Source organism: Methylobacterium sp. Leaf106, from assembly GCF_001422895.1.
Classification (GTDB): domain Bacteria; phylum Pseudomonadota; class Alphaproteobacteria; order Rhizobiales; family Beijerinckiaceae; genus Methylobacterium; species Methylobacterium bullatum.
On record NZ_LMNB01000001.1, the window covers coordinates 554,124 to 610,406 of the forward strand.

Here is a 56,283-nt window from a genome sequence, read left to right on the forward strand (position 1 = left end):
GCGATGGCGCTGCGGTTGAGGAACGGCGTGATCTGGTAGATCGCGTTCGCGGCGATGAGCGGCAGCCCGTAGGCGCGAAACAGCCGCCAGGTCTCGCCCATGCGCACGCGGACGATGGGCACCTTCGGATCGAGCAGAGGCCTGCGCAACACGAGGACGGGCAGGAACTGGCTGAGCCCGCAGGCGACGAGCACCCAGACCGGCTGGGGAAACAGCCAGGCCGCCCCCGCCATGAGCAGGAAGGCGAGGCCGTTCTTGACGATGGTCAGCTTCAGGTAGAGGCCGCCGTCGAAGCGTGCCCGCGTCAGGGCCGCGTGATAATCGAACAGGCCGATGCCGAAGGCGGCCAGCCCCGCCCCCGCCGCGATGGCGAAGCGCCCCTGCACATCCATCTCCACCGTCGCGCCGACCACCGCGCACAGGGCGGAGGCGACCAGCAGGACGAGGGCGAGGACGGCGTAGGCGCGGTCGAGCCCATGACGGATCCAGGGTTCCTCCTGCCGGACGCGGTTGGAATAGAACCGGGTGGCCGAGAGCCGGAGCCATTCGAAGACGAGGGTGTTGAGGACCACGGCGCCCGTGGTGGCGAGGCCGAACAGGCCGAAATCCGCCGGCCCCATCAGCTTGGCGAGGAGCAGGCCGAGGCAGAAATTGAGCCCGGCATTCAGGATGAAGGCGGCGATCACGGCCATACGGTCGACTCTGGTCGCCGGAGGCCCGGCTCTGCTCTCGATCCTTGCGCGCCGGCCCGAAAAGAATTCCCTAAATCCCGAACCCGGCCGGTCGGCCCCGCGTCAGAACCAGCCGCGCAGCTTGAAAAAGACGACCGGGATGATCGCGCTGATGACGATCAGCGACAGACCATAGGGATAGCCGTAGACCCAGTCGAGTTCCGGCATGTGCTTGAAGTTCATGCCGTACATGGAGGCGATGAGGGTCGGCGGAACGCCCACCACCGAGACCACGGTGAGCACGCGGAAGGTGTTGTTCTGCTCGATGTTGATGAGGCCGAGGGTGGCGTCGAGGAGGAACTGCACGTTCTCCGAAAGCCGGATCTCGAACTCGTCGAGGGAGGCGATGTCCCGGCGCAGGGTCTCGAAGCGCGGCATCTCCGTGGCGCCGAGGAGGTGCTCGCACTCACCGGCGACGAACGGGAGGATGCGCTCGAGGCCGAGCAGGCTCGAGCGGATCTTGCCGAGCGCCTTGCCCCGCCGGCCGACGCTGCGGAGGATGCGGCGGAGGGCCAGGTCGCGCCGACGCGGGGTCTTGCCGGAATCGCCGGCGACGCCCCCTGCCCTCACGTCGAAATCGAAGATCCGGGTGGAGAGCGCGTCGAGATCGGCGCCCATCTCCTCCAGGGCGTCGGCGAGGCTGTCGACCAGCTCCTCCACCAGGAGGAGGAAGATCTCGGTGCCGGTCTGGCAATCGCCGTCGCCGTCGCCGATGCGCTTCTTGACCTCCTCGAAGGCGCGCAGCTCGTTGAACCTGACCGTGATGAGCCGGTCCCGGGTGAGGACGAAGCCGAGCGGGGTCAGCTGCGAATCCACCTTGTCGAAGGTGATCATCGGGGTGGAGAGCGAGAGCCCGTTCTTGAGCCGCCGCAGGCGGCTCGAATTCTCGACCTCGCTCAAGGCTTTTCGCGAGGGGACGCGCAAGCCTGTGGCGGCCTCGATATGCTCCGCCTCCTCGGTGCTCGGATCGTTGAGATCGATCCAGATCGCGTGGCTCGGCACGCCGCCGCCATTGGCTGCGCCGGAATGCTCGACCGCGCCCTGCGGTCCCTGAAGACTGATCATGGGGTGATTGTCATCCGTCTGTCAGCGACCGGAGAGCAGAAGATGCTGCGCAAACGCGGCATGACGCGTCGTCCGCGTCTTGACTCGCAAGGGGCTTGAGCCTACCTCCGCCCTTGCTTTGGCACTCTTCGCTCGGGAGTGCTAACAGCCTGGGTTGGGCGAGCCCTTCGGCCGCATCAACGCCATCCATGAATTTGAAGCAAGAGGGCAGCTCATGAAGTTCCGTCCGCTGCACGACCGTGTCGTCGTCCGCCGTATCGAAGGCGAAGAGAAGACCAAGGGGGGCATCATCATCCCCGATACCGCCAAGGAGAAGCCGCAAGAGGGCGAGATCGTCGCCGTCGGCCCTGGCGCCCGTGACGAGGCCGGCCGGGTGAACCCGCTCGACGTCAAGGCCGGTGACCGCGTCCTGTTCGGCAAGTGGTCCGGCACCGAAGTCAAGATCGACGGTCAGGACCTCCTGATCATGAAGGAATCCGACATCATGGGCGTCGTCGCCTAAGGCGACCCGGCCCTCTTCCTTCTTCCCATCCAAGCCCTTCGAGCGCGCACTTCGATGAGCGCCTCAGGGCTTCGAACCTCATGAGGATTTGAACATGGCAGCGAAAGAAGTACGCTTCGGCTCCGATGCCCGCGAGAAGATGCTCCGCGGCGTCGACATTCTCGCCGATGCAGTGAAGGTCACGCTCGGCCCCAAGGGTCGCAACGTCGTCATCGAGAAGAGCTTCGGCGCTCCCCGCATCACCAAGGACGGCGTCACCGTCGCCAAGGAGATCGAGCTCTCCGACAAGTTCGAGAACATGGGCGCCCAGATGGTGCGCGAAGTGGCCTCGAAGACCAACGACATCGCTGGCGACGGCACCACCACCGCCACCGTCCTGGCCCAGGCCATCGTCCGTGAAGGCGCCAAGTACGTCGCCGCCGGCATGAACCCGATGGACCTCAAGCGCGGCATCGACCTCGCCACCACCGCCGCCGTGAAGGACATCACGAGCCGCGCCAAGAAGGTCGCCTCGTCCGAGGAAGTCGCCCAGGTCGGCACCATCTCGGCCAATGGCGACAAGGAAATCGGCGAGATGATCGCCCATGCCATGCAGAAGGTCGGCAACGAGGGTGTCATCACCGTCGAGGAAGCCAAGACCGCCGAGACCGAGCTCGACGTCGTCGAGGGCATGCAGTTCGACCGCGGCTACCTCTCTCCGTACTTCATCACGAACGCGGAGAAGATGGTCGCCGAGCTCGAGGACCCCTACATCCTCATCCACGAGAAGAAGCTCTCGTCGCTCCAGGCGATGCTGCCGGTTCTCGAGGCCGTGGTGCAGACCGGCAAGCCGCTCGTTATCATCGCCGAGGACATCGAGGGTGAGGCTCTCGCCACGCTCGTCGTGAACAAGCTGCGCGGTGGCCTGAAGGTCGCTGCCGTCAAGGCTCCGGGCTTCGGCGATCGCCGCAAGGCCATGCTCGAGGACATCGCGATCCTGACCCAGGGTCAGATGATCGCCGAGGACCTCGGCATCAAGCTCGAGAACGTCACCCTCCCGATGCTCGGCCGCGCCAAGCGCATCCGCATCGAGAAGGAGACCACCACGATCATCGACGGTCTCGGCGAGAAGGCGGACATCGAAGCCCGCGTCGGCCAGATCAAGGCGCAGATCGAGGAGACCACCTCGGACTACGACCGTGAGAAGCTCCAGGAGCGCCTGGCCAAGCTCGCCGGCGGCGTCGCGGTCATCCGCGTCGGTGGCGCGACTGAGGTCGAGGTCAAGGAGAAGAAGGACCGTGTCGACGACGCGCTCAACGCCACCCGCGCTGCGGTGGAAGAGGGTATCGTCCCCGGCGGCGGTACCGCCCTCCTGCGTGCCCGTGAGGCCGTCCGCGCTCTCCAGAGCGACAATCCGGACGTCCAGGCCGGCATCAAGATCGTGCTGAAGGCCCTCGAGGCCCCGATCCGCCAGATCGCCGCCAACTCGGGCGTCGAAGGCTCGATCGTGGTCGGCAAGATCACCGACAACACCTCTTCGATCACCTACGGCTTCAACGCCCAGACCGAAGAGTATGTCGACATGATCCAGGCCGGCATCGTCGACCCGGCCAAGGTCGTGCGCACCGCTCTGCAGGACGCCTCCTCCATCGCCGGTCTCCTCGTCACCACCGAGGCCATGATCGCCGATGCTCCCAAGAAGGACGGCGGCGCTCCCCAGATGCCGGGCGGCGGCGGCATGGGCGGCATGGACTTCTAAGAAGTCCGCGCTCTCCATCGGAACGGATGCTTTCGCGGTTTTGGCCGCGAGGGCGGAAAGGGTCGTCGCAAGACGGCCCTTTTTTCGTTGTGGGGAACCACTGCGGGCAAGGATATCACGGGTCTGCCCGGCCTCGATCGGGCTACGACCTTCACGCAACTGGCAGGCATCGCGGGTCCCCTCTCCTTCCAGGAGAGGGGGTTCCGGTGCGCCTCATGTCGAACCCTCTTGGATCGAGGGAACGGCTGTCGAGCAGATGTGTGAATCCGGTAGCCCAGATAGGGGGAACCGGGCAGCGCGCCGTGCCGTCGCCGCGGAGATGGCCCTCTCCGCGACCCCGCTCGCGCCTATCCCGCGCGGCGCTGGCACCGGACGTAGGAGGCGTCGCCCTTGGCGCTCGACCATGTCAGGCGGTTGCCGTCGACCAGAAGCTTCACCTGGGACGACCAGCGCCGGCCGCCATCGCTGCAGGAGGCCGATACGCTCCAGCTCGCGCCGATGCGCCGCCCGTCGCGGAAGGTGCACACCGTGTTGCCGGCCCGAGCCCCGCTTTCGGTGATCCGCGCCGGAATGTATCCCCGCCGCCGCGCGCCGCGGCCGCACGCGGATTCGTTGGGTCCCCAAAGACCGACATAGGCTGCCGGCTCGACCGGGGGCGATGCGGCCGTGACCGCGTCGGCACGGGGCGCCAGTTCGGCATCCTGCCGCAAGGCGGCGGACCGGATGCCGGGCTGGACCGCTGGGGCGACCACGGCATCCCGGCCCGACGGACCGGACCCGACACCCACATCGGACCAGGGAGCGCTGCCACGGGGCGGGCGCGCCCCACCCGCCCGATCCTCGAACGGACCGGGTTCGTTGAAGGCCGTCTGGATCGTGTCGATCTCCGGGCGCGCCGGCGGGTCGTCGGTCAGCAGAACGGTGCTGTAGCCGAGGAGCACGCCCCAGCCCATCGCGAGCGAGACGGGAAGCACCAGGGCGCGGCTCGACCTGACGGAGCCGTTCGCTACGGCCGGCGACGGCGCTCCCTCGTCGCTCCCCCTCGCATCCCTCTCTTCGACGCCCGCGGTCATCGTCGTCTCCCGTAAGGCTCCCCCTGGGGCGGAACCGATCTCGCAGCGGCGGCCGCTTCACTGTTCGGCGACTTGAACAGCCTACGCCCCCCTTCGACAACCGGACCCTTATGCACTCATGAAGCCGGCTTTGGTCAGGACAGGCCTGTGGCTATTCTGTCCCGGCGCCATCGATAGCGGTGGATAGACTCCGGGAATAGGGCGAGCAAACGGCAAGCCCTTCCCGTCCCTCACCAAAACTGCCATGCTCAAGCTTGTGAGAAACAAGTCAGTTATCCGTGCCATCGTGATGAGACGCTTCGCCTTCGCCGTCTGCGTCACCATCGCAGTCCCGGCCGGTGCTCAAGCACCCCCCTCCACCATGCGGATGGCCTGCGCGGATGCGATGGCGCTCGTGAAGCGGGACGGGTCGGCGGTCCTGTCGTGGCCGGCGGGCAAGCCGGAGAAGCCAAGCAGGATTGAGCCACCGGGCCGGACCGAGCGCTTCGTCAGCGACCGGAGCCAGTGCGGGATGACGGAGATCGCCGAACTCCGCTTCGTGCCCACCCGCGACAATCTGGAATGCCCGGTCGGCTACCGATGTCGCGAACCGGATTACGGCGATTGGGATTGGCCCTGATCCGATCTGACGCATCCGGCGGCGCCTTCCCCCGCCACGATCTCGCCACGACCGGCCGTCACTGCCGCCGTCACGGTCCGGTCCCGATCCGGCGGGCGAAGTCGCCTATTTGAATCATCCACTTGAGGAGACGCGCGTGGCCGTACTCAGGACAGGCCTCGGCCTGCAGGCCGCCATTACGGCGCTCTTCGCACTCGTACTTCTGATCCTGCCGGGCACCGCAACGCCACTCTACGTCAGCCTCAGCGGCTTTGCGATGGTGGTGATCCTCCTCGCCTCCGCCAAGCTGTCCGATTACCTGAAGGTGTTCGTATCGGTTTACGGCTTCGGCTACCTGTTCCTGGCCGGAGCCAAACAACTCGCGGCCTCGGGCCTCCTGCCGGAGACGCTGGCGGCTCTGCTGCCACCGGCCTTCGCGGCCACGGGCGCGGTGGTCTTCGCCGGCATCGTGTTCGGAATCTCCCATCTCGAACCGATCCGCGCGATCACCCGCATCGCCGACCCGTTCTTCGCCGCACGCGAGGCGCCGAACCGGGAAATCCGGCCGTTTCACTTTTTCGGCAGCACCGAAGGTCGAGTGGCGCGACGTCTCGTGGCGCTCTCCATCTTCATCACCTTCGCCCAGGTCGCGCTTCAGCTGCGCCTGAACTTCTGGTACCGCGACCTCTTCAACGCGCTGCAGGAATATAACGCCGACGCGTTTTGGTATCAGCTCGTCTGGATCTTCGTGCCCCTGGCGACGATCTGGGTCATCATCGGCATGTTCGACACCTTCGTCGATGCCTCGCTCCACATCCGCTGGCGCACCTGGCTGGCTCGCAGCCTCTACAGCCGCTGGCTCGATGGCGGCACGCATTACCGGATCCCCTTCACGGACGAGCCGGCCGATAACCCGGATCAGCGCATCCAGAGCGACGTCAACCTCTTCATCCAGCAGACGACGAGCCTGTCGATCCGGCTCCTGTCGCAGGCCGCGACCCTGGTCTCGTTCATGGTCATTCTCTGGGGCCTGTCGCGGGACTTCGTACTGCCCTTCACCGATACGGTCGTGCCCGGCTTCCTTGTCTGGCTGGTCATCGTCTACGCGGTGGTTGGAACATGGTTGACCCACCTCATCGGCCGTCCGCTCATCGGGCTCGATTTCCGGCAGGAGAAGGTCGAGGCCGATTTCCGCTTCTCCCTTGCGCGGACGCGGATCTATTCTGAGCAGATCGCCCTGCTGCGTGGCGAGCGCTCGGAGACCGTGCGCCTGCGCGAACTCTTCCAAGAGATCATCGGAAACTACCTCGCCATCATCTATCGGCGGATTAAGATCGGCAGCTTCACTCTGTCGTACAACCAGATCAGCGTGGTGTTTCCCTACATCCTCGCCGCTCCGTCCTACTTCCTGAAGAAGATCACCCTCGGCCAGTTCCAGCAGACCGCGAACGCATTCAGCAGCGTCCAGGGCTCATTGTCCTTCTTCATCGATTCCTACACCACCATCGCGTCGTACCGCGCGAATACCAACCGCCTGACGTCGTTCAAGCGGGCAATGACCAAGGCGGAAGCCCTGTCCGGTGCCGGATACGGGCTCGTCCAGGGCAATGGGACCGGTCCGAACGTCACCGCCTCCGGCCTGACCCTCGCCCTGCCCGACGGCCGCGAGATCGTCACCGCCGGCTCGTTCACCCTCGGCAAGGGGGCGGCGACGCTGCTCACCGGGCCGTCCGGCTCCGGCAAGTCGACCCTGTTCCGCGCGATCGCCGGCATCTGGCCGTTCGGGAAGGGCCGGGTCGACGTGCCGGAAGGACAATCCGCGCTGGTTCTGCCGCAGCGGCCCTATATCCCGCTCGGGACCCTGCGCGGTGCCGTGGTCTATCCCAGCACCACCGACCAGTTCTCCGACGAGGCGATCCGCGAGGCGCTGATCGCCGCGCAGCTGCCGCAACTCGCCGACCGTCTCGACGAGGTCGATGCCTGGGATCAGCGGCTCTCCGGCGGCGAGCAGCAGCGCCTGGCCATCGCCCGCGCCGTGCTGGCAAAGCCCGCCTGGCTCTTCCTCGACGAATCCACCGCCGCCCTCGACGAGCCGAGCGAGGCCGGCATCTACCGGATGCTGCGCGAGCGCCTGCCGGGGACGACGATCGTCTCCATCGGCCATCGCTCGACCCTGCATGCCCTCCACGACACGCGCATCGACATGAAGCCGGGCCAGGACGGGCGCTTCACGCCGACGGAACTCTCCGGAGCCGCGGGCGCCAAGTAAAAGTAAGCAGCCTCAGCGCAGGAACGTCACCGCGAGCGGCGCCAGGATCGCGGTGATGAGGGCGTTGAGGCCCAGCGCGATGCCGGCGAAGGCGCCGGCCACCTCGTTCACCTGGAACGCCCTCGCCGTGCCGACGCCATGGGCGGCGAGACCCGCCGCGAAGCCGCGCGCGCGCATGTCCTCGATGCGGAGCAGGTTCATGAGCGGAGTGACCAGGATGCCGCCGGTCATGCCGGTCAGCATCACCAGCACCGCCGCCAGGGTCGGATCGCCGCCGAGATTCTGGGCGATGCCCATGGCCACGCCGGTCGTCACCGATTTCGGCACCGAGGCGACGATGACGTCGTGCGGGATACCGAAGGCGGTTCCGAGAGTCGTCGCCGAGATCAGCGCCACCACCGAGCCGACGAGGAGGGCCGCCAGCATCGGCGTCAGCGAGCGAAGCACCGTCGCGCGGTATTCGTAGAGCGGAATCGCCAGGGCCACGGTCGCCGGCCCCAGCAGGAAGTGGACGAACTGCGCGCCCTCGAAATAGGTGGGATAGGGCGTCCCCGTCAGCTTCAGCACGCAGGCCATCAGGATGATGGCGACTACAACGGGATTGGCGAGGGGATGCCGGTTCGTCGCCGTGGCGATGCGGTCGGCCACGGCGTAGACCATGAGCGTGACGGTCAGCCACAGCAGGGGCGTGCGCGAGAGATAGACCCAGAGGGCGAAATCTCCGGTCATGGCCGCTCCCCCGGTGCGACCCAGCGCTTGACGGCCACGAAGGTGAGCGCCGTCGCCGTCAGGGTCGCCAGCGTCGAGACGACGACCACGCAGGCGAGGGCCAGGCCATGGGCTTCGAGCACGTCGAGCCGGCCGACGATCCCGGCGCCGGCCGGGATGAACATCAGCGAGAGATGGGCAAGCAGCCCTTTTCCCGAGCGCTCCAGGGTGCCGTCCACGAGGGGCGCGGCGAGGATGCGGGCGGCCCGGCCGCGCCAACGGTCCCGGACCACCATGAAGAGAAGGAGGAGCGCCATCCCGATGACGGGGCCTGGCACCGGAAGGGCCGCTCCCCGTGCCAGCGCTTCACCGACGAGCTGAGCCAGGAGGATCAGCGTCAAACTGACGATCATCGCGCCACGATCCTCCCGCCACGCCCGATATGGCCCGCCGATCCCGGATATCGCGCCTGCAAGGCCGCCCTACGATACCGCTTCGGTCTCGGCGCCGGCGCGCGCGAGGCGGATCGCCGTGTCGTCGAACCGCAGCAGGCGCCCGAGCCGCCAGACCAGCGCTTCCTCGAATTCATGAACGGTGCCATCGGCGCCGGCCACGGACCAGGCCATCGACAGCAGCCGCGCCCGCTCGGACTCACCGAATTCGTGGCCCATCATCTCCACCAGCAGCGCCATGTCGCGGGTCTGCGAATCGACACTGGCCGCACGGGCGATGAGCGCCTCGGCCTGCTCGCGGTTTCCGGCATAGCGCCCCTCGACGAGGCGGCACAGCCGCTCCGACTCGGCCCCGTCGAGGACGCCGTCCACCCGCGCCACATGGACGAGAAGGGCGATGGCCGCCAGACGCTCGTCGACGGCCTCCGCCTCCTCCGGGCTCGCGGACAGGCCGAACGCGTCGGCGGCATAGGCACGCAGGCGGGCGATGAGGGACATGGCGGTTCCTGACAGACGCCGCGAGCCTTCGAAGCCGCGCCGCCCTACGTCAAGGCGGCACGGACGGTCGCGGGACCGGGAGCCGGCCTGCGTGGCACAGTTGCATCAGGAAGACGACGCCGAGCGCCTTGCCATCGGCCGATCGGACGGCTATGACCCCGCAACGATCCGACGCGCCACGCAGCGTCACACCACGGATCTCGCCGCAATAGCTCAGCTGGTAGAGCACCTCATTCGTAATGAGGGGGTCGGGGGTTCGAATCCCTCTTGCGGCACCAACACTTAGCTCGCTTACGTTTGACGGGCCATCGCCTTCGATAAGCACAATTCGAGAATTGCAGCCGGCAAGCAGCTGGCTCGGAAATCTCGTTACGCCGCGTCCGGCATCCTAGACTTAGCGATTTGGGTCGTCCTCCCCTCTCCTCTAGTGATCTCAGTTCCACTCGTTCTCGGTCGCGCTCTCGAGGCTTTATCGCCGTCGCTCTCCACCCGCGCGGTCTACGGTCATCAGCTCACCCAAAAACGATGCTGGCCTTGATCGAGTTCTAGTACGTCGAGGAGCGCCCGGCCGGGTGGGCCTGGACGAAGCGATGGGAGGTAGGGCGGTACCTTACGCCAGTCGGGCGAGCGTTGCTGGATGTGTTGAGCCGTGGGGATTTCGGCGAGCCCTAAGCCGGCTCCGCCTTACCCCTTCTCGTCTGGATCCGTGTGCTGGCGGCGCGGACCATGTCTGGGGGACGATGTTGCCTCAGACAATGTGCCCAAAATGCATCAAGAGATACACTGTATAATAGCGCACCTCGAAATTAACATTCGATGGTTGTGTTGCGGTTGCGATTTGATCAATCTCGCGTGATCTCACGCATTCGTGACAACGCGGGGCTTACAGGATGGGCGCGGGTCTTTCTGAGAAGGAGCCGGACGAGGGACCTGCCGTAGAGGGAGGCAGCCCGAGTCACCGGCCTGGCCCCGAAGTCCGGAAGCTGATGCGGCAGGCGCAGGCTCTCGCTGCGCAGGGCCGTTGGCGTAAGATCATTCAGATCGCGGAAGTGAGCGATTTCGCAGCGAGACCCGAGATCCTCGAGTTTCGGTTGCGCGCCGCCATTGAGCTCGACGACAAAGACGAGATCGGGCGGTGCCAGCCCGTGGTGATCGCGGTGGAAAGCGAGGCCTATCGGGTCAAGCTGGCTTCGACTTTGGTCAACGCCCATCTGCCAAACGAAGCAGCGGCGATCATAGGCTCGCTGCCGGCTGATTTCAGGTCGTCTCAGGCGTCGAACGTCGTCCGCCGCATCCGAGCGACAACCAAGAACGCAACAGCCCTCAAGCAGGTCCGGCACCTCGTCGCTCCGCGACCCAAGAAGAAGATGGGCGCCGACGAGGTAATCCGGCACCCCGGCGACGTCGACGATTTCACCATCCCGACCTCTCAGATGAAGACCGTGGCGCTCGAAGGCGTTGGCCCTTCCTTTGAGGCTTACATCCATGATCTGTGGAGGCTGTTCGAGAAGCGGATGGAGCGGAAGCCGTATCCGTTCGTGCGAGAGTTCACGGACGTCTTCGTCAACCAAGAGGGACGGATCTGGACGCTCGATGGGACGGACCTTCGTGCGTCCAGCGCCGCTAAGGAAGACCTCGTCGATCCCGTATCAGTGCCGAATCTCGATGAGGCCTACCTGTGCATCGGCGGGAGCAAGGGCTATTACGACTGGATCGCCGACCGGGTTGCGAAGCTGAGTTGGTGCTTGGCGCCCGAAACGCCGGACTGCCCAATCCTCTTCAGGAAAGAGCAGCGTGGCCTTGCCTTGGATGCGCTCGGCACCTTGGGCGTTCCAGCAGACCGGATTGTTGCCCTTGAGGGTGTCGTATTCTGCCGGAAGCTTTACCTCGGAACCTCGTCCACGCAGGCCATGCCGCGGAAGGCGGCGTACCACCATACCTATGGGCGGCTGATCGAAGAGGCGGTGAAGAGGAACGATGGATCGACGCCGCGTCGCTTCTATGTCTCACGGCGCGATACGCCTCGACGGGCGATGCTGAACGAGGTCGAGTTCGAGCAAGTGATGGCTGCCAACGGCATCGTGCCCATGCTCCTGAGTAAGCTGAGCCTGATCGATAAGGTCAACCTCTTCCACCATGCCGATGTGGTCGTCAGCGCCCACGGCGCCGGTCTGTCGCACCTCGTGTTCGGCAAGCCCGGCCTCCATGTCATCGAGATGATGCCGGCCGCGATGAGCCAGGTGACCCAGATGAACATCAGGACGTGCTTCTCGATGATATCGAGGGCATTCGGGCTCGACCACACGATGATTCTCTACCCGGCCAACCCGACTGTCTCCGATTGGACCGCCGACAGCACGCTCATCGAAAGCGTTCTCGACCATGCAGGCCGCAATGATGGGGCCGTGGCTCGCGCCGCTGAGTGGACCCCGACAAACGAAAAACCCGCCGCGGCGTGAGCCGGGCGGGTGACGGACTTAAGGATCTGTCGGGGTGGATGCGGAGGCTTAGTATCCGTAGCGGTAGGCACGACGGTAGTGCTGCGCCTGGCGGCGCAGATGCGCATCGTAGCGGCGCTCATGAAGGAATTCGCGACGAATGTGTTGCCGGTAGCGGTGCTCGGGCGAGTGGCCATAGCCGTATCCGCCGCCATAGCCATAGCCACCGCCGTAGTACTGCACGGTCTCGATCTTTTCCTGCGGGGCATGGCTTGCCCCGGCAATAGGCATAGGCGCCGCTTCGGCGATGGAGGCCAAGCCGACACAGGCCGCGACCGTCAAAAGGATCTTGCTTGGACGTATCCGCATGATTGTCTCCCTGAAGTTCAGTGGCGCATTGATGGGCTTCACAAAATGAACGGGGGATTGCCGAGACTGCCGCGCTCAACCACGTTCTCGTGAGTCATGCGAAAGAAAAACCCTGCCTCGGCGTGAGCCGGGCGGGCAAGTCGTTCGGAAGAGCATAGCGGGGACAGCTCTTTGGTGCGGACCCGGGTGGCATGCCAGCTTCAGGCATTTGCGATGCGCCCCCGCTTTCTGTTCTCAATGGCTCGGAACAGAATCAGATTTTACTGTTTGGCTTTAATTTCAGTATTTACCTCAGCGATTGCTCTGTCGGCGTGCGTTTTAAGTATATCCTTGGCATCGCTCGGGGTCGCTGCCCATGCACCCGCCACAAGAAATGCCATTGCCGCAAAAGCAGCGAGAAGTTCGTACGTCAACGTTGATTCATCGAGCGCACCCACGCTTGGTTCAACCAATTCCGTCGATTGTCCTTCCGCTACGAGCGACGCATCGACATCTACGAGGCCTTCACGAGCCTCGCGGCCAGCCTCGTCACACTCAACGAGATCAAACGGTTCTGTTAGACACTCTCATTGGATCAGAGCGGGGATGGTCGGCGCTATGCCACCTTCGTGCCTGAATATCGGTCGACTTCATCTCTTCAAAACTCTCAGCCTCCTGTCGGCGCCTGCCGGGTCGGGCTGAGGGGCCTGACGAGCGAGTGACGACGCGGATCGGGACGCGTGATATGGCGTTCCGTCGAGCCTCGCTTATCCCCCGATCGAAGTGGATCGCAATCGTCATGGATAACTGGAAAGACGGCGTGGATCCCGAGTTGTTCAACGCGGATTTCAGGCCGCAGGACGATGTCGTGATCGTCAGCGACATTGAGGCCATCAACCCGCGCGGCGGTAAATTGACCTTGAAGAAGGGGAGTTTCTTCAAGGTCAGGATGATGGGGGGCTTCCTGTTCTGCCGTCCCAAGGGCGGCGGGAAGTACGACGAGATCGCAGTGCCGCCGGCGGAGTTCCGGCACGTTCAGTTCCTGCAGCTGAAGGTCGTGCCCGTTGACTGATCGGGCACGACGCGGGTCGAGGCATCGCGACGGTTATCGAGGAGCATCCGCGACTGGACCGAGAACCGAGGTGCTCTGTCCGGGTTGAACGAGGCCCTTCGGACCGCACCGGGTTTCCCTGAGATCGGCTGGTCTTGATCGGGCTGCCGAAGGATTCGATGACGGGTCGGCGTGCCCATCGGGCTCGCTGGGCGCAAAGTCTTGCGAGCTCCCAGTCATGGTGATCCACGGATACGGCCGGACCTTCCATGAGCCGGTCAGGCCGCGTGTTCGGTCGCCCGGCTCGAATTCGCCGGCGGGATCACGGATTGGGATTCCACCCGGTTCCGGCCCGCCGTCTTCGCCGCGTAGAGCGCCGCGTCCGCGGCACGGAGCAGTTGCGATGCGGTGAGGCCCACATGCCGTAGCGCGCCATGGGCTGCGGTGACCCCGATGCTTACGGTGACGACACCACCATCCGGCAGGCCGGGATGGGGAATCGCCTGGCCCATCACCGCCAGCCGCAGGCTTTCGCCCACATCGCCGATCGTCTCGGCCGTGGCCCGGGGAACGAAGGCGGCGAATTCCTCCCCGCCGTAGCGGCAGACCAGGCCGCCCCAGCGGGCGAGATCGCGTTTCAGAGTGTCGGCGACGCTCACCAGACAGCCATCGCCCTCGGCGTGGCCGGCCGTGTCGTTGAGACGCTTGAAATGGTCGATATCGACGAGGAGCACGCCGAACCATTCGTGTCGGGTCGCGGCAAGCTCCCAATGTTCGTCCAGCTGCTCGGTGAAGAGCCGGCGGTTCGCCGCACCGGTGAGAGGGTCGGTCTCCGAGAGGATCGTGAGTCGGGCGCAGGCCCTGGCCAGTTCGTCCGCCTGTTCCCTCTCCCGCAGACCGAGGAGGAAACTCTTCTTGCGGTCCCATTCGCGCGAATAGGCGAGCTTGATCGGCACCAGGATGAGCGCCGCCACGAGGAGGGGCACGCCCGTATGCCCATCCGGTCCGAACCCGGACACGAAGACGAAGACGACATACAGCAGAAATGCCGATCCGCAGAACCACAGGCTGAACCGGAACGACAGGGGCGAGATCATCCCCACCACGAGGGGAACGATGGCGGCGAGGATGAGGTAGGTGTCGGCGTGCTCCTGCGGCACCATCCTGGCGCTGTTGAGGATGATCGCCATGTCCGCGAGTGCCGTGATCGTCGCGGCCGCTCCCTGCCGGCGCAGGGAGGGCCGCCCGCGCAAAGCCACGATCCACCCCAACGCGAGGGGAATGAAGACACCGACCGTCAACCCGGCGGGCACCGCGATCGCATCGCGGCCGAACAGATCGAAATCGATTTTCAACGAGATGATGTTGAAGAGGACGAAGACCAGCAGCCACGACTGCAAGTACAGGCCACGCGGAGGAACGTCCTCGGCATGGTATTGGGCTTCGAGGCGCTGCGGCAGGCGAAGGCGATGCCAGGGCCGGCTCAATCCGACCTCGATGGACGTGGGCATCAGGTCACGACGCTCCGGCGCGGTTAGTTCAACTGTTCCGCCGCATGATAAAATGAGAGCACCGTAAACGCAAAGGTCGCCCTTCCCCGCTTCGTTTGGCGTTTCGACGGCGCAGCGACGAGGCGCGAGCCGATCGGGGGGACGCATCAATCGGAGCCGGGGCCTTTCGCAAAGCCGGCCAGGGTGAAGAGGTCGACGGACAGTTTGGCGCCGACGACGAAGGCATCCGGAATGGGCTTGCGATAGGTGGGAAACCGGGTCTGGTCCGGGTCGACGATGTATTGCAGGTTCGGCGTCAGGCGGATCGCGGGCGTGACCTGGATGCCGTAATTGAGCTCCATCATCACCTGCCGGCTCGGGATCTTGCGATCGATGCCCAGCGCGGCCTGGGCCAGCCGGATGTTCTGCAGGGCGAGATCGCTGAACGCCTGCGTGTTGATGACGAAGCCCAGCGTATCGAAGGGCCGGCCGGCGAAGGTGCCGGTCTGCAGGGCGCCGATCTCGAGGAAGTAATCCTCGTTGAGACGCCCCGACGTGCCGGCCATGGCGACGCCGAACAGGGTCAGCCCCTGGGGCGCGGTGGGGTCGGGCCGCCAGACCATCTGGTCGAACCGGGCATAGACGCCCGAGCGCCCGAACCGGGTGCCGAGGGGCAACCCGGTGAGAACCGCCGGCCGGCCGGTGACGTCGCGCATGGGATCGACATAGTCGGAGGCGTCGTACCAGCCGCCGATCCCGTAATTGCGCGGCAGGCGATCGTTGGCGAAGGTGGTGGAATAGCCGAGCTCGAACGGCATGATCGCGCCGGTGGCGCCCTTGGTGGAGAAATCGAGGCCGTTGTCGCCCGGCTGCTGGTGCAGCGGGTTCACTTCGTAGATTCCGCCATGGACGAACACCCTGTCGGTGAGCCAGGCCTTGGCGTGCGCGCCCCAGCTCGCCACCGGCCAGAAGGTGAAGTTCGAGGTCTTGAACACGAAGGTCGGGTTGCCGCAGGCGGAATTCGATTGAAAATTGCAGTAGATCGGTGAGTTGAGGAAGGCGATGTTGGCAACCAACCGCCCGAACTCGACATCGAGCCGATTGTCGAACAGCTTCTGCTGGTAGCTGAGCAGGGTGAGCCGCGTCGTCTGCCCGCCGCCGAAGATCTCCTGGACCGAGGTGTTGTTGCCGATGGAATCGTCGGAGAGGCTGCGCCCGTGGCGGTTGGTGACCGCGATGTGGAACGAGCCGCCCGCGATCCCGGCGAGGCGGTCGAGGTCGCCGTCGATGCCGAAGAAGAGCTGCCCGGCATAGGCCGAGCCCTGGCGGATGCCGCCGATCGGGTTCGCGGCTGCCTGGCCGGTGTAGTTGGCGCTCAACGCGAGTCCATTGCCGATATCGAACACGCCGACCGGCAGGGTCGCCGGGGTCGCGCTCTGCCCGAGGGTATCGGTGGCGCCGGCCGCGCTGTCGGCACTGGTGATGTCCTGGCCGTCCGGCTGGCCGGCGGTCGTGCCGCGCGGCACCACCTGCGCGAGGGCCCCTGACGTCGTCGCCGCGCAAAGCGCGAGCGCTGCGAGTATCGTCGATCCTGCCTTCATCCTGTTCCCCCTCGATGATTCCGATGCTGTCGCGGATCCGCTCCTGCTGCCGGCTCCGATGCGTGTCCCTCCCCCCTCCGCGGGAGGGGGGGGCCCTCGCGTGAGCGAGGGTCGGGAGAGGGGGGCGCGTTGTCCGGAAAGGTCGTCCCCTCTCGTGCCTGCTCCGCACGCCCCCTCCCCCGCAAAGGGGTGGGAAAGGGTCTCGATGAGGGCTTTCAGGCCGACCGCTTCTTCAGCAGCCCCACCATCAGGCCCGTGACGACCGTCCCGGCCACGAGGGCGATGACGGCCCAGGGCAGGTTCGTGACGGCATTGGGGATCGGCAGCACGAACAGGCCGCCATGGGGCACCTTCAGGGTCACGCCGGCGGTGAGCGCGATGGCGCCGGCCAGGGCCGAGCCCGCGACCATGGAGGGGATCACCCGCAGGGGGTCGGCCGCCGCGAAGGGAATCGCGCCCTCGGTGATGAAGGCGGCGCCGAGCACCGCCGCCGCGCCGCCGGCCTCGCGCTCGGGTTGCGAGAAGCGGTTCGGGAACAGCCGGGTGGCCAGCGCGATCCCGAGCGGGGGCGTCATGCCGCCGAGCATCACCGCCGCCATGGGCGCGTCGACGCCGGAAGAGAGCAGGGCCGCGGCCGAGGCATAGGCGGCCTTGTTGATCGGGCCGCCCATGTCGACGGCCATCATCCCTCCGAGGATCAGGCCGAGGACGAGGGCGCTCGCCCCCTGCATGCCCTTCAGCCAGTCGGTGAGGCCGGCCAGAATCGCGGCGACGGGCACGCCCACCACGTAGATCATCATCAGTCCGGTGATGGCGGTGGCGAGCAGCGGCAGGATCAGGACGGGTTTCAACCCTTCGAGATTCCGGTGTAGCCGGATGTGTCGATTGAGGAAGCGCGTGACGTAGCCGGCGATGAAGCCCGCCGCGATGCCGCCGAGGAACCCGGCCTGGAGGTTCGCCGCCAGCATGCCGCCGATCATGCCCGGTGCGATGCCGGGCCGGTCGGCGATGGAATAGGCGATGTAGCCGGCCAGGGCCGGGACGATGAGGGCGAAGGCCGCCTTGGCACCGATCTCGCCCAGCGCGTAGCCGAGGCTGCCGGCATGGTCCGGCTTCATTGCGTCGATGCCGCCGACGGCGAAGGCCAGGGCGATGAGGAGGCCGCCCGCCACCACGAAAGGCAGCATGAAGGAGACGCCGGTCATCAGGTGCTTGTAGGCGCCGGCCCTGCTCTCGGCGGCGGCCGGCCGGGATGGCGTCTCCTCCGTCTCGGCACCATGCCCCTGCCCCTGGACCTGCGCTTCGGCGAGAGCGGTGGCGATCAGCCCTTTCCCGTCGCGGATCGCCGCCTTGGTGTTGGTGGCGTAGAGCCGCTTGCCGGAAAAGCGGGAGCGGTCGACCCCGGTATCGGCGGCGATGAGGACGATGTCGGCCGACGCGATCTCGGTGGCGGTGAGCGCATCGCGGGCACCCACCGAACCTTGCGTCTCCACCCTCACCTCGTGGCCCAGCGCCTGCGCGGCGGCCTGGATGCCTTCCGCCGCCATGAAAGTGTGGGCGATGCCGGTGGGGCAGGAGGTGACGGCGACGATCCGCATCCTGCCGCCCGCGTCGGGCGCTGCCGGCGCGGTGTCACTGTCCGTCAGGAAGCGACCGAGCACCGAGTCGGCGTCGGTCAGCACCTCCTCGATACCGATCCGGACCTTGCGCATGGTGCCGAAACGACCCTCCCCGAGATCGCCCTCTCCGATCAGCAGGACGGAATCGCCCCGGGCGATGGCGGATTCGGCCAGCGGATTGCCACCGACCCCCTTGCCCCTGAGTTCGAGGTCGAGGGCCTGCCCGAGGCGGGCGGCGGCCTGGCGCAGGGCCTCACCGGCCAGCACCGCATGGGTGCCGAGATCCCCGCCCCCGACGACGGCCAACATCTGGGCCATGGTTTCCTCCACCTGTTCTTGGTTGTGTCCGGGCCGCGCCCTTCGGATCCATCACCTCAGGGTGAGGTTCGGGGTGGGACGTTCATGGTCTCGACCCGCACGGTCTCGACGATGGCGAGGATGGTCCCTCGGCTCGGCAGATTGGCGCCGGGAAGGGTCAGCTTGCCGGCGGCGAAGGCCAGCGCCAGCCGTGCGGTCTCGGCCAGGGGCAGGCCCGCATGGAGGCCGGCGACGAGGCCCGCCACCAGGGCATCCCCCGCCCCCACGGTGCTCGACACCTCCGTCGGCGGCGGATGGGCGAGGAGCGCCTCGTCCCGCGTGACGAAGAGGGCGCCGTCGCCTCCCAGCGACACCACCACGAGGGGAATGCCGCGCGCGACCAGGCCACGCGCCGTGGCGACGACCTCCGGCAGGGTATCGAGGGGCCGGCCGGCCCAGTCCGCCAGTTCCTGGCGGTTGGGCTTGATCACCTCGGGGAGGTGATCGGACGCGAGGGCCGCCGTGAGGGCCGGGCCGGACACGTCCAGCACCACGCGGACGCCGCGCGCCGTCAACAGCTGCGTCAGGGCCGCATAGGTCTCGACCCCGAGCCCCCCCGGCAGGCTGCCCGCGAGGACGACGAGGCTCCCCTCCGTGGCGACCTGGCGCAGGACCGCCCGGATGGTGTCGAGCGCACCCGACGTGGCGGCGAGGCCTGGCAGGTTGATGTCCGTGGTCTCGTTGGAGGTGGCGTCGAGGAGTTTCAGGTTGGTGCGGGTCTCGCCGGGGATCCAGGCGAAGCGGTCGTCGATCCCCTTGCGGGCGAACAGGGCCTCGAACGGCGTGGCGTTGTCCGAGCCGAGGATGCCGGTGGCCGAGACCTTCGAGCCCCAATCGGCGAGGCAGGAGGCGACGTTGACGCCCTTGCCGCCCGCATCCGAGCGCACGGCGCGCGCCCGGTGGACGTGGCCCGGCGTCAGCGCGTCGAGGGTGACGGTCTGGTCGATGGCCGGGTTGAGGGTGACGGTGACGATGGCGGCGCTCATGCCTCGGCTCCTTCGAGGGCGTGGACGGCGGCGGCGTCCTCCTGGTCGCAGGCGCGGGCGGCGAGCGCCTGCAACTCGCCCATCTCCGAGGCCCGGAGCCGCGCCTTCACGGCGGGGACGTCGCGGGGTGTCATCGAGAGTTCATGGACGCCGAGGCCGGCGAGGAGGCTCGCCCCGAACGGATCTCCGGCGATGCCGCCGCAGACGCCGACCCAGCGCTCGTGCCGCGCCGCGCCCGCACAGGTCATCCGGATCAGGCGCAGGACGGCCGGGTGCAGGCTGTCGGCCTCCGGCGCGAGCTCGGTGTTCTGGCGGTCGATGGCGAGGGCGTATTGCGTGAGGTCGTTGGTGCCGATGGAGAAGAAGTCGCAATATTTCGCCAGGGCGTCGGCCTGGATCGCGGCGGCCGGCACCTCGATCATGATGCCGATGGGCAGTGCCGGCGCGTCGAGTTCGGCGCGGATACGCTCGCAATGGCCGCGCAGGGTGGCGATCTCGGGGATCGAGGTGATCATCGGAAACATGATCGACAGCGGGGCGTCCTTGCCCCCGGGCGCGTCGGGCGCGATCCCGTCCCTGGCGGCGCGGTAGAGGGCGCGCAGCTGCGGCTCCATCAGGTCCGGCCGGCGCAGCAGGAGGCGCGCGCCGCGCACGCCGAGGAAGGGGTTCTCTTCCCTGGGCAGGTGGAGATGCGCCACCTGCTTGTCGCCGCCGATATCGAGCGCCCGCACGATCAGGGGCCGCCCCTCGAGGGCGCGCAGCATGGCGCGGTAGGTGGCGTATTGATCGTCCTCGGAAGGCGTGTCGCCCCGTTCCAGGAACAGGAACTCGGTGCGCATGAGGCCGACGCCTTCCGCGCCCTGGTCGAGGGCGAGCGGCACCTGCTCGGAATTGTTGACGTTGGCGCCGATGGCGACGGAATGCCCGTCCCTGGTGCGGGCGGGGAGCGCGCGCTCTCGTGCCTCTTCCTCGGCGGTGGCGCGCTGGCGGTCGCGCCAGTCGCGGGCCGAGGCGAGGTCGGCCTCGCTTGGATCGAGGTAGAGCCGGCCGGTGCCGCCGTCGAGGATCGCCGCTCCGTGGTTCTGCAGGGCCATCAGAGTCGGCCCACCGGCCACCATCGCCGGGATGCCGAGGGTGCGGGCGAGGATCGCGGTATGCGAGGTCGGGCCGCCCTGGGCCGTGGCGAGGCCGATGACGCGGGACGGATCGAGCCCGGCCGTGTCGGATGGCGCGAGATCGGTCGCGATGAGGATGCAGGGCACGTCCGGCAGATCGTGGCCACTTTTTAGAGAGGGGTCGATCTGCGCAAGCACGCGCCGGCCGACATCGCGCAGATCGGCGGCGCGGGCGGCCAGAACCGGGTTGCCGAGGGCCGAGAGCCGCCCGGCCATCCGCTCCACCGCCGCGTTCCAGGCAAAGGCGACTCCGTGGCCCTCGACCATGAGCTGGCAGGCCAGCGTGATCAGGTCGGTATCGGCGATGAGTTCGCCCTGAGCGCGGAAGATGCCGGCATCGGCCTTGCCGAGGCGGCGCTCGGTATCGTCGGCGAGCGCCCTCAACTGACCTCCGGTGGTGGCCAGCGCCGCGTGCAGGCGGTCTCCCCCCGTGGTGAGCGGCTCCGGCTCGTCCGGCACCGCGATCTCGGCGGTGGCCAGCACATGGATCGGACCGATGCTGATGCCGGGGCTCGCCCCGATTCCCGCGATGGTGCGCGGCGAGTCCGACGGGTTCCAGCCGGCGACCGGCCCGGCCGCCCTGGCGGCGGCGTCTTCGGCGGCCTTGGCGGACGCTTTTTCGCCTGCGGTGAGAGAAGTGACTGCGGCGCAGACCTTTGCAAGCGCCCCGGCCTCGTCGTCGCCCTCGGCCGAGATCGTCACTTCGTCGCCGCAGCGCAGGCCGAGCTGGAGCAGGGCGATGAGGTTCTTGGCGTCGGCGATCTCCGATCCGTGCCGGACTTGGATGCGGGCCGGGCAGAGCCGCGCCACCTCGACCCAATGCGAGGCCGGCCGGGCATGCAGGCCGGTGGGATAATCCACGGTCCAGTCGAAGCGCTGGCGCAGGTCGGCGGCGGGGCCGGCCGAGCCCGTCACGGGCGTATCCTCGGAAAGCGCCGCCGCGATGTCCTCCTTGGCATCGGTCTTCCGCAGGGTCGCGAGGCGCGCCTCGTCCTGGATCAGCCGCGTGAGCCGGCGCAGGATCGTGATGTGGGTGTCCGATTGCGCCGCAACGGCGACCACGAGATGAGCGATCTGGCCATCGTGCCACGCCACGCCGTCCGGCACCTGAAGGATCGCCAGCCCGCTCTCGCGCACCAGATGGCGGTCGTCGACCATGCCGTGGGGGATGACCACGCCGTGGCCGAGATAGGTGTTCGCCACCGTCTCCCGGCGCAGCATGCTCGCGCCATAGGCCGCATCGATGCAGCCCCCCGCCACCAGCAATTGCGACGCCTCGCGAATGGCGTCCTCCTTGGTCGCGGGCGTCGCGCCGAGGCGGATCAGCAATCGGGGTGTCAGGACCGGCGTCGGTGCGAGCATGGCGTGCCCTCCCTGTTGTCGTTGGTGGCAATGAAAACGTTTTCACTCTTCCTGTCAACGACGACCGGCGAAATAATTCAGCTTGCCGCCTTGCCGACCTGGAATGGGAATGCCAGAACGTCGTCATGACCTTGAAAACGTTTCCTCCCGCCTGAGGCCGTCACCATGACGATCGGCATCCGCGACGTCGCCCGCGCCGCCGGGGTCTCCACCGCGACGGTCTCGCGCGCCCTCGGGCGCGGCCCCGTCAGCGAGGCCTTGAAGCGTCAGGTGGAGGAGGCCGTGCGCCTCACCGGCTATCGCCCGAACCTGTCGGCGCGGCGCCTGCGCTCGCAAGCGACCCGGACCATCGGGCTGATCGTCGCCGACATCCGCAACCCGTTTTTCACGGCGGTGAGCCGGGCCGTGGAGGATGCGGCCTATGCGGCCGGCATGCGGCTGATCCTGTGCAACACCGATGAGGATCCCGACCGCGAGGCGATGTATCTCCGGCTGATGGAGGAGGAGCGCGTCACCGGCGTGATCTTCGCGCCCACGCGGATCACGGCGGACAGGCTCGCCGCCCGCGACCTCGACGTCCCCGTCGTCTTCATCGACAGGACCGGACCGCCCGGCGCCCATGACAGCGTCGTCCTCGACAACGAAGCCGCCGCCGCCCTCCTCGTGGACCATCTGATCGGGTGCGGCTACCGGCGGATCGGCGGCCTGTTCGGCTCCACCTCGTCCACCGCCCGGGAACGCCGGGCCGGCTACGAGACGGCGATCCGGCGCGCGGGCCTCGTGCCCGACATGCGCTCGGCGCCACCCAACGCCGCCGCTTCCGAACTCTGCGTCGGCCGCTGGCTCTTGGAAGCGACGCCGCCCGACGCGCTGATCCTCTCCAACGGGCTGATGCTGATGGGCGCGGTGCGTGCCGCCCGTGCGGCGGGCCTCGGCGTGCCGGACGATCTCGGCCTTGCCGGGTTCGACAACGATTCCTGGACCGACCTCGTCGAACCCGGCCTCACGGTGATCGAGCAACCCGTCGCCGAGATCGGCGCCCAGGCCATGTCGCTCCTGTTCGACCGCCTGAAAGCGCCGGACCAGCCGATCCGCAAGGTCACCCTGAGCGGACGGCTGGTGGTGCGGGGGTCGTCTACAAAAGATTATAGCTAATTGGGATCGGGCAAGTTTCCTCACAAGCGCTCAAAAAGACCTACCAAAGTTGCCACTTGAAGATCGAGGCACTTGAGGTTACAACCATAGTTGGAGGGCAGCCTTGTTACAAGGTTCAAGGCGCGAGTCGCGTCTGCTGTATCAGCACTATTTGCTTTCGTGTACTTGGTTGCTCTCCACCCCTGGGGCAGGCTGTGAACGTTCCTTGCGATTTTAGAGTTTTGCGCACCAAACAGCAGCTGCTTAATTTTCTCGGTCTGCCAGAAGAAGTGTTCGAATTTGTTGTCAATTTTGAGCCACCACCGGATCCTCAGCCGCCTCCTATAGTGGTGGAAGGCGTCCAGCAAATATCTGTTCCCCCGTTTTATCGACATAAAATTCCGAAAAAGAACAAAAACCGCGGCTACCGCGTGGTTTGGGAGCCTCAAATCGCGAGGCTAGAATACAAGGCACTCGGTCGTCGATTGGGTAGCTTCTTTAAACATTTTTTGACTAACTATCCACATCCAGCAGCGTATGGATATCTCGGTGGTCGAAATATTCGACAAAATGCTGCGGCTCACTGCGGCCACCGATTCTTATTATCAACAGATATTGCTAGCTTTTTCTCCTCTATCTCAATTGGTCAGATCAAGGGTCTGTTTCTTGATTTGGGAATTTGCGCGGACGTGGCGGTTCCGCTTAGTCGCTTCGTTACGATTGGCGGCGTTCTTCCTCTGGGCCTTGCGACAAGTCCAGTCCTTTCCAATGCCATTTTTTTGCCAGCAGATACCCAGCTGCAAGCCTTGGCAGATCGAGTTGGAGCGACCTACACAAGATATTCTGACGATTTAAGTTTTTCAAGCAATGGCAACTTGCCTCCTATCGAAGATATCACAAAATGCGTCCAAATTCATGGTTTTCGCTTAGCTGAAGGGAAGACAAAAACATCAGAGCATGGTCAGGCACATTATGTGACGGGCCTAAGTATTAGTGATCCAAGTTCTCCACACGCTCCCCGTGAGAAGAAACGAAGACTACGGCAAGAACTTTATTATGCTCATAAGTTTGGACTAAATAGTCATTTCCAAAGAATTGAAGCTGCAACCACGAAGGATCAGCAGCAAAACGTCAACCGGTTGGACGGTCTAGTAAAATTTGTTGCTTATCATGAGCCTAGACAGGTTGGTCGGTTGAAGCCAGTTTGGGCGAACATACTTGCGTCTTCAGGGGCTCGTCCGAGTTTCGAGCCTCGGCGCCGGAATGGCCCCCCATTTTGCATCTCCATAGACGAAGCCGAATTTCAGAACGATCAAGGCACTGTCTTGGCGTTAGGGATGGTTGTCAGCCAACATCAGGATCAGCTCGTCAGCGCTGCTTCAGAAGTGTTAAACCGTTGGCTTGCCGACCCATGGGCGGTGGGCAACCGACTTGCAATTAACAAGCGCGGCCTACATTTTACCGATGCCAGCGAGGATCTTAGAGCCGAATTTGTTATTCGGATGCAGACATTGCCATTTGAGGGTTATATCTCATTCGGGCAACTATCAGATTCTTCTGAGTATGAGGCAACTTACCTTCGTCTTGTCGGATCGATAATTAAGCGCCGCCTTATGGCGGCCGACAGCGAGTCTGTTCTATTTTTAATCGAAGAGAATTCAAAAATATCGCAGAATAAAGTGCTATTTTTAATCGATCAGGAATTTAATGAATTAAAATTAAGCAACAATAGGAGGCCCAATAAAATTACTATACAATTCAGGCATAAGCCAGATTTGAATATAAGTTTTCCAGATTTTATATTAGGAATTCTTGGGAAATACCTTCGTTCTAAGGATGCGAAACCTAATGCGCCGATGCCAAGAGACAGATTGCTTTTTGAGCGGCTAAGGGATCGGTACCGTCTGATCTTAGATGCCGATACTAAAGCGGAGTTTTCTCGTCGGCGACCAATAGAGCCTTGGATGTAATTCTCTCGGTCATGTCAATTTAGAGATGAAAATTAGGAAGCTGTGGAGCACGATTTTGTAATATCGAAGCCAAGCAGCAGCATCCGACTGAAGGTATTATTAATAGCGGAAAATTTACTATATATTTATACCAAGCCTTGCCAGAAAAGCGCCGCCCCTGAGATTTTTTCGGTCTGTTTTCAGACAAATTAGACAAACAACTCCGGCCGGCGCAGCCGCAGCGCGAAAAGCAACACCAGGGTCTTCATGTCGGTGATCTCGCCCCGGTCGCTCATGGCGGCGAGGGTGGCGAGGGGCATCTCGTGGACGGTGATGGTCTCGTGCTCGTCGGCGAGCCCGCCCCCGGGGCCGGAGCGGTCGGCGGCGGTATAGGCGCCGAGGAAGAGGTCCATCTGTTCGGTGGAGATGCCGGGCATGGACCAGCCGGTCGTCAGGCGTTCCAGGGTGCCGAGGCGGACGCCGGTCTCCTCGAAGGCCTCGCGGCGGGCACCGTCCTCGGGCTCGGATTCGTCGAGAAGCCCGGCCGGGACTTCGAGGAGCGACAGGGTGCCGGCGGCAAAGAAGGTGGGTGGCCGGAACTGCTCCACCAGCAGGGCCACGCGGCGCTCGGGATCGTAGGGCAGCACTCCGACCGCGCGGCCGTGATCCTCGATCTCGCGGGTCAGGCGCGTGCCGTCCGGCATCGTGACCTCGGCCACGAGAAAACGGCTCCAGCCATCGTGCAGGATGCGGGTGCCACGGATCACCGGCGCCATCGATTCGTTCCCGTCTTCCGGCCGCGGGCGGTCGCGCGGCCTTCTTCGGGATCACCTAACCGCGAGTTGCCGCATCAATGAGGCGAAGACGGTGCGGAATGAACGAGTTTTCAGGGGCCGCCCTTCTCGATGGTGAAGCTGAAGACGCCGTCGTCCCGGCCCTGACCGACGAGAAGATCGCCCTCCTGGGTCACGAGATGGGGGATGTCGATCACCGAGACCGGATCTGTGCAGAGCACGGTCAGCTGCGCCCCCGGTTCCAGGCCGCGTAGGGCCTTGCGGGTGCGCAGCACCGGCAGGGGGCATTTCAGGCCGCTGAGATCGAGGACGGGCGGCGCGTCGGTCATATCAGCCCCGCGATACGAAAAGCCCCGCCCGAGGCCGGAGCCTGGAGCGGGGCGTGAGCCGAAGACGAGGCTCGGTGGATGATGTCAGTAGCCGTAGGCCGGATAGCCGTAGCCATAGGCGGGCGCGTAGCCATAGGCCGGGGCATACCCGTAGCCACCGTCGTAATAGCCGTAGCGGGGAGCCTGGCTCGCCGCGATGGCGCCGCCGATGATACCCAGGGCGGCACCCGCCGCGAGGGCTCCGCCAATGCCGGGTCCACGGCGGTAGCCGCCGCCGTAATAGCCGCGACGGTAGCCGTAGCCGCCGCCGTAATAGCGGCCGTAACGCACGGTCTCCACGGCCGAACCGCTACCGGCGACCTGCGCCGAGGTCAGCGCGGGCATCGGGGCGGCCTGTGCGCCGGAGAGAGGAGCTGCCGCCAGACCGACGGCGGTCGAACCGGCAAGGACCAGGGACATGATGCGCGACATGCGTGCGATCTCCAATTACGAGTGAACCTGATCCGTAAAAACACCATCTCCGATGAACCGTTCCGGAACAGACGAGGCACTATCGGCCGGACGTGTGCTCCGACACAATTGTCGTGACCAGAAGACGTGGTTTCATGGTCAATGCCGTCTCTTCAGAACACGCATTCGGTGAAGGCCGGCTCCACGGAGCGGCGCCACGGACCTTCGTAATCGGCGAGCCTGTCCTCCGCCCGCGAACGACCGCTGGCGACGATGGCTTCCAAAGGTTGCAGATGATGTGTCTCGTCGCGCCCCTGCTCATCGCGGCGCCCGCGCGCCTCGAGGCCCTTGCGGGCGATGGCCAAGGCTTCCGCCGCCACGGTTCCGAGACTGCGGCCCGCGATCGGCGTGGCGAGGCCGAGGCGCGGGACCATGGCGCGCAGGCATTCCCGCTCGGAGGCGCTCCAGGCCTTGGCGATGTCCCAGGCCGCCGCGAGCCCGGCCTCGTCGTAGAGAAGGCCGACCCAGAAGGCCGCCTGCGCGACGATCATGTCCGCGCCGCCCACATCCGAGCCGCGCATCTCGATGTAGCGCTTCAGCCTGACCTCGGGGAAAGCGGTGGAGGCGTGGTTGGCCCAGTCGGACATCGTGGCCCGCTCGCCGGGAAGGGCCGCGAGGCGCCCATCCATGAGGTCGCGGAACGAGGCGCCGCTGACGTCGTGATAGGTCTCGCCGCGCTTGACGAAATACATCGGCATGTCGAGCAGCCAGTCGACATAGGCCTCGTAGCCGAACCCGGCCTCGAAGGCGCGCGGCAGCATGCCGGTCCGGTCGGCGTCGGTGTCGCGCCAGATCTCCGAGCGGCGGGAGAGGAAGCCGTTGGGGCGGCCATCGGTGAAGGGAGAATTGGCGAACAGAGCCGTCGCCACCGGCTGCAGCGCCAGGGCGACGCGCATCTTGGCCGCCATGTCGGCCTCGGAGGAGAAGTCGAGATTCACCTGCACCGTGGCGGTGCGCAGCATCATGTCGAGGCCGAGGGAGCCGACCTTGGGCATGTAGCCGGCCATGATCTTGTAGCGGCTCTTGGGCATGACCGGCGTGCCCTCGCGCGTCCATTTCGGGCTCATGCCGAGGTCGAGGAAGCCGATGCCGAGGGGATCGGCCGCCCGCGCAGTGGCTTCGAGATGGATGCGCAACTCACGCTCGGTGGCGTGGACGTCCGGAAGCGGCGCGCCGGAGAGTTCGAACTGCCCGCCGGGCTCGAGGGAGATCGCACCGCCATCCGCGCCGGCGAGGCCGATCAGGTGGCCCGCATCCTCGATCGCCTCCCAGCCGGTCTCGCGCGCGACGCCTTCGAGCAGGGCGCGGATGCCGGTCTCGCCCTCGTAGGGGACGGGCGAGTTGCCGTCCCGGTAGAACGGGACCTTCTCGTGCTCGGTACCGACGGCGAAGCGCTCGCGCGGTTTCTCGCCCTCGGCGAACCACGCGATCAGTTCGTCCCGCTTCGTCAGCGGTGTGGTGTCGGACGTATCGCGCGCCATGCGCTGCCTCGTGGTGAAGGTCGTTTGTGGTGAGAGGCGCGCCGGACCGCAGCGGAGGAGCCTCCTGAGAGATGGCGACTCCTTAGTCCAGCGGCGAGGCAGGAACAACGTAGGCCAAAGGAGGCCCGCTCAGCGTGTGTCGCCGAGCACAGACTGCACCAGAGCCAGCGCCACCACGGCGGCGGTGTCCGCGCGCAGGATGCGTGGTCCGAGGGACAGCGCCACGGTGTTCGGCCGGGCGGCGATCATGTCCCTCTCCTCCGGCGAGAATCCGCCTTCGGGCCCGATCAGCACGGCCAGCGGCGGCGGCGCCGCCGGGTCCGCCGCCTCGCGCAGGGCCGCCACCGGATCGGCGACGGGGGCGTCTTCGTCGCAGAAGACGAGGAGGCGGGCAGGGTCGAGCTCCGCCAGGGCGACGGGAAGCCGGACCGCCTCGGGGAGATCGGGAATCGCCAGGATGCCGCATTGCTCGGCCGCCTCGATGGCGTTGGCGCGCAGGCGATCCAGGTTGATCCGCTCGCCCTGGGTGTAGCGGGTGAAAACGGGGCGGATGGTGCCGGCGCCCATCTCCACCGCCTTCTGGGCCAGGTAATCCAGCCTCGCGGTCTTCAACGGCGCGAAGAGGTAGTGCAGGTCGGCCCGACCGGGCTGCGGGCGCAGACGCTCGACGACGATCAGTTCCGCGCTCTTGCGGCCGTTCTGGACGATGCGGGTGCGCCACTCGCCGTCGCGCCCGTTGAAGACGAGCACCGGATCGTCCGGGCCGCGCCGCAGGACGTTCAGCAGGTAGTTCGCCTGCGCGCGTTCCAGCGGGAGAACCGTCCCTTCGCGGAGGTCCGGCTCGACGAAGAGGCGCGGGGCGGTGAAGTCGTAATGTGCCATGGATCGGGGTGGTCGCTCGCGGCACCACACCTGTCAACGCGTGAGGGAGGCCGGGGTGATGCGGAAGCGCAACAGCGTCGGATTATGTCGCGTTTCCCCAAGCGCATGTATTACCGCCCGTTTACGTCTCGAAAGACGCCACATTCCTATGGCGAGACGTCTTGCAGGATAGGCAATCGCTCCGGCGGCCACGAATCGGGCACCGGTGGGGATTGGGGGAGAGGGAAGCCTAGCTAATGTCATCGAAGACCATCGCGGCGGTCGCCGGAGCCCTGCTGGGTTCCGCCCTCCTCGCCGGCCCTGCTTTCGCGCAGAACGCGGAATGCGGCGACATCCAGAAGACGCTTCAGTCGCGCAAGGATCTCGTGGCCAAGGCGAATGCCGCCTCGAACTCGAAGAAGAAGATGACCCCGGCCGAGGCCTGCGCCCTGTTCGGCAAGCTGCAGGCCAACGGCAACGAGGGCGTCAAGTGGATCGCCGCCAACAAGGAATGGTGCTCGATTCCGGATTCCTTCGCCGAAGGCTTCAAGGCCGACCATCTGAAGGTCGCCGGCATCCGCACCAAGATTTGTGGCGTCGCCGCCCAGGCCGCGAAGATGGAAGCCCAGGCACGGGCGCAGGCCCAGAACGGTGGCGGCGGTGGCGGTGGCGGCATGCTCGGCGGCCCCGGCCTCACCGGCAGCCTGAAGATGCCGCAGGGCGCGCTCTGAGCCTTGGCTGAGTCGCCGCGTCACGGCCTCGTTTCCGCATGGCGGGCGTGACCTCCCGGCCCGGTGCGGATGGCAGGGTCGCGGATGCGGTCGCCGGGCACTGGGTCGATCGCCTCGCCCCGCGCGGCCTGCGCCCCTATCTCAGGCTGGCGCGGATCGACCGTCCCATCGGATGGTGGCTGCTGTTGCTGCCGTGCTGGTGGTCGGCCGCCCTCGCGGCGCTCGCCGGCCACAAGCCGTTTCCGGACCCGGCCCATCTCGTCCTGTTCCTCATCGGCGCCATCGCCATGAGGGGGGCGGGGTCGACCTACAACGACATCGCCGACCGCGACCTCGACGCTCAGGTGGAGCGCACGCGCTCGCGCCCCCTCCCCTCCGGGCAGGTGCGGACACGCTCCGCCGCGATCTTCCTGGTACTGCAGGCGCTGGCGGGGCTGGCGGTGCTGTTGCAGTTCAACCGTACCGCCATTCTCGTCGGCATGGCGTCGCTCGTGCCGGTGGCGATCTATCCGTTCATGAAACGGGTGATGTCGATGCCCCAGGCGGTGCTGGGTTTCGCCTTTTCGTGGGGCGCGCTGATGGGGTGGGTCGCCGTCTTCGGCGATCTCGGCGCCCCGGCGCTGCTGCTCTATGCCGGCACGGTGGCGTGGGTCGTCGGCTACGACACGATCTACGCGGTGCAGGATATCGAGGACGACGAGATCGCCGGCATCCGCTCCTCGGCCCGCTTGTTCGGACGCGGTTTGAGGCCGGCCATCGGCCTCTGCTATGCGGTTTCGGTCGCTTCCATCGCCGCCGCATCGACCCTGGCGGGGGCCGGCCCCGTGGGCGCCCTCGGCGTCACCCTCTTCGCTCTCCATCTCGGATGGCAGGTCGTCCGTCTGAAACCCGGCGACGGGCGCGGGGCGCTCAGGCTCTTCCGCTCCAACCGCGATGCCGGGCTGATCCTCTTTGCCGGACTGGCGGCGGATGCCGTCTGGCAGGGGCTGTCCTGAGCCCGATCCGGCCTCAGGACAGGGCGCCGCCGACGATCTCGTTCTCGCCGCGATAGATCAGCGGACGCACCGGCAGCACGCCGGTCTTGCGGCGGACGAGGAAGCGCGGGCGACGGCCGTTGAGCAGGCCGTGGCGGCGGCGGGCGCGCGTGGTGCCGAGGGCGACCCGGCCGAGCTGCCGCGACACGACGGCGAGGGTGCCGTCTTCCCGCACGATCATCCGCGGCAGGCCCGTGCGGGCCGAGCAATCGCGCCAGATCGCCACGACGTCCTCGTCACCGTAAGGGCCGAGGCGGCCGAGCGTGGTGCCGGCGCCATCCACCAGAAGAAGCGCGAAACGGTCTTCGTCGCACGCATCGCTGTCCTCGGAGGCGAAAGCGAGGGCGACGCCGACGGCTTCGGTGCCGCCACCGATGTGGCCGGTGATCGGAAGCGACGAGCGGGAAAACGTCGTGGTGGGCAGCGTGACACCGTCCTGGAGGCGGGCATCCGCAGCGGTGACGACAGTTGTCTCGGTCTGATTCATGTTTGAGAAAGTGTTCATCGGATCGACGCCCTGTTGGTGTGGTCGGCCTCTTGAGGGCCGCCTCTTATGACAAGCAGAATCACGTCTAACCTCATCACACCAGCTTAATAGCCAGAGTTAAGCGATGGTGGATGGGCGGGAAGCGTTCGGAATGCTCAACACTTCCTTGCCGCATTCGTCAGGATCCGGGGGCATCGCCCGCGCGCGATCCTTGTGGGCATCGCGGGCTCACCCTACAAAGAAAAGGGTCCCTTGCACCGCCCTGCGCGTGGAAGACGGATTCGCCACCGCCACCGATAGAACCCCGACGATCCGGAGACGCATGTCCGACACGATGTCGCCCAAAGCCGCCCAGGCGCTGCTTCCCGCCCTGAGGGAGGCGATCCGTGAGGCGGCGTCCCTGGCCCTCCCCTTCTTCAGGTCGGGGGCGCAGACGACCGCGCGGACATGGTCGAAAGCCGGCGGGTCGCCGGTGACGGAAGCCGACGTCGCGGTGGATACGTTCCTGAAGATCCGTCTCAGCGCGCTGCTGCCCGAGGCGGCCTGGCTGTCGGAGGAGACCAGCGACGATGCCATCCGGCTCGGCTCGGACCTCGTCTGGATCGTCGATCCCATCGACGGGACACGGGCCTTCCTCACCGGCCATCAGGACTGGTCGATCTCGGTGGCGCTGCTGGCGGGCGGACAACCGATCCTCGGCTTCGTCCACGCACCGGTGACCGACCGGTTCTACGAGGCCGTGGCGGGGGGCGGGGCGACCTGCAACGGCGTGCCGCTGTCCGTTTCGACCCAGACCGGCCTCACGGGGGCGAAGGTGACCGGACCGAAGCCGATGATCGACAAGCTCGCGCGTGGCGGATCGACGAACGGCGAGGCCCTCGATGTCCAGATCGTCCCTCGGGTGCCGTCCCTCGCCTTGCGGGTGGCGCGCGTCGCCGAGGGATCGATCGATGTCGGCCTGGTCTCGTCCGATGCGCGCGACTGGGATCTTGCCGGGGCGGATTTGCTCCTTCGCGAGGCCGGCGGATCAGTGAGCGACCTGAAGGGAACCCGCACGACCTACAACCGCCCGGACCCCGTCCACGGCGCGCTGATCGCGATGTCGGACGGCTTGCGCGACGATGTCGTCGCGGCTCTGACGCGGGGCTAGGGCGGCCTTCGCCAACGGGGATGCAGGCTCGGCCAAAGGCCGAGCCTCACCACGGGACTGCAGCCCCTGTGGAGGAAGACGCCGGCGATCACGATGGCATCTCCGCTCAGGCTGTGTTCCGGATGCACCCGCGGACGCACCCGGAGGCAAAGCCCGGTCAGATCAGCATGGCCCCGCGACCGGACGCGACGACGGGGGGAATGCCCGCGTAGAAGAACGGGATGCTGTCCTCGGGGCCGTTCGCCACGCGACCCCTTACCTTGGCCATGACGCAGACACCGATTTCGGCCTCCCCTCTGCCGATGGCCAGAACGAAGGGATTGTCTTTGTCGCCCCGCAGGTAGCGTCCGCCGAACGCACGGCGCGCGACCTCATCCTTCGAGCTCGGATGAAAGAGCTTGAACGTCTTCGGTTCGATTTCCCGGACCCGCCACGGTGAGGACCCTCCCGGTGGGAGGATCAGGCAGCCCGAACGGCATCGATGAACTGGCCGATCTCATATGCCAGACGCCTTGACTGTTCATCGAGAGTGGCTGCCGAATGAAGGACCTCATCGGCAGCGCGCCCGGTCTGTTCCGCCGAACCGGCGACCCCACTGACATGTTGGGTCACTTCGTGGGTGCGAGTCGCCGCCTGCGTCACGTTGCGGACAATTTCCTGGGTCGTCGCACCCTGCTCCTCAATGGCCGCGGCCACGGTGGCAGTGACGCCATCGAGTTCAGTGATTCGGGCATTGATGGTCTCGACGGCGCCGACCACTTGGTGGGTCGCACGCTGGATCGTCGCGATCTGGCCGTTGATGTTCGAGGTCGCCCGCGCCGTCTGATTCGCGAGTTCTTTGACCTCGGTCGCAACCACGGAGAAGCCGCGTCCCGCTTCACCGGCCCGTGCCGCCTCAATCGTAGCATTGAGCGCCAGCAGATTGGTCTGGCCGGCGATCTGCGCGATGACCGCGACGATGTCGCCGATCTCGTTCGCGGCGCCGCTCAACGCGCTCACAACTTGTGCTGTGCTCAGCGTCTCTTCGACCGCCGACCGTGCGAGACGCGCCGCTTCCTCGATCTGGCGACTGATCTCCAGGACACTGACGCCCATTTCCTCGGTGGCGGCGGCCACGGTTGTTACGTTCGCTCCCGCGTCGCGGGCGGCGGCGGCAACCGACGCCGATTGCGTCGCCGTTCGGCCGGCCGTGCCTGCCATGGCTTGCGCAGTGGTCTGCAGTTCACCGGAGGCCGCAGCCACGTGGCGAACGATACCATCGACGGCGGTCTCGAACGCTCGGGTCGCCGCGTCGATCTGCTCGGCCTGACGCATCTTTCGATTCTGATCGTCCTGCTGCTGCTTCTGCAAGCAATCGGCGGCTACAGCATTGTCCTTGAACGTCTGAACGGCGCGGGTAATATCGCCCACCTCATCACGCTGATCCGTCTGTGGGACATCGATGTTCAGGTTGCCACCCGCCAGATCCAGCATGCTCTGGGTCAGAGGTCGAAGGGGACGGATGGCACGGTATGTCCAAGAAGCAAAACCGAGACCGATGATGCAGGCGATGCTGCAGAGGCCGATCATCAGCATCATGAAGGTCTGTGAAACGGTGCGCACGTTGTCTCCAATGGACTGATTGCGCGCTTCCTGCAGGTCGATGAACTGGTTGATACGTCCGAGCCACTCCACGAAGGCAGGACGCGCCTCCAGCATCAGGGTGCTCCGGGCGCGCTCGTAACGGCCTTCCTGCTGATCGTCGATGACACGCTTCAGTAGGGGCAGCGTCCGGGCTTCGGTTTCCTTGATGCTGGCCAGAATGGCGCGCTCGTCGTCCGATGCGAGGCCGGTTTGCGAGAACATCCAATCCATCTTCTCGGCCGAGTCGGCATAGGCACGATTGAGACGGGCGATGTCGGAGAGAACCTCAGCCCGTCCGGCTTGGTCATTGACCAGAGTAAAGTCGCGGAGACTGATCGCACGATCATGTACGCTGCCTCTGAAATTGATCGCGTATCGCTGTTTGACCGAGTTGACGGTATTGATGGTCGATAAATTTCGGTCGATCAGAGCGACTTGACTTATACCATAACCTGTCAGGGCAACCATCAGTGCAAAAAGTGCTGTGTATCCAATGAGCACTTTTGAGCTCAGGCGGAGATGTCTGATCATGGAGTTGCCTAGTGCTGGTTCAGGAGCGCGATGCACGAAATCGGTGGTGTAAATTCACCTTAGGATGCATGCATTAAGACGCTATTACACAGTAACATGCATCATATTCGCGTGATTGAAAGTAGAGGCAATGCGCCTTTGAGCCCCGCACTTCCAAAAAGTGCCGCGGGCCGCTCAGGTTTCGTCCTGGCCGTCCGGCGACTTCGAGTGACAGCAGGGCATGGGGTGACAGCAGGGCATGATCGAGGATTCGCACTCCCGCCCATCGCCTGAACGATCGGCCTCATTGCGGCAGGCAGACTGTGGACATGCGAACGCCGAGCTCGGTGAGGAACTCGGCGTGAAACGTCATCGAGCGCGAGGAGACTATCCCCGGCGCGGAAAGGCCCCGATCAGGCGTGTTCGCGAACCGCGACCACGTCGGGAGCCACGCCCAGCCGCTCGGCCAGATGCCAGCGCAATTCACGGGGCGAGTGATAATTGTAAGAGGTGTCGATGAGGTGGCTGAGGTCGATGTCCTGCGCTTCACGCGACGTCGTCTGCTTCAGCTTTCCTACCTTGAAGGTCGCCGCATCGGTGATCGGCGAACGGACGCCGCGGCGTCGGGTATATTCGAACAACATGTTTTCTTGTGATCTTTCAGATTTTCTTGGTGTGCGAAACGACGAGCTTTGCCTCTCGTTCCGTAAGTCAAAGGATTTTGGGGTTGCGGATGGGTCATCCCTGAAACGAGCTCGTCTCCCCAGAGGAGCGCGTCGGGATGCCGGCGAAGCCGGCGCTTGACGCCGGTGGTGACGCCAGCCCCGAGGGCTGGCGCCGGGTGCGTCAGGCCGCCTGGAGGTTACCAGCCGAATCCTTGCCGCTGCGCTTGTCGGTCTGGATCTCGTAGGAGACCTTCTGACCTTCAATGAGATTGCGCATTCCCGCGCGCTCGACAGCGGAGATGTGAACGAACACGTCCTTGCCGCCGTCATCGGGCTGAATGAAGCCGTAGCCTTTGGTTTCGTTGAACCACTTAACAGTGCCGGTATTCACGAATAGAACCTCGTATCGTTCGTTGACCAAACACGCGTATCTGCTCGAGACACCCGGCGCCGGTCCTCTTTTACATTTGACGGGATCAGCAGGTCGTGAGACGTGCGAGGCACGTTGTGTTCGGCTCACTGACGCCCGCTGAGATCCATGTAGGCGCATTGTGCGGCGGCAACAAGGCATCCGGCTGGATCTTGCCTGTCGGATCGACGCACCGCCCTCTCATGCCGCACGATGCGAGCCCCGTGGCGAACCCCGTGTTTTTCGGTCCGCGACGTGCATATATGAGTTCGGCTCCAGGCAGTTAGGCGACGCAATCAGGCGGTTCATGGCGGGCATCTCGGTTTCCCTCGAAGGCGCGAACATCCAGCTCTCGTTCCAGAAGGACGATCAGGCCACGGCCGTCGTCATGGATGCCCGTGCGGCCCGTGCCCTCGTGCGCGCGGTCGGGCATCTGCTGACCGCGATCGACGAGCCGGACGAGGTCGACCCGCCGGACGACCTCGCCGACGAGGACATCGCCATGCTGGAAGTCACCTCCTCCGCCATCGAGGTGGGAACCGACGAGAAGGGTCAGGCCGTCGTGGCCCTCCAGGCGGGGCCGCTGCCGCCGTTCCAGCTGCGCCTGACGGACGAAGAGGCCCGTCACGTCGCGACGAGCCTCTCCGAAATCCTCAACGCCCCCCGCGATGTACGCGCATCGCATGGGGATCACTGACGGAACGGTTACATCCGCACTCCCGGGTCCGTCGGACCGCCGGGCAGATAATCGGGCTCGGAGCCCGGCCCCGCCGGCTCGTCGATGCCGGGATCGTCGACGGGATAGGGGGTCCGCGGACCGGTCGGTCCGATATCCGGAGCCTCGTCCGGCGGCAGCGGCGGGGGCGGCAGGTCGCCGGGAATTCCCCCCGGGAGCGGCTCGGGGATCGGTAGGCCTGGATTGGCCATGCAGCGTCTCCTTCGCTTTGAGGTGGATCGGTCGGTGTGCCGGAGAAACCCACCCCGGCAGTCGCCAGTTCCAGCCCGATGCGGATTCGAGCGTTGCGCTGCCACCGAGGCTGCATTGCATCTCCCCGGAACCAGGAACCCGCCCTATCGGCTAACAGTTCTTCCGCCATCATTCGTGACACGTGCGGAGATCAATCATGTCCGACATCAAGCAGTCGAAAGTTCTCATTCTCGCCACCGACGGTTTCGAGGAAACCGAGCTCACGGTTCCGCTGCAGACCCTCAAGAGCGCTGGGGCGAGCGTCATCGTCGCCTCACCGAAATCGCGCGAATCGCGCGAATCCATTCGCGCCTGGGACAAGACGGATTGGGGCAAGAACGTCGCGGTGGACAAGGATCTGGAAGACATCGACCCGGCGGATTACGACGCCCTCGTGCTGCCGGGCGGCCAGATCAACCCGGACAAGCTCCGGCTCGAGCCGAAGGCCCTCGACGTGATCAAGACGTTCCTCGTCTCCGGAAAAGTGGTGGCCGCGATCTGCCACGCGCCGTGGCTGCTGATCGAGGTGGGGGTCGTGAAGGGGCTGAACCTGACGTCGTTCTCGTCGATCAGGACGGATGTCATCAATGCCGGCGGCCAATGGCGGGACGAGGCGGTGGTGACCGACAAGGGCATCGTCACGAGCCGTAATCCCGGCGATCTCGACGCTTTCTGCGCCAAGATCATCGAGGAGATCGAGGAGGGCAACCACGGCGCTCGCCGCTTGGCCGCCTGACACTGGGCCTCGGGACGCTAGAGCGCTCTCCGCCGAAGTGGATGCCGGTTCGGCGAAAAAGAGCGCGGCAAAACAAAGGCCTGGAGATGTGCCCCGACCCAACGTGGTCGGGCGCTGCTCTAGGCCCTGACCGGCCGGCGTCCCTCTCAGCCCCGCGAGGGGCCGTCCTCGCCGGTGACTTCGAGGACCATGGCGGACGAGAACGGGCGCCCGTACTCGTCCCGGACCTCGACGCTGATGCGATGGCTGCCGGCCGGAATGTCGCCGCGGAGGCGCGCGACCCAGATGTGGCTCGACGGTTCGGCCTTCACCCACGGCTTCTTTGCTTCCGGATAGCGCAGGAAGATTTCGGCGACGAACGGGTCGGGCCGCCGCGTGCGTACCATCTCGACGGCGGGACCGTCGTCGAGTCTGTACCGGACGCTGGTGCGCGGACCGCCGTCAAAGACGTTCACCACCAGATTGGTCGCCCCGACGCTCTCGCGCGGCACAGGCGAGCGCAGGGTCTGCATCGGCCGGTAATCGCGCAGGACCTCACCGGCCCCTCCGCGATACTGGCTCTCCAGCACGATTCTCATTCTCTCTTCCGGTTCGCCCTGGGCCGGTTGGTAGCGAGTGGTGTAGTCGGCGCCGTCGATGGACAGGACGTGGAAACCGTTGGGTGTCCCGTCGCGGCTGTCGGCCGAGGGAATGCCGGTGCGCGCGGAGGGGCCGCTCCACCACGATCCGGAGACAGCGGTGAGGACGTGGTGGTGGTGGCTCCCGCTTGCGCCCGCGCGGGGGTAATGATGCTCCGTCGTGTGGGTATGGCCGGCGAGGCTGAGCACGGGTCGGTCACCCAGGAGGTCGAGCAGGCGCTCGCGGTCCATCACGTTCTGGCGCGGATCGGCCGGGTCGAGATCGGTGACCAGCGGGATATGCATCGCGATGACGACGAGGGTCTCCTTCGGCGTCATCGACAGCATGTTGGCGATGAAGGTCATCTGCCGCTCGCCGATGCGCCCCTCGTAGCGGCCGACACCGTCGCCCTTGCCCGAGGCGGCGCCCAGGTAATGCACGCTGTCGAGCATCAGGAAGAGGGCCTTGCCGTGGTGGAAGGCATAGTAGGGCGCGCCGTAGACCCGCTTGTAGGTCTCGCGGCTGTAGCGGGCGTCAGGCGCCTCGAAGTTGAGGTCGTGGTTACCGCCGATATGGAACCAGGGGATCCCGATGCGCCCCATGATGCGGTTGGAGCGGCCGTAGAACGACAGATCGTCGAACAGGATGTCGCCCGTGGTCATGCCGAAGGCGGCCTTCGTGCCCAGGACCCGCGTCACCGCCGTATCGCGGACATGGCCGAGCTCCACTGGGCTTTCCGGCTGCGGATCGGTGAACAGGATTACGTCGAACGCGTCCGGCTCCGGTTCGCGGGTCAGCGCGAAGTCGATGGAGGCGGGAAGCGGTCCGGTCGGGTCGATGCCGCGATAGCGCAGGCTTAGATCGGACGGCGTGCCCTGCGGCTGATGGATGTAGCTGAAGCGCGGAATCTTGTTCTCGTCGCGCGGCAGCGCGAAGCCGGCGGGCTTCACCACGAAGACGATATCGCCGTCCGAGACGTCGAGCGCGTAGCGGCCCTGGCCGTCGGTGCGGACCACGTCGCGACCGTTCGAGACGGCAACATCCGGGATGCCTGCCCGTCCCCCCGGAACCACTTCATAGACGGAACCCGTCGCGCGCTCCGACGACCGCGCCGCCGAAGGCGCCAGGGCGAGAACGGCGGCACCCGCCAGGGTTTCGCGGCGGGTGAGAGCGGGACGGTCAATCATGCGGCAGCCTGTTGCGATGGGTCGGCCGCACCGAACCACGCCCTCTTGACCATGGCGTGACGATAGTCGCGTCCGCCCTCAGTGTCTGGCTGCGGCCTTCTCGACCTTTGGCTTGTCGCCAGTGGCGCCCGAAAACAATTCGCCGAGGTGTTTCTGGTCGAGACCGCGTGTCACGTCCGCAAGTCGTTCGCGAGTTGGGGATTGCGCGCTGCGCGTGAGGATCGAACCGGTGGCGACCGGATCCTTCACCGCTGCGACGGGGGCCGGCACGGCGGTGGGCGCGCGCTGCACGCGCATGGCCCAATGGGCGGCGGTGGAAAGCGCGGCAATGGCGACGATTGCCTTGATGCCACCGGTGAGAAGGCGTCGCATGCTGGAAAGCCCGAGACTACGCGGAGGAACGCGACCGGTTCCCCGGCCCGTCTCACTTGTGCGAGAAGTCGGTAAACCATTTGGCCGCTGGCCGGCCCGGAGCCTGTCCTGAAATGGCGCGACCCATCCGCTACTACGATGAGCGTGGGCCATCAGCCACGGCGACGGTTCCTGTTCCCCGCGCCCGTGACACACTTGCCGCGACCCGGCCCACGAGGCCTCACAGGATCGACGCAGAGAACTGGTCCGCACCGCCCCGTCACGACAAGCCCTGCAACCGCGCCAGTCCGAGAGGGTTCGCGAAACCATCGGACGCATCGGCTGCGGGGATGGTGGGTGTAGACATCCTGACTTGAGCCGGCAACCAACCCGGCTGCATCAGGGCCTTTCCGCCGCAGCGGCGAAGGCCTTCAACTGCCCGACCTCGTCCCCGTCGCACTTGGCGGAGAGCCGTTCATAGACGCGCCCCGCGCCGTCGAACATCAGTCGGCCGCCATCGTCGTTCTCGAGAAAACTCGCGATCTCGTCCATCTCCGCGACCCAGCGATAAGCCTTCGGCACCATGTCGGGCAGGACGCGGGAGAACCGCGCGAGCAGTTCCGGCTCGCTTTCGGCGAGTTCGGCATGCAGCGCATTGGCCGCTCCGGCACGGCCTGCCGCGAGTACCATGACGGCGGCGAGCGCCGTCAGCCCCTTGTTGATGCCGGCATAGGACATTTTGAGCGCCGACGCCGCGCCGACGCCGCCCTCTACGGGTCGGACGTCCAGCCCCATTTCACGCAACGCCACGGACGCCGAGAGATCGTCGCCGGAGACGTAGAACCGTGGCCCCCGTTCGCCGGATTTGGGCGGCGCTCCGATGATGGCGGCATCGATGAAGGGCGCGCCGGCCTGTCCGATCACGGCGGCGACGCCACGTTTCGTCACGACGTTGAGAGCGTTGCAATCGACATAGACCGGTTTGCGCACCGCTGCAGCGAGCAGCGGGGACAGGCGAATTGCAAGGTTCGCCGCCTCCGCTGGCGGGACGATGGAGAGGATGAGGTCGGCCTCGGCGAGGGCCGTCTCCTCCACTCCTTCCATTCCGGATTCCTGGGCGCGTGCGATCGTAACGGCGCTTCGACCGGCCAGAACGGTGAGGATACGGGCGCCGTTTCCGTGCAGTCGCGCTGCGATCGCACTGCCCATGGCACCAGGTGCGATGACAGCGATCGTCGCCGTGAACGTCTCCTCCGAGTGAACCCACCCGGCTCGCATCTGACTCGCGTCAGACGTGAGTCGTCAAGTCGCGATTCACCCTCGGGTGGGTCAGCTCAGCGAGCCGCAGAAGCGCTGGATGCGGGTGCAGGCCTCTTCCAGCGCCGTGTTCGAGGTGGCGTAGGAGATGCGCAGGTTCGGTCCGAGGCCGAAGGCCGAGCCGTGGACGGCGGCGACACCCTCCGCCTGCAGCAGTTCCACCACGAAATCCTCATCGGACTGGATGACCTTGCCCGACGGCGTCTTGCGCCCGATCGTCTCGGCACAGGACGGGTAGACGTAGAAGGCGCCTTCCGGCGTCGGGCATTTGAGGCCCTTGGTCTGGTTCAGCATGGAGACCACGAGGTCGCGGCGCTCGTGGAAGGCGGCGCGGAAACGGGCGAGATGCTCCTGCGTGCCGTCGAGGGCCGCCACCGCCGCCCATTGGGAGATCGAGGAGGCGCCGGAGGTCTGCTGGCCCTGGACGAAATCCATCGCCTTGATGAGGTGCTCGGGGCCGGCGGCGTAGCCGATGCGCCAGCCGGTCATCGCATAGGCTTTCGAGACGCCGTTCATGGTCAAGGTGCGATCGTAGAGGCCGGGCTCCACCTGGGCCGGCGTGACGAACTCGAAATCGCCGTAGCAGAGGTGCTCGTACATGTCGTCCGTGAGCACCCAGACATGGGGGTGGCGCATGAGGACGTCGGTGATCTTCTTCAGCTCGTCGCGGGCATAGGCCGCGCCGGAGGGGTTCGACGGCGAGTTGAGGATGATCCACTTGGTCTTGGGCGTGATCACCCGCTCCAGCTCTTCCGGCTGGAGCTTGAAATCATGCTCCATGTCGGTCTCGGCGAAGACCGGGGTGCCGCCGCACAGAACCACCATCTCCGGATACGAGACCCAGTAGGGACGCGGGATCACCACCTCGTCGCCGGGGTTCAGGGTGGCTAGGAGCGCGTTGTAGATGACGTGCTTGCCGCCGGTGCCGACGATGGTCTGAGACGCCTTGTAGTCGAGGCCGTTCTCGCGCTTGAACTTCCGCACGATCGCCTCGCGCAGGGGCACGATCCCGGAGACCGGCGTGTACTTGGTCTCGCCGCGACGGATCGCGTCGATGGCCGCCTCCTTGATGTGGTCCGGCGTATCGAAATCGGGCTCGCCCACCGACAGGCTGATCACGTCCATCCCGCCGGCTTTCAGCTCGCGGGCCTTCTGCGTCATCGCGATGGTCGCGGACGGCTTCACCTTGGACAGGGCGTCGGCGAGAAAGCCCATGATGGTCTGCTCCGATCACGTCAGATGGGCGCCGATGCGCGCCCCTTCAAAAAGCGCGCGGACCCTAGTCCCGGAGCTGTGAGCCGGCAAGGCTGAGTCACAGACGGCATTGTATCAGAGCCGGCTCGATCTCGCCCTCGGGGTCGAAGCGGTCCCCAGCTCCCACCCACCACGTCATTCTGAGGTGCTGCGAAGCAGCCTCGAAGGAGGGCTCCAGTTCCCATGGCGCCTACTGGAGCCCTCCTTCGAGGCCTCCGCTCCGCTCCGGCGCCTCAGGATGAGGTAAAGGGTGGGAGGAATGGTGTCACCCGTACGTTTCGCGACCGTCGATCACCGGACCATCCGTCGTGCGATGAGAAAGGTGCCTTTGGAAACAAAGCCGCCACCCGCCCCGCTCTTGGCAGGCCGGATGGCGGTTCGTTTTAGCCGGTGGCGCGTCCGTTCAGATGCCGCCGAAGACCCAGCGCAGCTTTGACAGGAATCCACCGCCCGACTTCGCCGCACGCGCCGCCTCCGGCTCGTCCTCCACGGCCGACGATGGTGCCTCCGCATGGATCAGGCCGAGGGCCGCCGTGTCGGTGGTCTCGCGGTCGATGAGGATGAACCCGCCGGTGTCGCGGTTCGCCGCGTAGGCATCGATGGCCACGGCGCGGTCCAGGCTGAGGGTCACGTCCGCGATGTCGTTGGCCACGAGGCGCGCGGCCGGAACGGGATTGCCGCTCTCCGGATCGATCCGCGTATGGATGGTCGTCACGGTGGCGTTCACCGTCACGGTGCCGATCTTGGCGAGCAGGGTGGCGCCGGGCAGGAGTTCGGTCTCGGCCGCCCAGAAGAGACGGGCGTCGAAACGGTCGCTCACCCGCATAGGCGCATCGGCCGTGACGATCACCGACCCGCGCGAGGCGTCGATCTCGTCGGCGAGGACCAGGGTGACGGACTGGCCCTCCACGGCATGCGGCAGGTCGCCATCGGCGGTGAAGATCCGGGCGATGGTGGAGGTCCGCCCCGAAGGCTCGACGATGATCGCATCGCCGGGGGTGATGCGGCCGCTGGCGATCAGGCCCGAGAACCCGCGGAAGTCGGAGTTCGGACGGTTCACCCACTGGACCGGAAGACGGAACGGAGCGGCCTGCTCCTCGACCCGCACCGGCACTTCTTCCAGGTACTGCAGGAGCGGCGTTCCTGTGTACCAGGGCACGGCGGCGCCGGGCAGGACGACGTTGTCGCCGTTCTTGGCGGAAAGCGGGATGGGCCGGATCTCGGTGAAGCCGAGGGGCTTGGCGAAGGCGTCGAACGCCGCCGTGATCTCCTCGAACTTGCCCTGCGACCAGCCGACCAGATCCATCTTGTTCACGGCCAGAACAACGCGCTTGATCCCGAGCAGCGAGACCAGCAGCGCGTGCCGCCGGGTCTGGCGGGTGAGACCCTGCCGAGCGTCCACCAGGATCACGGCGACATCGGCCGTGGAGGCACCGGTCGCCATGTTGCGGGTGTACTGCTCGTGGCCGGGCGTGTCCGCGACGATGAACGAGCGCTTGTCGGTGGAGAAGAAGCGATAGGCGACATCGATGGTGATGCCCTGCTCGCGCTCGGCCTGGAGGCCGTCCACGAGGAGGGCGAGGTCGATCTCGGCGCCCTGGGTGCCGTGCTTGCGCGAATCGCGCTGCAGTGCCGTCACCTGATCGTCGAAGATCTGCTTGGTGTCGTGCAGCAGGCGGCCGATCAAAGTCGACTTGCCGTCATCGACGGAGCCGCAGGTGATGAAGCGCAGCACCTCTTTGCTCTGGTGAGCGGCGAGGAAGCTGTCATAGCCGAAGGCTTCGGGTGACTGATGGATCGTCATCTTAGAAATACCCCTCCTGCTTCTTGCGCTCCATGGCGCCCGACCCGTCCTTGTCGATCACGCGGCCCTGACGCTCGGAGGTCCGGGCGGCCAGGGTCTCGCCGATGATCTCGGGCAGGGTCGCGGCATCGCTCTCGACGGCGCCGGTGAGCGGATAGTCGCCCAGCGTCCGGAAACGCACGGACAGGTTCTGCGGGGTCTCGCCGGGGTTCAGGGGCAGGCGGTCGTCATCGACCAGGATCAACTGGCCGTCGCGCTCCACGACGGGGCGGGGCTTGGCGAAATAGAGCGGCACGATCGGGATCTGCTCCTGCTCGATGTAGAGCCAGACATCGAGCTCGGTCCAATTCGAGATCGGGAAGACGCGCAGGGATTCGCCGCGCTTCTTCTTGAGATTGTAGAGGTGCCAGGGCTCGGCGCGCTGGCGCTTCGGGTCCCAGCGGTGCTGGGCCGTGCGCAGGGAGAAGATGCGCTCCTTGGCGCGGGACGCCTCCTCGTCGCGGCGGGCGCCGCCGAAGGCCGCGTCGAACTTGTGCTTGTCCAGGGCCTGACGCAGTCCCTGCGTCTTCATCACGTCGGTATGGACTTCCGAACCGTGGCTGATCGGGCCGATGCCACGGGCCAGGCCCTCCTGATTCGTGTGGACGATGAGATCGAGGCCGAGCTCCTTGGCGCGCTGATCGCGGAATGCGATCATTTCCTTGAATTTCCACGTCGTATCGATGTGCATCAGCGGGAACGGCAGGCGTCCCGGCGCGAAGGCTTTCAGCGCCAAATGCAGCAGCACGGACGAATCCTTGCCGATGGAATAGAGCATCACCGGGTTCTCGGTCTCGGCGACCGTCTCCCGCATGATGTGGATGCTCTCGGCTTCGAGACGCTGCAGGTGAGTCAGACGCTCGGGCAGCGTTGCGGCCAGCGCGGTGGCGGCGCTCATCGGGCGATCTCCAGATTGCTGTTACGGGGTGTCGATTCGAATGCGGCGGCTTCCTGGCCCGGCTGAACGTTCGCCTCGGGCTGATGCACGTGAAGGCCGCATTCCTTCTTGGATTCCTGCTCCCACCACCAGCGGCCGGCGCGCTCGGATTCACCGATCTTCACGGCGCGGGTGCACGGTGCGCACCCGATCGAGGGAAAACCGCGGTCGTGGAGGACGTTGTAGGGAATGTAATTGTCGATGACGAAGCGGTCGACGTCGGCGCGGGTCCAATCCGCGAGTGGATTGATCTTGATAAGCCCGCGCGCCTCGTCGGCCTCCGCCAGGGGCGTGTCCGAACGGTTGGCGGATTGGCCCGCCCGCAGACCCGTCAGCCATCCGGCGGCGCCGGCAAGGGCGCGGCTCAGCGGCTCGACCTTGCGGAAGCCGCAGCAGGCTTGCCGGGCGGCGACCGAATGGCGAAAGCCATTGATGCCCTCTTCCCGCACGAACGCCTCTTCCGAGACCCGCTCGGGTGCATAGGCCTGGATGCGGATGCCGTAGGCGGATTCGGTCTCCGCCCAGACGTCGTAGGTCTCGGGGAAGAGCCGGCCCGTATCGAGGGTGACGATCTCCGTCCGCCCCTTGGCCATGGCGAGGGCATGGGTGAGAGCCTGATCCTCGATGCCGAGGCTGGTGGTGAAGACCAGTCGGCCGGGGATTGCGGACTCGATCGCACGAATGCGCCCCTTCAGATCGAGGCCGGCCATGGCGGACGCGAGGTCCCGCGCCGTTCGTTCCAGGGAAGTGCTCATCTGCGGTGCTCGATACGACTGCCTGAAAGATGCCTGCTTGTCTGGCACCTGAAATGTTCGCTATAACGAACGCTGTCAAGGCATAGCGGCCATCGCGGCGCGGCATTCCCACGCGGACGCCGCTATGGTTTGCAAAGGCGCGGCGACCGGATTGGTTGCCTGGCGAAGGAATATCCTTCTCAATTCGCCGGTCGACGTCGTGCCTCCGCGCACCTTGGCGCCGCCGATCGGAACTGCTTAGCGAGGTCAATGTGGACGCGATCGATCTGAAGATCCTGGCACTGCTGCAGAACGACGCCACTCTGTCGATCGCGACGATCGGAGAGAAGGTCGGCCTATCTCAGACGCCCTGCTGGAAGCGTATCCAGCGCCTCGAAGCCGATGGCGTGATCGACCGCAGGGTCGCGGTTCTCGATCCTGTCAAGCTGGGTCTCGGCCTCACCGTCTTCGTGTCCATCGAAACGTCGGACCATTCCCGCGATTGGCTCGAGCGCTTCGCCTCGACCGTCGCCGCCATGCCCGAAGTGCTGGAGTTCTACCGCATGGCGGGGGATGTGGATTACATGTTGCGGGTCGTTGTCGCTGATATGCAGGCTTACGACACATTCTATAAGCAGCTCATCGCCACCTTGCCGCTCAAGAACGTGACGTCGCGCTTCGCCATGGAAAAAGTGAAGTCGACGACGGCACTTCCGCTGCCGGCCGCTCCCTCGAACGGTCGTTTCACGCCAACCCTCTCGGTCGTGGCGGGAGAATAAAATTCTCTATTGCACTGCAAGGATAGGCAGCTCCTTCTACCCCGACGTCGTTCTGTAAAACGGACATCCCGTTGACAGCCGGCCTCTCAGGACGACATGGCTTACCGATGGCACGACAAGCGATCCTTCCCCAAACCGCCCCGTTCAACGACAGCGAGCGCGCGAGCCTCGATTCGGTCCTCTGCGGAGCGACGCCGATCCAACGCGCCTGGCTGGCGGGCTTTCTCGCGGGGTTGGATGCGGCCGGCGGCCAGAATGCCGTGGCACCCGCAGCGCCGCCGAAGGCATCCGAGCCGTTGACGATCATCTACGCCAGCGAATCCGGCAATTGCGAAGCCCTGGCCGGGTCCGTGGCCAAGCTCGCCAAGAAAAGCGGCTTCAAGCCGAAGGTGGTGGATTTCGCCGACCTCGACGTCGCCACGCTGACGGGCTCCAAGAACCTCATCGCCATCGCGGCGACCTGGGGCGAAGGTGAGCCTCCGGCCCGCGCCACCCGCGCCTACAACGAGTTGATGGGCGACGGCGCCCCCCGCCTCGACGGCGTGACCTTCGGTGTGCTGGCCTTGGGTGACACCTCCTATGTGGAGTTCTGCGCCATCGGGAAGGCGCTCGACGCGCGGTTCGAGGCGCTGGGCGGCACGCGCGGGGCCGAGCGGGCCGATCTCGATCTCGATTTCGACAAGCCCGCCGCCGACTGGATCAAGAACACGCTGAAGGCGCTGGCGCTGGCGCCCGCGCCGAGCGCCGACAACGTCGTCGCGGTGGATTTCGCCGGCCGCGCCGCCGCCGAGGACGACGATGCCGAGCCGAGCCGCGAGCCGGTGGTGGTGGAGGTGGTGGATCACATCAACCTCAACTCGTCGCTCTCCGACAAGGAGACGATCCATCTGGCCCTCGAATTCGAGGACGGCGCTCCGGCCTACGAGCCGGGCGATTCGCTCGAGATCTATCCCGAGAACGATCCGGCCCTCGTCGAGGACATCCTCAAGGCGACGAATCTCACCGGCGACGAGGCCCTGCGCAAGGCGTTGCTGTCCGAGCGCGACATCACCACACTCTCGGCCACCACGGTGGAGCGGTTCGCCAAGGCGACGGGCCATGCCGAGGCGCAGAAGCTCATCGACAGCGGCGAGCTGCGGGCCTGGATCGAGGGGCGCCACCTCATCGATCTGATCGAGACGTTTCCGGCCACCCTCTCGGCCGAGCATCTCAACACCATCACCCGGCCCCTGCCCCCGCGCGCGTACTCCATCGCTTCCTCGCGCAAAGAGGTCGGCGACGAGGTCCATCTCGTCATCGCCGCCGTGCGCTACGAGACGCATGGACGGTCACGCTCGGGCGTCACCTCGGTGCAGGTCGCGGACCGGATCAAGAACGGCAGCAAGCTGCGCGTGAAGCTGAAGCCGAACCGGCATTTCCGCCTGCCGCAGGACCCGGCCACCGACATCATCATGGTCGGCCCCGGCACCGGCGTCGCTCCTTTCCGTGCCTTCGTTCAGGAACGCCGCGCGATCGAGGCCACCGGCCGTTCGTGGCTGTTCTTCGGTGACCGCCAGTTCACCCACGACTTCCTCTACCAGCTCGAATGGCAGGAGGCCCTGGAGGACGGCTCGCTCACGAAGATCGACGTGGCCTTCTCCCGCGACCAGCCCGAGAAGATCTACGTGCAGGACCGTATCCGCCACCACGCCAAGGAAGTGGTGGAATGGCTCGACGGCGGCGCCAGCTTCTATGTCTGTGGCGACGCGAACCGGATGGCCAAGGATGTCCGTAACGCGGTCGTCCATGCCTATGCCGAGGTCAAATCGCTGAGCGAAACCGATGCCGAAGCCGCGGTGGCGGCGCTGGAGCGAGCGCATCGCTACCAGCAGGACGTTTACTAGGGCGCCTCGTCCCTTCCCCGCGCGAACGGGGGGATGCGCATGCAGCGCCCCGACTATGAACTGAACAAGACCGGATCATCGCCATGGACGACCTGACCCCTCCCCGCACCTACGAGACCCCGCCGACCACCCGTCCCATCGACGAGGCCGAAGCGGCGCGCGAGGCGGGCCTCGCGCATAACGAGCACATCAAGATCGCGAGCGGTTTCCTGCGCGGAACCCTGGCCGACGGTCTGCTCAAGCACGCCACCGGGGCGATCTCCGAGGATGACGGCCAGCTCGTGAAATTCCACGGGATGTACCAGCAGGACGACCGCGACCTGCGCCCCGAGCGGACCAAGAAGAAGCTCGACAAGGCCTACAGCTTCATGATCCGCCTGCGCATCGCTGGCGGGGTGGTGACACCGAAGCAGTGGCTCGTCCTCGACAACATCGCCACCACCTACGCCAACGGGACGCTGCGGGCGACGACGCGCCAGACCTTCCAGTATCACGGCGTCATCAAGTCGAACCTCAAACGCACCATGGCCGCCATCGATGGCGCCTTGCTCGATACCATCGCCGCCTGCGGCGACGTCAACCGCAACGTGATGGCCTCGACGAATCCGGCCCAGTCCGGCGCGCACAAGGCCGCCTACGAACTCGGCAAGGAGATCTCCGACAGCCTCCTGCCGAAGACCAATGCCTGGCGCGAGATCTGGCTCGACGGCGAGAAGGTGATCGGCGGCGAACCGGAATTCGAGCCCGTCTACGGCAGGACCTACCTGCCGCGTAAGTTCAAGATCGTCATTGCGGTGCCGCCCTCGAACGAGGTCGACGTCTTCGCGCACGATCTCGGCTTCATCGCCATCCTCGACAAGAAGAACAAGGTGACGGGCTGGAACGTCACCGTCGGCGGCGGCATGGGCATGACCCATGGCGAGCCCGACACCTTCCCGCGCACGGCCGACGTGATGCTGTTCTGCAAGCCCGACGAGGCGGTGCGGGTGGCCGAGGCGGTGATGACGGTCCAGCGCGACTGGGGCAACCGCAAGAACCGCAAGAACGCCCGCCTCAAGTACACGATCGAGCGGTACGGCCTCGCCGCTTTCCGCGCCGAGGTGGAGAAGCGTGTCGGCAAGAAGCTCGCCGATCCCAAACCCTTCGCCTTCACCGGGAACGGCGACCGGTTCGGCTGGACCGAGGGCGATGACGGTCGTCACCACCTGACGCTCTATGTCCCGTCCGGCCGCATCAAGGATGTGGAGGGCGACGGCCCTCGACTTCTCACCGGCCTGCGTCGGATCGCGGAGATCCACGAGGGCGATTTCCGCCTCACCGGTAATCAGAACGTCATCATCGCCAACGTGCCGGGAGAAAAGCGCGCCGAGATCGAGGCGCTGGTGGACGAGTACGGCATGCAGAAGGGAGCGGGCGCCCTGCGCCGGAACTCCATCGCCTGCGTCGCCCTGCCCACCTGCGGCCTGGCCTTGGCGGAGAGCGAGCGCTACCTGCCGGACCTGATGACGGAACTGGAGGAAAGCCTCGCCTCGCACGGGCTGCAGGACGACGAGATCACGATCCGCATGACCGGCTGCCCCAATGGCTGCGCCCGTCCCTTTATCGCCGAGATCGGCTTCGTCGGTCGCGGCCCGGAGCGCTATCACCTCTATCTCGGTGCGGCCTTCGACGGCTCACGCCTCGGCAAGCTCTATGCCGAAGACGTGACCGCCTCGGAGATCAGGACGATCCTCGATCCGCTCTTCGGCGCCTACGCTCAGGGCAAGACTCCGGGTGAACGGTTCGGCGATTTCCTGATCCGCGCCGGCTACGTGGCGAGAACCTTCAACGGGCCGGATTTCCACACGAATATCGGCGCCCTGAAGGGCGTTGCCTGAACCTCTTCGACACGTGCACTGCTTCATCGATGCTGCAGTGCACGTGTTCCGGATGGTACGGTCAAGCTTAGGAGAGACACGAATATAAGTCCGGCATCGCTGAACTCTCGCCCGGCTTCGCGGTTGATCCTGCAAAGCGACCGGAGGCGACGATGGCCAAGCACGAAATCCTCAGTTTCTTCGAGCATCGTCGCGACGGTGCTTGGATTTGCGTGAAGCCGTTCACCCTCACGACGAAGCAGAGCAGTGTCGATATCCGGCAGGGCATGCGGTTCGATTACGGCAAACGCGTCGGCGGCGTCGACCTCGCGGAGTATCTGGAACAGCTCGGTTCCCAGTTCGGCTCGTAAGCCGTCGGCGGCGCAGGTGAAGCGCCGGGCCGCTTTTCCCCGGCCCCTGTCGCCGACCATCAGACTGCTGCTGGCACCAGACCTGCGTTCGGGGCCGATGTCGCCTGTCTAGGATCGCCTTGTCGCGTACGATGGCCAAGTCTTGCCTGATCCATCGTCCGGCGCTGTCTTGCGAAGCCCCGGCTCTATCTCGTACGTCCGCCCAAGATCGGACCGGCTCTGAAGCCGGTATCGGCGTGCGGATTTCATTCCCGTGGCGTTCATCCGTCCTATGCGACGGCGGCACCCTCATTGCCGTGTCTTTGACGGCCGGGAGCAGGAGACCTAGGGTCGTTCCATGACAATCTCTGTCGATCCGTTGCAGGCGAGCCTGGAAGCCGCCGCACCCACGACCCGATGCAGGATTTTGGCGACGGCGGAGAGGTTCTTTCGCGAGATCGGCTACCAGAAGACGACCGTCGCCGACATCGCCAAGACGCTCGGGATGAGCCCGGCCAATGTCTACCGGTTCTTCGACTCGAAGAAGGCGATCAACGAGGCGGTGGTCGAGCGCGTGACCCGCGAGGTCGAGGCGTTGATTGCCGGCATCGCCGTGGCGCCCGGCCTCAGCGCCGATCAGCGGGTCGCCGAAATCATCCGGGAGCTCCACCGCGACTGTATCGAGCGATGCAAGGACAATCCCCGTATTCATGAGATGGTGGAGGCCGCCATGTCGGAGAGTTGGGGGGTGTGCCGGCACCATATCGACAGGATCGGCGCCGCCCTGGAACGGGTGGTGACGGACGGGGTTCGCAGCGGTCAATTCCAGGTCGAGGATCCCGCGATTACCGCGGCTTGCCTGCATGTGGCGATCACACGCTACTGCCACCCGGTCCTGGTGAGCCAGTACCCCAACGCACCGGCTCCTCCCATCGACGCGATGATCGCCTTTCTGCTGCGCGCGCTCCACGAACCGGCCAGGAACGACGCTCCTTTAGATGCGAGAGAGCCGGCCGAGTCGATCTAGCGAACGCTGTTGGCCGTCGGGGCTCAGCCCATTTCCGCGAGGATCGCCAAAGCCGCGGCGCGGGGATCGACGCTCTGGGTGATGGGGCGGCCGACGACGATGTGGTCGATCCCCGCTTCCATCGCCGCCGCCGGCGTCAACACGCGTTTCTGGTCGCCGACATCGTCGCCCGCCGGCCGGATGCCGGGGGTCACGATGAGTCGCGACGGCCCGATGGCGGAGCGGACGGAGGCCGCCTCGGCGGCACTGCAGACGATCCCGCCGATCCCGGCCTCTGCCGCCTGCCGCGCCCGCAGGGCCACCAGATCCGCGATGGGGAGGGCGTAGCCCGCCTCGTCGGCATCGGCCTGGTCGTAGGAGGTGAGCACGGTGACGGCGAGGATCGTCGGGCCGTCCGCGCCCCTTCCCCGCACGGCGGCGCGCATGGTCTGTGGGTAGGCGTGGACCGTGAGGAAGGTCACACCGAGATCGGACAGCGCCCGGACGCCGTCCTCCACCGTGTTGCCGATGTCATGCAGCTTCAGGTCGATGAAGACCTTGAAACCGGCCTTGGACAGCCGCTGAACCAGGGCGAGGCCGCCCGAATAGGCGAGCCGGTATCCGATCTTGTAGAACGTCGCGGCATCGCCGATCCGGTCCACCATCGCCTCGGCCTCGTGGACGCTCGGCAGGTCGAGGGCGACGATGAGGCGATCGCGCGGATCGCTGGCGGCGGGTGACGCGGCGTGGGACATGGCGGGCTCCGGAGGATCGGGTGACGGATCGCCGCCCGGGCTTCCCATGTCAACGCGAAGGCGGGGTCAGCCGCGCGTCATCACCCGGGAAACCTCCTCCTTCAGTACCGGCAGCAACTCGTCGGCGAACCAGGGGTTCGTCCTGAGCCAGCCGTTGTTGCGCCAGGACGGGTGCGGCAGCGGCAGCACCCGAGGCCGACGCGGCTCCTCCAGAATGGCGCGCCAGTTCCGCACCATGGCGGTGAGGCCTCCCTCGACGCGGCCGAGATGCCAGGCCTGCGCGTATTGGCCGATGACCAAAATCAGATCCATCTCGGGCAAGCCGGCAAAGAGCGCCTCGCGCCAGTGCTCGGCGCATTCGCGGCGGGGCGGCTTGTCTCCGCCCTTCGCGTCGAGCCCCGGAAAACACGCGCCCATGGGGACGATGGCGAGCCGCGTGGCGTCGTAGAAATCCGGCTCGGACAGGCCGAGCCACGATCTCAGCCGGATGCCGGACGGGTCCATGAACGGGATACCGCTCTGGTGCGCCCGGTTCCCCGGAGCCTGACTGGCGATGGCGAGACGCGCCGAGGTCGAGCCCTGAACGATGGGCTTCGGCTCCTGCGGCAGGCGCGCGCCATACCGAGGTGCGTCGCGACAGATTCGACAGGCGCGCAGGGCGGCGGCGGTGGATTCGAAGGGGGTCATACGAGAGGACAGGTAGTGCGGGCATGGGGCCGTGGGAATCCGGGGTGCCGGGAATCCGGGGTGCCGGGAATCCATGCCGCGGGAACGAGAGGCCGCACCCCGCGCTTGAATCGCCATAGGAGCCGGCATTGCCGGGCTCATCCGCGAGCACGCCCGACCAGGGAATACAGGGAGCAGCCCCATGGCCTTCATCACCGCGCCGGATGGCACGAGCCTCTACTACAAGGACTGGGGCAGCGGACGGCCCGTGGTCTTCCTCCACGGTTGGCCCCTCGACGCGGATATGTGGGAGTACCAGATGGTGCCCGTCGCCGAGGCGGGCTTTCGCACCATCGCCTATGACCGCCGGGGCTTCGGACGCTCGGACCAGCCCTGGCAGGGCTACGATTACGACACCTTCGCCGACGACCTGAAGGCGGTGCTGGACGCCCTCGACCTCACCGACGTGACCCTGGTGGGCTTTTCCATGGGGGGCGGAGAGGTGGTGCGCTACCTGTCGCGGCACGGCAGCGACCGGATCTCCCAGGCGGTCCTGATCTCGGCGGTGACGCCGATGATGCTGAAGACGCCCGATCATCCCGACGGTGTCGATGCCGGTGTGTTCGAGGAGATCATCGACGGGCTGAAGATGGACCGGCCGTCCTTCCTCGCCAAATTTAACAAGGGCTTCTTCGGTGCGGGCGTGTTCAGCTCACCCGCTTCTGCGGAGATGATCGCCTGGGCCGGGCAGGTCGCCATGCTGGCCTCGCCCAAGGCCACCATCGCCTGCGTGAAGGCCTTCTCCGAGACCGATTTCCGGCCCGACATGGCGAAGGTCACCGTGCCTTGCCTGATTATCCATGGCGATGCCGACCAGACCGTGCCGATCGACGTCACCGGAAAGGTCGCGGCCTCAGCCGTGCCGAGCGCGGAATTCGAGATCTACGAGGGCGCACCGCACGCGATACCGCTGACCCATCACGAGCGTCTGACGACGGACCTCATCGATTTCCTGAGGCGCTGACGCCCCCGCCGCTGGCGGAGGCGCGCTGCCCTTCGGGCTCAGACCCCCTTGAGGCCGCTGAGATCCAGGGGCAGGGAGCGCAGCCTCTGCCCCGTCGCGGCGAAGATCGCGTTGGAGATCGCCGGGGCGATGACGGGCACGCCCGGCTCGCCGATGCCGGTCGGGGCGGCATCGGAGGCCACGATATGGACCTCCACCACCGGCATCTCGCTCATGCGCGTCGGCTCGTAGGCGTCGAAATTCTTCTCCTGCACCACCCCATCCGTCAGCGTGATCTTGTTGCGCAGGACCGATGACAACGCGAAACCGACCGATCCCTCCACCTGGGCGCGGATCACGTCCGGGTTGACGGCGACGCCGACATCCACCGCCGCGACGATGCGATTGACCTTCACATGGCTGCCATCCGCCGTGATGTCGGCCACCATCGCCACGTAGGAGCCGAAGGATTCGTGCGCCGAGATGCCGAGGCCCTGGCCCTTGCCGCCGCTGCGCTTGGCCCAATCCGCCTTCTCGGCGGCGAGTTTCAGGACACCGGACAGGCGCGGCGCGCCGGTCAGCATGCCAAGGCGATAGGCCAGCGGATCGGCACCGGCGGCGTGGGCCAACTCGTCGATGAAGACCTCCATCGCCTGCGCCGTATGGGTGTGACCCACCGAACGCCACCAGAGGACGGGCACGCCCTCGCGGGCGTTGTGGACCTCGAACCGGTAGGCCGGGAGGGCATAGGGCGTGTCCGACGCGCCCTCGATCGACGTGGAATCGACCCCGTTCTTCACCAGCATCGCCTCGAAGGGCGAGCCGATCATGATCGATTTGCCGACCATCCGGTGCTGCCAGCCGGTGATGGCGCCCTTGGCGTCGATTCCGGCCTTGAGGGTGTGCAGCACCATCGGGCGGTAATACCCGCCCGCCATGTCGTCCTCGCGGGTCCAGACCAGATGGACCGGCGCCTTGCCGCCGGTCGCCTTCATGATGGACGCGGCCTCGGCGATGTAATCGGCCGTCGGCGTGGCCCGGCGCCCGAACGATCCGCCGGCCCATTGCGTGTGCAGCCTGACCTTGTCGGCGGTGACGCCGAGGGTCGCGGCGGCCACCGCCTGTTCGATCGTCTGGAACTGGAGGCCGGCATAGATGTCGTAGGAGCCGTCGGCAGCCCGCTCGATCGTGGCGTTGAGGGGCTCCATGGCCGCGTGGGCCAGATAGGGGAAGGTGAACTCCGCCTCGATGACCTTGGCCGACCCGGCGATGGCGGCGGCGGGATCGCCTTTCTCCGATGCGACGATGCCCGGCCGCTTGGCCGTCTCGCGATACTCGGCGAGGATGGCGTCGGAGGATCGCTTCTCGGCCGTGCGCTCGTCCCAGGTGACCGACAGGGCGTCCCGACCCTTCATCGCCGACCATGTATCCTTGGCGATCACGGCGACTCCGGTGGGAATCGTCACGACGTCGATCACGCCTCGCACGGCGCGGGCGGCCTTATCGTCGACCGTCGACACGGTGCCGCCGAAACGCGGGGCATGCGCCACCACGGCCGTGACCTGACCCGGCCGGCGGATATCCATGGAATAGATCGCGGTTCCATTGGTCTTGGCCACGGAATCGAGGCGCGGCAGCTTCTTGCCGATATGGACCCACTGGCTAGGATCCTTGAGCTTCGGCTGCTCGGGCACGGGGATCGCCGCCGCTGCCTCGGCCAGGGCACCGAACCGCTCCTCGCGCTTGGAGGCGAGGTGGCGGACCGTGCCGTTCGAAACCGTGATCTCAGAGGCCGGGACGGACCATTTCTCGGCCGCGGCGGAGACGAGCATGGCACGGGCGGCCGCCCCCGCCTTGCGGAGCTGGAACCAGGAATTGGCCACCGCGGTCGAACCGCCGGTCCCCTGGATCGGCCCCATCAGCAGGTTGTTGTAGAGCTTCGCATCGGCGGGAGCGAAGGCCACGCGCACGCGCGACCAGTCGGCATCGAGCTCGTCGGCCAGGATAGTGGCGAGGCCCGTCGTGTTGCCCTGCCCCATGTCGAGATGCTTGATCAGCACCGTAACCGTATCGTCGGCTGCGATCCGCACGAAGGCATTGGGCTGGGCGGGAGCGGAGGACAGGTCGGGTCCCGCCGCCGCGCGAACCTGTTTTGCCGGGTCGAGGGTGAATCCGATCACCAGGGCTCCGGCCGCGACACCGGCGCCACCGAGGAAGGCGCGGCGCGACGGACGGGGAGCAGCCGCCTCGGATTTGGTCTGACGGACCTTCAGCATGGCTTCCTCCACGGAGACGATGACGCGCACGGTATCG

General features: G+C 66.0%; 51 protein-coding genes, 1 tRNA gene and 1 pseudogene (1 of these 53 cut by a window edge). 21 read left to right on the top strand and 32 right to left on the bottom strand.

The window, feature by feature from the left end; translation table 11 throughout:
- Both ASF34_RS02790 and ASF34_RS02795 read right to left on the bottom strand, forming a co-directional pair.
- A protein-coding gene (locus ASF34_RS02790) for a lipopolysaccharide biosynthesis protein (RefSeq protein ID WP_056158388.1) crosses the window boundary here: on the bottom strand, positions 1-692 show its 5' portion. It extends 757 nt beyond the left edge of the window; the window shows 692 of its 1,449 coding nt (coding positions 1-692); the start codon lies at positions 690-692; its stop codon lies beyond the left edge, outside the window.
- A gap of 102 nt (positions 693-794) precedes the next feature.
- On the bottom strand, positions 795-1,796 hold the full coding sequence (locus ASF34_RS02795) for a magnesium transporter CorA family protein (RefSeq protein ID WP_018042555.1): 1,002 nt from the start codon (positions 1,794-1,796) through the stop codon (positions 795-797).
- 214 nt (positions 1,797-2,010) lie between these two features.
- On the opposite strand from ASF34_RS02795, the gene groES reads away from it, so the two are divergent.
- Entirely contained in the window at positions 2,011-2,298 is a 288-nt protein-coding gene (groES, locus tag ASF34_RS02800; protein ID WP_018042554.1) for a co-chaperone GroES, read from the top strand.
- Positions 2,299-2,392: 94 nt separating this feature from the next.
- Positions 2,393-4,036 (top strand): chaperonin GroEL, encoded by a 1,644-nt coding sequence (gene groL / locus ASF34_RS02805; RefSeq protein WP_018042553.1) that lies wholly within the window; start codon positions 2,393-2,395, stop codon positions 4,034-4,036.
- A gap of 347 nt (positions 4,037-4,383) precedes the next feature.
- On the opposite strand, the gene ASF34_RS02810 is transcribed toward groL, so the two are convergent.
- Positions 4,384-5,109 (bottom strand): hypothetical protein, encoded by a 726-nt coding sequence (locus ASF34_RS02810; RefSeq protein ID WP_056158393.1) that lies wholly within the window; start codon positions 5,107-5,109, stop codon positions 4,384-4,386.
- A 289-nt stretch (positions 5,110-5,398) separates the two neighbouring features.
- Here ASF34_RS02810 and ASF34_RS02815 point away from each other — a divergent pair, with 289 nt between their 5' ends.
- Together ASF34_RS02815 and ASF34_RS02820 are read left to right on the top strand one after the other, a co-directional pair.
- Positions 5,399-5,728: a hypothetical protein gene (locus ASF34_RS02815; protein ID WP_018042551.1), complete on the top strand. Its 330-nt coding sequence runs from the start codon at positions 5,399-5,401 to the stop codon at positions 5,726-5,728.
- 136 nt (positions 5,729-5,864) lie between these two features.
- Positions 5,865-7,976, top strand: a complete 2,112-nt coding sequence (locus ASF34_RS02820) for an ABC transporter ATP-binding protein/permease (protein ID WP_056158396.1) — start codon at positions 5,865-5,867, stop codon at positions 7,974-7,976.
- 12 nt (positions 7,977-7,988) lie between these two features.
- On the opposite strand, the gene ASF34_RS02825 is transcribed toward ASF34_RS02820, so the two are convergent.
- The 3 genes from ASF34_RS02825 to ASF34_RS02835 all read right to left on the bottom strand — a co-directional run bounded on the left by ASF34_RS02825 (position 7,989) and on the right by ASF34_RS02835 (position 9,634).
- Positions 7,989-8,705 (bottom strand): LrgB family protein, encoded by a 717-nt coding sequence (locus ASF34_RS02825; RefSeq protein ID WP_018042549.1) that lies wholly within the window; start codon positions 8,703-8,705, stop codon positions 7,989-7,991.
- Complete coding sequence (locus ASF34_RS02830) at positions 8,702-9,097, bottom strand: CidA/LrgA family protein (RefSeq protein WP_056158399.1); 396 nt, start codon at positions 9,095-9,097, stop codon at positions 8,702-8,704. The genes ASF34_RS02825 and ASF34_RS02830 overlap by 4 nt, the downstream gene beginning before the upstream one ends.
- Before the next feature lie 69 nt (positions 9,098-9,166).
- The gene (locus ASF34_RS02835; RefSeq protein WP_018042547.1) at positions 9,167-9,634 is read right to left on the bottom strand and encodes a tellurite resistance TerB family protein; all 468 of its coding nucleotides are present in this window, start codon (positions 9,632-9,634) and stop codon (positions 9,167-9,169) included.
- Between the two features lie 202 nt (positions 9,635-9,836).
- Here ASF34_RS02835 and ASF34_RS02840 point away from each other — a divergent pair.
- Together ASF34_RS02840 and ASF34_RS02845 are read left to right on the top strand one after the other, a co-directional pair.
- A tRNA-Thr gene (locus ASF34_RS02840) sits at positions 9,837-9,912 on the top strand.
- 708 nt (positions 9,913-10,620) lie between these two features.
- On the top strand, positions 10,621-12,093 hold the full coding sequence (locus tag ASF34_RS02845) for a glycosyltransferase family 61 protein (RefSeq protein WP_056158402.1): 1,473 nt from the start codon (positions 10,621-10,623) through the stop codon (positions 12,091-12,093).
- Between the two features lie 48 nt (positions 12,094-12,141).
- On the opposite strand, the gene ASF34_RS02850 is transcribed toward ASF34_RS02845, so the two are convergent.
- Complete coding sequence (locus ASF34_RS02850) at positions 12,142-12,441, bottom strand: hypothetical protein (RefSeq protein WP_056158405.1); 300 nt, start codon at positions 12,439-12,441, stop codon at positions 12,142-12,144.
- A 422-nt stretch (positions 12,442-12,863) separates the two neighbouring features.
- On the opposite strand from ASF34_RS02850, the pseudogene ASF34_RS02855 reads away from it, so the two are divergent.
- Both ASF34_RS02855 and ASF34_RS02860 read left to right on the top strand, forming a co-directional pair.
- Positions 12,864-13,001 (top strand): annotated as a pseudogene (locus ASF34_RS02855) (IS5/IS1182 family transposase); the annotation flags it as partial.
- A gap of 218 nt (positions 13,002-13,219) precedes the next feature.
- The gene (locus tag ASF34_RS02860; RefSeq protein WP_147831702.1) at positions 13,220-13,492 is read left to right on the top strand and encodes a hypothetical protein; all 273 of its coding nucleotides are present in this window, start codon (positions 13,220-13,222) and stop codon (positions 13,490-13,492) included.
- 257 nt (positions 13,493-13,749) lie between these two features.
- On the opposite strand, the gene ASF34_RS02865 is transcribed toward ASF34_RS02860, so the two are convergent.
- From ASF34_RS02865 to ptsP, 5 genes are all read right to left on the bottom strand, one after another.
- The gene (locus tag ASF34_RS02865) at positions 13,750-14,982 is read right to left on the bottom strand and encodes a GGDEF domain-containing protein (RefSeq protein ID WP_056158412.1); all 1,233 of its coding nucleotides are present in this window, start codon (positions 14,980-14,982) and stop codon (positions 13,750-13,752) included.
- 146 nt (positions 14,983-15,128) lie between these two features.
- Positions 15,129-16,562: a carbohydrate porin gene (locus ASF34_RS02870; RefSeq protein WP_200913189.1), complete on the bottom strand. Its 1,434-nt coding sequence runs from the start codon at positions 16,560-16,562 to the stop codon at positions 15,129-15,131.
- Between the two features lie 215 nt (positions 16,563-16,777).
- A complete protein-coding gene (locus ASF34_RS02875; RefSeq protein WP_056158416.1) occupies positions 16,778-18,499 on the bottom strand; it encodes a fructose-specific PTS transporter subunit EIIC in 1,722 nt (573 codons plus the stop codon).
- Between the two features lie 56 nt (positions 18,500-18,555).
- A complete protein-coding gene (gene pfkB / locus ASF34_RS02880; protein ID WP_056158417.1) occupies positions 18,556-19,524 on the bottom strand; it encodes a 1-phosphofructokinase in 969 nt (322 codons plus the stop codon).
- A complete protein-coding gene (gene ptsP, locus ASF34_RS02885; protein WP_056158419.1) occupies positions 19,521-22,061 on the bottom strand; it encodes a phosphoenolpyruvate--protein phosphotransferase in 2,541 nt (846 codons plus the stop codon). The genes pfkB and ptsP overlap by 4 nt, the downstream gene beginning before the upstream one ends.
- Before the next feature lie 165 nt (positions 22,062-22,226).
- Here ptsP and ASF34_RS02890 point away from each other — a divergent pair, with 165 nt between their 5' ends.
- Both ASF34_RS02890 and ASF34_RS21975 read left to right on the top strand, forming a co-directional pair.
- Positions 22,227-23,216 carry a LacI family DNA-binding transcriptional regulator gene (locus tag ASF34_RS02890; protein ID WP_056158422.1) on the top strand — a complete coding sequence of 330 codons (990 nt, stop codon included), beginning with the start codon at positions 22,227-22,229 and terminating at the stop codon, positions 23,214-23,216.
- Positions 23,217-23,437: 221 nt separating this feature from the next.
- Entirely contained in the window at positions 23,438-25,165 is a 1,728-nt protein-coding gene (locus tag ASF34_RS21975) for a reverse transcriptase family protein (protein WP_200913190.1), read from the top strand.
- A 188-nt stretch (positions 25,166-25,353) separates the two neighbouring features.
- Here the strand turns inward: ASF34_RS21975 and ASF34_RS02895 are convergent, their stop codons facing one another.
- The 5 genes from ASF34_RS02895 to ASF34_RS02915 form a co-directional block, all read right to left on the bottom strand.
- Positions 25,354-25,920: an NUDIX domain-containing protein gene (locus tag ASF34_RS02895; RefSeq protein ID WP_056158425.1), complete on the bottom strand. Its 567-nt coding sequence runs from the start codon at positions 25,918-25,920 to the stop codon at positions 25,354-25,356.
- 110 nt (positions 25,921-26,030) lie between these two features.
- Positions 26,031-26,267, bottom strand: coding sequence for a sulfurtransferase TusA family protein (locus ASF34_RS02900; RefSeq protein ID WP_056158427.1), 237 nt, complete (start codon positions 26,265-26,267; stop codon positions 26,031-26,033).
- A gap of 84 nt (positions 26,268-26,351) precedes the next feature.
- Positions 26,352-26,738 carry a hypothetical protein gene (locus tag ASF34_RS02905; RefSeq protein ID WP_056158429.1) on the bottom strand — a complete coding sequence of 129 codons (387 nt, stop codon included), beginning with the start codon at positions 26,736-26,738 and terminating at the stop codon, positions 26,352-26,354.
- 152 nt (positions 26,739-26,890) lie between these two features.
- Positions 26,891-28,258 carry a glutamate--cysteine ligase gene (locus ASF34_RS02910; protein ID WP_018042531.1) on the bottom strand — a complete coding sequence of 456 codons (1,368 nt, stop codon included), beginning with the start codon at positions 28,256-28,258 and terminating at the stop codon, positions 26,891-26,893.
- 129 nt (positions 28,259-28,387) lie between these two features.
- Complete coding sequence (locus ASF34_RS02915) at positions 28,388-29,140, bottom strand: 16S rRNA (uracil(1498)-N(3))-methyltransferase (RefSeq protein ID WP_056158431.1); 753 nt, start codon at positions 29,138-29,140, stop codon at positions 28,388-28,390.
- Positions 29,141-29,376: 236 nt separating this feature from the next.
- Between ASF34_RS02915 and ASF34_RS02920 the strand changes: the two genes are divergently transcribed.
- Positions 29,377-29,850, top strand: coding sequence for a hypothetical protein (locus tag ASF34_RS02920; protein WP_018042529.1), 474 nt, complete (start codon positions 29,377-29,379; stop codon positions 29,848-29,850).
- Positions 29,851-29,888: 38 nt separating this feature from the next.
- A complete protein-coding gene (ubiA, locus tag ASF34_RS02925; protein ID WP_056158434.1) occupies positions 29,889-30,845 on the top strand; it encodes a 4-hydroxybenzoate octaprenyltransferase in 957 nt (318 codons plus the stop codon).
- A gap of 13 nt (positions 30,846-30,858) precedes the next feature.
- Here the strand turns inward: ubiA and ASF34_RS02930 are convergent, their stop codons facing one another.
- On the bottom strand, positions 30,859-31,371 hold the full coding sequence (locus ASF34_RS02930; protein WP_056158437.1) for a DUF6101 family protein: 513 nt from the start codon (positions 31,369-31,371) through the stop codon (positions 30,859-30,861).
- A 322-nt stretch (positions 31,372-31,693) separates the two neighbouring features.
- Here ASF34_RS02930 and ASF34_RS02935 point away from each other — a divergent pair, with 322 nt between their 5' ends.
- Positions 31,694-32,521, top strand: a complete 828-nt coding sequence (locus ASF34_RS02935) for a 3'(2'),5'-bisphosphate nucleotidase CysQ (RefSeq protein WP_018042526.1) — start codon at positions 31,694-31,696, stop codon at positions 32,519-32,521.
- 459 nt (positions 32,522-32,980) lie between these two features.
- Here ASF34_RS02935 and ASF34_RS02940 read toward each other — a convergent pair whose 3' ends face one another.
- From ASF34_RS02940 to ASF34_RS02950, 3 genes are all read right to left on the bottom strand, one after another.
- Positions 32,981-34,675 carry a methyl-accepting chemotaxis protein gene (locus ASF34_RS02940; RefSeq protein ID WP_082494052.1) on the bottom strand — a complete coding sequence of 565 codons (1,695 nt, stop codon included), beginning with the start codon at positions 34,673-34,675 and terminating at the stop codon, positions 32,981-32,983.
- A gap of 392 nt (positions 34,676-35,067) precedes the next feature.
- The gene (locus ASF34_RS02945; RefSeq protein ID WP_018042523.1) at positions 35,068-35,298 is read right to left on the bottom strand and encodes a hypothetical protein; all 231 of its coding nucleotides are present in this window, start codon (positions 35,296-35,298) and stop codon (positions 35,068-35,070) included.
- A gap of 202 nt (positions 35,299-35,500) precedes the next feature.
- Positions 35,501-35,710, bottom strand: a complete 210-nt coding sequence (locus ASF34_RS02950; protein WP_026175704.1) for a cold-shock protein — start codon at positions 35,708-35,710, stop codon at positions 35,501-35,503.
- A gap of 325 nt (positions 35,711-36,035) precedes the next feature.
- Here ASF34_RS02950 and ASF34_RS02955 point away from each other — a divergent pair, with 325 nt between their 5' ends.
- Entirely contained in the window at positions 36,036-36,425 is a 390-nt protein-coding gene (locus ASF34_RS02955; protein ID WP_018042521.1) for a hypothetical protein, read from the top strand.
- A gap of 8 nt (positions 36,426-36,433) precedes the next feature.
- On the opposite strand, the gene ASF34_RS02960 is transcribed toward ASF34_RS02955, so the two are convergent.
- Positions 36,434-36,655 (bottom strand): hypothetical protein, encoded by a 222-nt coding sequence (locus ASF34_RS02960; protein ID WP_018042520.1) that lies wholly within the window; start codon positions 36,653-36,655, stop codon positions 36,434-36,436.
- A 197-nt stretch (positions 36,656-36,852) separates the two neighbouring features.
- Between ASF34_RS02960 and ASF34_RS02965 the strand changes: the two genes are divergently transcribed.
- Positions 36,853-37,431, top strand: coding sequence for a type 1 glutamine amidotransferase domain-containing protein (locus ASF34_RS02965; protein WP_056158443.1), 579 nt, complete (start codon positions 36,853-36,855; stop codon positions 37,429-37,431).
- A 146-nt stretch (positions 37,432-37,577) separates the two neighbouring features.
- Here ASF34_RS02965 and ASF34_RS02970 read toward each other — a convergent pair whose 3' ends face one another.
- The 7 genes from ASF34_RS02970 to ASF34_RS03000 form a co-directional block, all read right to left on the bottom strand.
- Positions 37,578-39,236, bottom strand: a complete 1,659-nt coding sequence (locus tag ASF34_RS02970; RefSeq protein ID WP_056158446.1) for a calcineurin-like phosphoesterase C-terminal domain-containing protein — start codon at positions 39,234-39,236, stop codon at positions 37,578-37,580.
- Between the two features lie 78 nt (positions 39,237-39,314).
- Positions 39,315-39,608 (bottom strand): hypothetical protein, encoded by a 294-nt coding sequence (locus ASF34_RS02975; RefSeq protein WP_018042517.1) that lies wholly within the window; start codon positions 39,606-39,608, stop codon positions 39,315-39,317.
- 378 nt (positions 39,609-39,986) lie between these two features.
- A complete protein-coding gene (locus ASF34_RS02980) occupies positions 39,987-40,865 on the bottom strand; it encodes an NAD(P)-dependent oxidoreductase (RefSeq protein ID WP_082494053.1) in 879 nt (292 codons plus the stop codon).
- A 51-nt stretch (positions 40,866-40,916) separates the two neighbouring features.
- A complete protein-coding gene (locus tag ASF34_RS02985; RefSeq protein WP_018042515.1) occupies positions 40,917-42,119 on the bottom strand; it encodes a pyridoxal phosphate-dependent aminotransferase in 1,203 nt (400 codons plus the stop codon).
- Positions 42,120-42,561: 442 nt separating this feature from the next.
- Positions 42,562-43,962 carry a sulfate adenylyltransferase subunit CysN gene (cysN, locus tag ASF34_RS02990; protein WP_056158451.1) on the bottom strand — a complete coding sequence of 467 codons (1,401 nt, stop codon included), beginning with the start codon at positions 43,960-43,962 and terminating at the stop codon, positions 42,562-42,564.
- Position 43,963: 1 nt separating this feature from the next.
- Positions 43,964-44,899, bottom strand: a complete 936-nt coding sequence (gene cysD, locus ASF34_RS02995) for a sulfate adenylyltransferase subunit CysD (protein WP_056158454.1) — start codon at positions 44,897-44,899, stop codon at positions 43,964-43,966.
- Entirely contained in the window at positions 44,896-45,693 is a 798-nt protein-coding gene (locus tag ASF34_RS03000; protein ID WP_056158457.1) for a phosphoadenylyl-sulfate reductase, read from the bottom strand. Before ASF34_RS03000 ends, cysD begins: the two co-directional genes overlap by 4 nt.
- 251 nt (positions 45,694-45,944) lie before the next feature.
- On the opposite strand from ASF34_RS03000, the gene ASF34_RS03005 reads away from it, so the two are divergent.
- From ASF34_RS03005 to ASF34_RS03025, 5 genes are all read left to right on the top strand, one after another.
- Complete coding sequence (locus ASF34_RS03005; RefSeq protein ID WP_018042510.1) at positions 45,945-46,451, top strand: Lrp/AsnC family transcriptional regulator; 507 nt, start codon at positions 45,945-45,947, stop codon at positions 46,449-46,451.
- A 107-nt stretch (positions 46,452-46,558) separates the two neighbouring features.
- Positions 46,559-48,334 carry a diflavin oxidoreductase gene (locus tag ASF34_RS03010; protein WP_056158460.1) on the top strand — a complete coding sequence of 592 codons (1,776 nt, stop codon included), beginning with the start codon at positions 46,559-46,561 and terminating at the stop codon, positions 48,332-48,334.
- Positions 48,335-48,417: 83 nt separating this feature from the next.
- On the top strand, positions 48,418-50,211 hold the full coding sequence (locus ASF34_RS03015) for an NADPH-dependent assimilatory sulfite reductase hemoprotein subunit (RefSeq protein WP_018042508.1): 1,794 nt from the start codon (positions 48,418-48,420) through the stop codon (positions 50,209-50,211).
- A gap of 152 nt (positions 50,212-50,363) precedes the next feature.
- The gene (locus ASF34_RS03020) at positions 50,364-50,561 is read left to right on the top strand and encodes a hypothetical protein (protein ID WP_018042507.1); all 198 of its coding nucleotides are present in this window, start codon (positions 50,364-50,366) and stop codon (positions 50,559-50,561) included.
- Between the two features lie 337 nt (positions 50,562-50,898).
- Positions 50,899-51,567 (top strand): TetR/AcrR family transcriptional regulator, encoded by a 669-nt coding sequence (locus tag ASF34_RS03025; RefSeq protein ID WP_056158464.1) that lies wholly within the window; start codon positions 50,899-50,901, stop codon positions 51,565-51,567.
- A 23-nt stretch (positions 51,568-51,590) separates the two neighbouring features.
- Here ASF34_RS03025 and pyrF read toward each other — a convergent pair whose 3' ends face one another.
- Entirely contained in the window at positions 51,591-52,301 is a 711-nt protein-coding gene (gene pyrF, locus ASF34_RS03030; protein WP_018042505.1) for an orotidine-5'-phosphate decarboxylase, read from the bottom strand.
- A gap of 66 nt (positions 52,302-52,367) precedes the next feature.
- Complete coding sequence (locus tag ASF34_RS03035) at positions 52,368-52,988, bottom strand: uracil-DNA glycosylase family protein (protein ID WP_018042504.1); 621 nt, start codon at positions 52,986-52,988, stop codon at positions 52,368-52,370.
- A 181-nt stretch (positions 52,989-53,169) separates the two neighbouring features.
- On the opposite strand from ASF34_RS03035, the gene ASF34_RS03040 reads away from it, so the two are divergent.
- Positions 53,170-53,991 (top strand): alpha/beta fold hydrolase, encoded by an 822-nt coding sequence (locus ASF34_RS03040; RefSeq protein WP_056158468.1) that lies wholly within the window; start codon positions 53,170-53,172, stop codon positions 53,989-53,991.
- 38 nt (positions 53,992-54,029) lie between these two features.
- On the opposite strand, the gene ASF34_RS03045 is transcribed toward ASF34_RS03040, so the two are convergent.
- Positions 54,030-56,246: a xanthine dehydrogenase family protein molybdopterin-binding subunit gene (locus ASF34_RS03045; protein ID WP_056158943.1), complete on the bottom strand. Its 2,217-nt coding sequence runs from the start codon at positions 56,244-56,246 to the stop codon at positions 54,030-54,032.
- Positions 56,247-56,283 lie beyond the last annotated feature (37 nt).

Excerpts from the sequence above, each read along its gene's own strand:
- ASF34_RS02795 (WP_018042555.1), bottom strand. The coding sequence starts at position 1,796 with ATGATCAGTCTTCAGGGACCGCAGGGCGCGGTCGAGCATTCCGGCGCA.
- groES (WP_018042554.1), top strand. The coding sequence starts at position 2,011 with ATGAAGTTCCGTCCGCTGCACGACCGTGTCGTCGTCCGCCGTATCGAA.
- groL (WP_018042553.1), top strand. The coding sequence starts at position 2,393 with ATGGCAGCGAAAGAAGTACGCTTCGGCTCCGATGCCCGCGAGAAGATG.
- ASF34_RS02810 (WP_056158393.1), bottom strand. The coding sequence starts at position 5,109 with ATGACCGCGGGCGTCGAAGAGAGGGATGCGAGGGGGAGCGACGAGGGA.
- ASF34_RS02815 (WP_018042551.1), top strand. The coding sequence starts at position 5,399 with ATGAGACGCTTCGCCTTCGCCGTCTGCGTCACCATCGCAGTCCCGGCC.
- ASF34_RS02825 (WP_018042549.1), bottom strand. The coding sequence starts at position 8,705 with ATGACCGGAGATTTCGCCCTCTGGGTCTATCTCTCGCGCACGCCCCTG.
- ASF34_RS02830 (WP_056158399.1), bottom strand. The coding sequence starts at position 9,097 with ATGATCGTCAGTTTGACGCTGATCCTCCTGGCTCAGCTCGTCGGTGAA.
- ASF34_RS02835 (WP_018042547.1), bottom strand. The coding sequence starts at position 9,634 with ATGTCCCTCATCGCCCGCCTGCGTGCCTATGCCGCCGACGCGTTCGGC.
- ASF34_RS02845 (WP_056158402.1), top strand. The coding sequence starts at position 10,621 with ATGCGGCAGGCGCAGGCTCTCGCTGCGCAGGGCCGTTGGCGTAAGATC.
- ASF34_RS02850 (WP_056158405.1), bottom strand. The coding sequence starts at position 12,441 with ATGCGGATACGTCCAAGCAAGATCCTTTTGACGGTCGCGGCCTGTGTC.
- ASF34_RS02860 (WP_147831702.1), top strand. The coding sequence starts at position 13,220 with ATGGATAACTGGAAAGACGGCGTGGATCCCGAGTTGTTCAACGCGGAT.
- ASF34_RS02865 (WP_056158412.1), bottom strand. The coding sequence starts at position 14,982 with ATGCCCACGTCCATCGAGGTCGGATTGAGCCGGCCCTGGCATCGCCTT.
- ASF34_RS02870 (WP_200913189.1), bottom strand. The coding sequence starts at position 16,562 with ATGAAGGCAGGATCGACGATACTCGCAGCGCTCGCGCTTTGCGCGGCG.
- ASF34_RS02875 (WP_056158416.1), bottom strand. The coding sequence starts at position 18,499 with ATGGCCCAGATGTTGGCCGTCGTCGGGGGCGGGGATCTCGGCACCCAT.
- pfkB (WP_056158417.1), bottom strand. The coding sequence starts at position 19,524 with ATGAGCGCCGCCATCGTCACCGTCACCCTCAACCCGGCCATCGACCAG.
- ptsP (WP_056158419.1), bottom strand. The coding sequence starts at position 22,061 with ATGCTCGCACCGACGCCGGTCCTGACACCCCGATTGCTGATCCGCCTC.
- ASF34_RS02890 (WP_056158422.1), top strand. The coding sequence starts at position 22,227 with ATGACGATCGGCATCCGCGACGTCGCCCGCGCCGCCGGGGTCTCCACC.
- ASF34_RS02895 (WP_056158425.1), bottom strand. The coding sequence starts at position 25,920 with ATGGCGCCGGTGATCCGTGGCACCCGCATCCTGCACGATGGCTGGAGC.
- ASF34_RS02900 (WP_056158427.1), bottom strand. The coding sequence starts at position 26,267 with ATGACCGACGCGCCGCCCGTCCTCGATCTCAGCGGCCTGAAATGCCCC.
- ASF34_RS02905 (WP_056158429.1), bottom strand. The coding sequence starts at position 26,738 with ATGTCGCGCATCATGTCCCTGGTCCTTGCCGGTTCGACCGCCGTCGGT.
- ASF34_RS02910 (WP_018042531.1), bottom strand. The coding sequence starts at position 28,258 with ATGGCGCGCGATACGTCCGACACCACACCGCTGACGAAGCGGGACGAA.
- ASF34_RS02915 (WP_056158431.1), bottom strand. The coding sequence starts at position 29,140 with ATGGCACATTACGACTTCACCGCCCCGCGCCTCTTCGTCGAGCCGGAC.
- ASF34_RS02920 (WP_018042529.1), top strand. The coding sequence starts at position 29,377 with ATGTCATCGAAGACCATCGCGGCGGTCGCCGGAGCCCTGCTGGGTTCC.
- ubiA (WP_056158434.1), top strand. The coding sequence starts at position 29,889 with ATGGCGGGCGTGACCTCCCGGCCCGGTGCGGATGGCAGGGTCGCGGAT.
- ASF34_RS02930 (WP_056158437.1), bottom strand. The coding sequence starts at position 31,371 with ATGAATCAGACCGAGACAACTGTCGTCACCGCTGCGGATGCCCGCCTC.
- ASF34_RS02935 (WP_018042526.1), top strand. The coding sequence starts at position 31,694 with ATGTCCGACACGATGTCGCCCAAAGCCGCCCAGGCGCTGCTTCCCGCC.
- ASF34_RS02940 (WP_082494052.1), bottom strand. The coding sequence starts at position 34,675 with ATGATCAGACATCTCCGCCTGAGCTCAAAAGTGCTCATTGGATACACA.
- ASF34_RS02945 (WP_018042523.1), bottom strand. The coding sequence starts at position 35,298 with ATGTTGTTCGAATATACCCGACGCCGCGGCGTCCGTTCGCCGATCACC.
- ASF34_RS02955 (WP_018042521.1), top strand. The coding sequence starts at position 36,036 with ATGGCGGGCATCTCGGTTTCCCTCGAAGGCGCGAACATCCAGCTCTCG.
- ASF34_RS02960 (WP_018042520.1), bottom strand. The coding sequence starts at position 36,655 with ATGGCCAATCCAGGCCTACCGATCCCCGAGCCGCTCCCGGGGGGAATT.
- ASF34_RS02965 (WP_056158443.1), top strand. The coding sequence starts at position 36,853 with ATGTCCGACATCAAGCAGTCGAAAGTTCTCATTCTCGCCACCGACGGT.
- ASF34_RS02970 (WP_056158446.1), bottom strand. The coding sequence starts at position 39,236 with ATGATTGACCGTCCCGCTCTCACCCGCCGCGAAACCCTGGCGGGTGCC.
- ASF34_RS02975 (WP_018042517.1), bottom strand. The coding sequence starts at position 39,608 with ATGCGACGCCTTCTCACCGGTGGCATCAAGGCAATCGTCGCCATTGCC.
- ASF34_RS02980 (WP_082494053.1), bottom strand. The coding sequence starts at position 40,865 with ATGCGAGCCGGGTGGGTTCACTCGGAGGAGACGTTCACGGCGACGATC.
- ASF34_RS02985 (WP_018042515.1), bottom strand. The coding sequence starts at position 42,119 with ATGGGCTTTCTCGCCGACGCCCTGTCCAAGGTGAAGCCGTCCGCGACC.
- cysN (WP_056158451.1), bottom strand. The coding sequence starts at position 43,962 with ATGACGATCCATCAGTCACCCGAAGCCTTCGGCTATGACAGCTTCCTC.
- cysD (WP_056158454.1), bottom strand. The coding sequence starts at position 44,899 with ATGAGCGCCGCCACCGCGCTGGCCGCAACGCTGCCCGAGCGTCTGACT.
- ASF34_RS03000 (WP_056158457.1), bottom strand. The coding sequence starts at position 45,693 with ATGAGCACTTCCCTGGAACGAACGGCGCGGGACCTCGCGTCCGCCATG.
- ASF34_RS03010 (WP_056158460.1), top strand. The coding sequence starts at position 46,559 with ATGGCACGACAAGCGATCCTTCCCCAAACCGCCCCGTTCAACGACAGC.
- ASF34_RS03015 (WP_018042508.1), top strand. The coding sequence starts at position 48,418 with ATGGACGACCTGACCCCTCCCCGCACCTACGAGACCCCGCCGACCACC.
- ASF34_RS03020 (WP_018042507.1), top strand. The coding sequence starts at position 50,364 with ATGGCCAAGCACGAAATCCTCAGTTTCTTCGAGCATCGTCGCGACGGT.
- ASF34_RS03025 (WP_056158464.1), top strand. The coding sequence starts at position 50,899 with ATGACAATCTCTGTCGATCCGTTGCAGGCGAGCCTGGAAGCCGCCGCA.
- pyrF (WP_018042505.1), bottom strand. The coding sequence starts at position 52,301 with ATGTCCCACGCCGCGTCACCCGCCGCCAGCGATCCGCGCGATCGCCTC.
- ASF34_RS03035 (WP_018042504.1), bottom strand. The coding sequence starts at position 52,988 with ATGACCCCCTTCGAATCCACCGCCGCCGCCCTGCGCGCCTGTCGAATC.
- ASF34_RS03040 (WP_056158468.1), top strand. The coding sequence starts at position 53,170 with ATGGCCTTCATCACCGCGCCGGATGGCACGAGCCTCTACTACAAGGAC.
- ASF34_RS03045 (WP_056158943.1), bottom strand. The coding sequence starts at position 56,246 with ATGCTGAAGGTCCGTCAGACCAAATCCGAGGCGGCTGCTCCCCGTCCG.